The 44196-nt window shown below is 60.7% G+C and carries 28 protein-coding genes and 1 pseudogene; 9 read left to right on the top strand and 20 right to left on the bottom strand.

Going from position 1 to position 44196, the window contains the following annotated elements; all coding sequences use genetic code 11:
- The coding region (locus tag ILT44_RS21415; protein ID WP_305070719.1) for a peroxidase family protein at window positions 1-9197 on the bottom strand (9197 nt) is incomplete at its 3' end.
- An 899-nt stretch (window positions 9198-10096) separates the two neighbouring features.
- Here ILT44_RS21415 and ILT44_RS21410 point away from each other — a divergent pair.
- Complete coding sequence (locus ILT44_RS21410; protein ID WP_204241651.1) at window positions 10097-11326, top strand: glycosyltransferase; 1230 nt, start codon at window positions 10097-10099, stop codon at window positions 11324-11326.
- A gap of 35 nt (window positions 11327-11361) precedes the next feature.
- Here the strand turns inward: ILT44_RS21410 and ILT44_RS21405 are convergent, their stop codons facing one another.
- The 14 genes from ILT44_RS21405 to ILT44_RS21340 all read right to left on the bottom strand — a co-directional run bounded on the left by ILT44_RS21405 (window position 11362) and on the right by ILT44_RS21340 (window position 28117).
- The gene (locus tag ILT44_RS21405) at window positions 11362-11649 is read right to left on the bottom strand and encodes a hypothetical protein (protein WP_204241650.1); all 288 of its coding nucleotides are present in this window, start codon (window positions 11647-11649) and stop codon (window positions 11362-11364) included.
- Window positions 11650-11658: 9 nt separating this feature from the next.
- Complete coding sequence (locus tag ILT44_RS21400) at window positions 11659-12984, bottom strand: HlyD family type I secretion periplasmic adaptor subunit (protein WP_204241649.1); 1326 nt, start codon at window positions 12982-12984, stop codon at window positions 11659-11661.
- Complete coding sequence (locus ILT44_RS21395; RefSeq protein WP_204241648.1) at window positions 12977-14680, bottom strand: type I secretion system permease/ATPase; 1704 nt, start codon at window positions 14678-14680, stop codon at window positions 12977-12979. The genes ILT44_RS21400 and ILT44_RS21395 overlap by 8 nt, the downstream gene beginning before the upstream one ends.
- Window positions 14681-14735: 55 nt before the next feature.
- On the bottom strand, window positions 14736-16577 hold the full coding sequence (locus ILT44_RS21390) for a hypothetical protein (RefSeq protein WP_204241647.1): 1842 nt from the start codon (window positions 16575-16577) through the stop codon (window positions 14736-14738).
- Between the two features lie 158 nt (window positions 16578-16735).
- Complete coding sequence (locus ILT44_RS21385) at window positions 16736-17911, bottom strand: calcium-binding protein (RefSeq protein ID WP_204241646.1); 1176 nt, start codon at window positions 17909-17911, stop codon at window positions 16736-16738.
- 310 nt (window positions 17912-18221) lie between these two features.
- A complete protein-coding gene (gene rfbA, locus ILT44_RS21380) occupies window positions 18222-19103 on the bottom strand; it encodes a glucose-1-phosphate thymidylyltransferase RfbA (RefSeq protein ID WP_204241645.1) in 882 nt (293 codons plus the stop codon).
- 50 nt (window positions 19104-19153) lie between these two features.
- Window positions 19154-20230 (bottom strand): dTDP-glucose 4,6-dehydratase, encoded by a 1077-nt coding sequence (gene rfbB, locus ILT44_RS21375; protein WP_204241644.1) that lies wholly within the window; start codon window positions 20228-20230, stop codon window positions 19154-19156.
- Window positions 20231-20253: 23 nt separating this feature from the next.
- Entirely contained in the window at window positions 20254-20841 is a 588-nt protein-coding gene (gene rfbC, locus ILT44_RS21370; protein ID WP_204241643.1) for a dTDP-4-dehydrorhamnose 3,5-epimerase, read from the bottom strand.
- 144 nt (window positions 20842-20985) lie between these two features.
- Window positions 20986-21267, bottom strand: coding sequence for a hypothetical protein (locus ILT44_RS21365; protein WP_204241642.1), 282 nt, complete (start codon window positions 21265-21267; stop codon window positions 20986-20988).
- Between the two features lie 33 nt (window positions 21268-21300).
- Window positions 21301-22623, bottom strand: coding sequence for a glycosyltransferase family 4 protein (locus ILT44_RS21360; RefSeq protein WP_204241641.1), 1323 nt, complete (start codon window positions 22621-22623; stop codon window positions 21301-21303).
- Window positions 22624-22694: 71 nt separating this feature from the next.
- Window positions 22695-24536 carry a glycosyltransferase family 2 protein gene (locus ILT44_RS21355; RefSeq protein ID WP_204241640.1) on the bottom strand — a complete coding sequence of 614 codons (1842 nt, stop codon included), beginning with the start codon at window positions 24534-24536 and terminating at the stop codon, window positions 22695-22697.
- A 526-nt stretch (window positions 24537-25062) separates the two neighbouring features.
- Entirely contained in the window at window positions 25063-26058 is a 996-nt protein-coding gene (locus ILT44_RS21350) for a KpsF/GutQ family sugar-phosphate isomerase (protein WP_204241639.1), read from the bottom strand.
- A gap of 198 nt (window positions 26059-26256) precedes the next feature.
- Window positions 26257-27114, bottom strand: coding sequence for a 3-deoxy-8-phosphooctulonate synthase (kdsA, locus tag ILT44_RS21345; RefSeq protein WP_204241638.1), 858 nt, complete (start codon window positions 27112-27114; stop codon window positions 26257-26259).
- A gap of 259 nt (window positions 27115-27373) precedes the next feature.
- Window positions 27374-28117 (bottom strand): 3-deoxy-manno-octulosonate cytidylyltransferase, encoded by a 744-nt coding sequence (locus ILT44_RS21340; protein WP_204241637.1) that lies wholly within the window; start codon window positions 28115-28117, stop codon window positions 27374-27376.
- An 828-nt stretch (window positions 28118-28945) separates the two neighbouring features.
- Here ILT44_RS21340 and ILT44_RS21335 point away from each other — a divergent pair.
- From ILT44_RS21335 to ILT44_RS21310, 6 genes are all read left to right on the top strand, one after another.
- Complete coding sequence (locus tag ILT44_RS21335) at window positions 28946-30058, top strand: hypothetical protein (RefSeq protein WP_204241636.1); 1113 nt, start codon at window positions 28946-28948, stop codon at window positions 30056-30058.
- Complete coding sequence (locus ILT44_RS21330; RefSeq protein ID WP_204241635.1) at window positions 30051-30995, top strand: alginate O-acetyltransferase AlgX-related protein; 945 nt, start codon at window positions 30051-30053, stop codon at window positions 30993-30995. Before ILT44_RS21335 ends, ILT44_RS21330 begins: the two co-directional genes overlap by 8 nt.
- 1 nt (window position 30996) lies before the next feature.
- Complete coding sequence (locus ILT44_RS21325) at window positions 30997-31671, top strand: DUF1796 family putative cysteine peptidase (protein ID WP_204241634.1); 675 nt, start codon at window positions 30997-30999, stop codon at window positions 31669-31671.
- Between the two features lie 671 nt (window positions 31672-32342).
- Complete coding sequence (locus ILT44_RS21320) at window positions 32343-33779, top strand: glycosyltransferase family 2 protein (RefSeq protein ID WP_204241633.1); 1437 nt, start codon at window positions 32343-32345, stop codon at window positions 33777-33779.
- Between the two features lie 12 nt (window positions 33780-33791).
- Window positions 33792-34880 carry a glycosyltransferase family 4 protein gene (locus tag ILT44_RS21315; RefSeq protein WP_204241632.1) on the top strand — a complete coding sequence of 363 codons (1089 nt, stop codon included), beginning with the start codon at window positions 33792-33794 and terminating at the stop codon, window positions 34878-34880.
- Between the two features lie 301 nt (window positions 34881-35181).
- Complete coding sequence (locus ILT44_RS21310; RefSeq protein WP_204241631.1) at window positions 35182-36489, top strand: BNR-4 repeat-containing protein; 1308 nt, start codon at window positions 35182-35184, stop codon at window positions 36487-36489.
- A gap of 216 nt (window positions 36490-36705) precedes the next feature.
- Here ILT44_RS21310 and ILT44_RS21305 read toward each other — a convergent pair whose 3' ends face one another.
- The 5 genes and pseudogenes from ILT44_RS21305 to glmS form a co-directional block, all read right to left on the bottom strand.
- The gene (locus tag ILT44_RS21305; RefSeq protein ID WP_204241630.1) at window positions 36706-37425 is read right to left on the bottom strand and encodes a class I SAM-dependent methyltransferase; all 720 of its coding nucleotides are present in this window, start codon (window positions 37423-37425) and stop codon (window positions 36706-36708) included.
- Window positions 37426-37589: 164 nt separating this feature from the next.
- On the bottom strand, window positions 37590-38309 hold the full coding sequence (locus tag ILT44_RS21300; RefSeq protein ID WP_204241629.1) for a hypothetical protein: 720 nt from the start codon (window positions 38307-38309) through the stop codon (window positions 37590-37592).
- A complete protein-coding gene (locus ILT44_RS21295; RefSeq protein WP_204241628.1) occupies window positions 38306-39355 on the bottom strand; it encodes a GSCFA domain-containing protein in 1050 nt (349 codons plus the stop codon). Before ILT44_RS21295 ends, ILT44_RS21300 begins: the two co-directional genes overlap by 4 nt.
- Window positions 39356-40040: 685 nt before the next feature.
- Window positions 40041-40295: pseudogene (gene glmU, locus ILT44_RS21290) on the bottom strand (bifunctional UDP-N-acetylglucosamine diphosphorylase/glucosamine-1-phosphate N-acetyltransferase GlmU); the annotation flags it as partial.
- 87 nt (window positions 40296-40382) lie between these two features.
- The gene (gene glmS / locus ILT44_RS21285) at window positions 40383-42209 is read right to left on the bottom strand and encodes a glutamine--fructose-6-phosphate transaminase (isomerizing) (protein WP_204241626.1); all 1827 of its coding nucleotides are present in this window, start codon (window positions 42207-42209) and stop codon (window positions 40383-40385) included.
- A gap of 256 nt (window positions 42210-42465) precedes the next feature.
- Between glmS and wecB the strand changes: the two genes are divergently transcribed.
- Together wecB and ILT44_RS31930 are read left to right on the top strand one after the other, a co-directional pair.
- A complete protein-coding gene (wecB, locus tag ILT44_RS21280; RefSeq protein WP_204241625.1) occupies window positions 42466-43512 on the top strand; it encodes a non-hydrolyzing UDP-N-acetylglucosamine 2-epimerase in 1047 nt (348 codons plus the stop codon).
- A 276-nt stretch (window positions 43513-43788) separates the two neighbouring features.
- Window positions 43789-44196, top strand: a 408-nt coding sequence (locus ILT44_RS31930) for a tetratricopeptide repeat protein (protein ID WP_204241624.1), incomplete at its 3' end; no start/stop codon positions are given.

Below are 44196 nucleotides of genomic sequence, written 5' to 3'. Positions count from 1 at the left end.
GCCGCACCGGGGCGGCTGTCGGCAACGCTGGTGAACACGAAGGTGTCCGCCCCCGCCCCGCCTGACAGCGTGTCCTTGCCCAGACCGCCCGTGAGCGTGTCGTTGCCGCCCTTGCCGACGAGGACGTTTGCGGCAGCATTGCCTGTTCCTACGAAGCCCCCAGATCCGATGAAAGTGAGGTTCTCCACATTAGAGCCGAGAGTATAGGACCCGATGGCAGCTTGGACCGTATCGGTCCCCTCCCCGGCGAACTCCTCGACCACATCGCCGGCTGAGTCGACAACGAAGGTGTCATCCCCCACGCCACCGCCCATTGTGTCAGCACCCGCCGCCCCATCGAGCGTGTCGGCTCCCGCGCCACCCAACAGGTGATCGTTCCCCGCGCCTCCATTGAGAGTGTCATTGCCGATACCGCCGTCGAGAGTGTCATCTCCTGAGAGCCCCGTGAGGGTGTCGTTCCCGCCAAGGCCGATGATCTCGTCACTGAATGCTGTGCCAGCCTGACTATTCGCGGCGTTGGTCCCCACGATCCTGGCTCCAACCGGGCCTGATGGATCGGACGTCACGGCTTCAGCCTGTCCTTGATCATCCGTGTAGGTTGCTACCACCCGGAGGATCTGCAGGACCTGTGCTTGGCCGGGGGTGAACTCGGGCCCGGTTGCAACTTCATTCCAGTTCAGCCCGCCATCAGCCGAACTCTGCCAGGTGTACGCTATCACTGCCGCCGTTAGTCCATCCGCATCCTGGATGAAGTTGGATGCCAGAAGGGTATGTCCCTGGGTCGGAGTTACATCACTCAAGGATGCCTTGCCAATTGGAGCGTCGTTGATGTTGATGATCGGGTTCGTCGGTGTCGAGAACACAGTTTCGAGAACACCACTGGCATCCTGATAAACAGCCTTGACGCGGAGCCGCTGCCCAACCTCCGTGTCGCCGGGAGTGAAAGTCGAACCGGTCACTCGGGCCGACTCGCCGCCAGCATCGACAATGATGTCCTCAAAGACGCCGGAGTTGAGGACCTGCTCCACCTGCCAGAATAAGGTGACCGGCCCATTGACTGCGCCGTTGGGATTGACCGTCGTGACGTTGTTCCCGTCGAACAACGAGTAGGTCACCCTCAGGAGCCCGTCCTCGGTCGCCGTATTGTTGTTGTCAATAGCGACGATGCCTTCAGGCCCAGCGTTGCCGCGAGAGGTCACAACGAACGTGCTATCAGCGAACTGCAGACGCTCGATGTTAGCAAGACGGTCGGTTCCTTCCGAGCCAACAGTGTCGGTCACAGTGACAGTCCCGTCCTCGTTCAAGACGATGTCGTAGTTCGCCTGGATGCCGGAATAAAGTGCCGTATCAGTGTCACCCGCCTTCTGGGTCTGGCTAATGTCCAGGATCTCACGCACCGCCTTGAGCTGGCCTGCCTTGTAGGTGCCGCTGAGCATGAGCGGCACGAGGTCGACCATACTATCGAAGCTGGCGATCTCCTCATCCGGATTAGTCAGCGAACGTACGCTGATGCGCACGTTGAGCCACTTGTCGCCATCGATGAGGTCGTCGCCCCCGCGTCCTTCGATGATGTCGCTGCCAGCACCGCCCAGGATGATGTTGCCCGCCGAGAAAGAGGTCTGGCCTTCCCCGAGGAGCCCATCCAGGAACTCCTGGAGCCCATCGATTAGTGCGATGTTCGTCAGCACACTGCCCTGCGTCCCAGCGTTTGGAATAGTCGCTGCTGTCTCGTCGTCGCCGCGCAGGAGGTCGCTGTGCGCCGATCCAGACAGACCCTCAACCGCTTCGAAACGTGCGAGGATGGAAGCTGGAGAGGCCGGAATCGGCGTCTCATCAAGGGCGCGTAGCATCATATCGATGTTCACGCCGAACAGGTCGTCCTTGAACGCTGCCCAGTCGAAGCCAGACGCCCCAAGGAAGCGGTCGCCTGCACCACCGCTACCGACCATGATGTCGTCACCACCCTCAGCGTTCATGATGTCGGTGATGCTCGACCCGATAAAGATGTCGTTACCGGCTACCGTGTCGTTCCCGCGCGGGTCGAAGTTGTCGCCGGGAGCGCCGTCCGACTGGCCGCCTTCGATCCAGTCATCTCCCTCGTTGCCCATATCCTGTTCGTTGGTGAAGGCCCCGAGGATGAAGTCGTCGCCTCCTCCGCCGAACACCTCGGAGGAATCGCGCCCCGAGACGATGAAGTCGTTGCCGAAGCCGGCGATGATGAGATTGACACCGTTTCCGCCATGGATGACGTCATTGCCGTCGCCACCCTGAATGTTGTCGTCGCCGCCGCTGTCCGTGAGGATATCGTCGCCGTCCCCGCCGAAGAGGAAGTCATTGCCGGCGCTACCTTCCAGGCGGTCGTCACCTTCGTCGCCCCACAACGTGTCATCGCCCTCGCTCGACACGATGACATCGTTTCCGGAAGTGCCTCCAAGCACGACATGTTGGTCGCCCGTGTACTGCAGATAATTGCTATCCGGGCCGTCTGTCTCCGGATTATCGCGGATGACCAGCGGGACGATGGTGTCCGGATCGGTCGGATCGTCGCGCCCGTCCGCGCCGAGGCCGGTGTGCTGCTTGGCCTTGTCGACCTCCAGCGTATAGCCAGGGGACGCAAAGACCAGGCCCGGAAGATGCACGGCGTCGCTGTTTGCGATGATGAGCTTGGCGAACGAGTTGCCCTCAAGCTCAGTCACGAAGTTCAGACCCGCAGTGCGATCAAGATAGTAGAACCGGTCGCCGTCTTGCAGCTTTTCCAACTGGGTCTCGAAGACAAAGTTGAAGGTCGATCCGAGCATGCCGCCAAACGGCATCTTCTCCTCGGCGAGGCCGCCGAGCCAGAAGTCAATCTTGTCGAGGCCGGTTGTTGTGACTCCGTTAACGCCGCTTGCCCAGATTCCGGCGCTGTTGAGGAAGTCGAGCCGATCGGCCGGGGCGTCCTCCCCGCCGAACACGATGGCGAAGGCTGCGTCGCGCTTGCCGGCCAGCGTGGTCGCACTCGTGATCGTCGTGTGGGTGCCGTAGGCGGCAATGAAGTTGATCAGCGACTCCGGATGCTTGATGTGCTGCACGAAGTCGGACCAGCTCGTGTAGGGCTTCAGGTTCTCGTCACCCGTAGCGGCATAAAACTCGCGCCGAGCCGCATTGAGCGACGGAATGCCCACATCCCGACCGCGCGCTAGGTTGATCGCCGGTAGATCGAGAGGAAGACCGAGCAGGTTGCTGCGCAGGGCCTCGGTGACAAACTCGTCAATCTCATTGCCGACGTCCCGCGTCGTGCCGCGCACGATGGCGCCGACCGCCTGATCGGGTGTCAGTCCATCGGCAACAGCGAACTGGAGCGGGTTGAGGAAGGCTTCGATGAGGCCAATCTCGTTTTGACTCACGAAGCTCTCATCGGGCCTGGCGATGGTCTCAGTCAGCATTGAGTGGCCGAAGCGGTACACTGTGTGAGCAAATTCAGCGAGAATGGCTGGATTGATGTCGATATCGTAGACCTGCGTCGGGGCGAAGAATGCGTCGATGTTCGGCTGGATCGTCCGGGCAAACTCCTCAAAGACCAGGTGCTGATACTGCATCTCGGTGCCAAACTTCGCAGCCTGGAACAAGCGCTCGCCGTTCCAGTGCAGCTGCGAGACCTGCCCGGTTGTGAGCGGAAAGGTCGTTCCCGCCGGGAGGGGGGCGAGGAGCCACTCGTTGATGAAGGCGAGATCCCCGGATTTGAGGATCACATCCTTGTTCTGCTCGACAAGGCGGTTGTGCTCGGAATGGAACACCGCATGGACCGCCGTCAATCCGATATTCTCGTTCACGCGCCCGTCGCCGGCGACATAATGCGCCTCCAGGAGTTCATTATCGTAGGTCCCGGCGGCCATTGGCGTGTTAATCGGATCAACCGTCCCATTCGCGTCCGGTGCGAAATTGCCTGGAGCTGCGTTGTGCGCAATGTCGTCGAGGAAAGCATGTCCGGTCTTGAGTGACCCGGCCACGCTGATACCAAGTCCACCATTGGCCGTCGGATCGCCTTCTCTGAGGATCGGCTGGCCGCCCGGCGTCGCAGGGGGGAATACAACCTGTGGGAAGCCATGCTCGCCCCTGAGGAAATTGCCGTACTCGTCGGTAGCGAGCAGCGGGATACTGGTCACATCCCTGTCGGTGAGCTGGATGCCAAGGAGATCGCGTGCCTGCGCCTTGAGAATGCCCCACGTTGCCATGCCGCCGATCTCGACATCATCGCCCGTGCCGAATGTGCCGTCCGGGCCGACGTTGCGGTTCTCCAGGAGCTTCCCGGTGGCATAGGGCTTGCCGTCAGGACCGATCTCGTAGGCTCGTAGGAAAACCTGATGCGAGGGATGAGATGAGTAGGTTTGATTCTGGTCGACAAACGGTGAGGTCTGATTGGCCTGCTCCTTGATGTCGTCCGGCGTGCCGAGCTGTCCGTCAGGGCCGGGCTGGTTGGTCGCCCGGGTGAGCACCATGAAGCGCAGCTGTGGCGCGAGGTCATCCGACGTATTGGCGATGCCGTCATTGCCAAGCACCAGCGGGTCGTCCGCTTTGAGCGGGATGAAGATCGTGCCGTTGCCGCCCTTGCTGACCAGGTCGAGGCCGTGATCGAAAAACTGCCCGAAGAACGTCATCCACGAGTTGAATGGCGCGGAGAGTCCCTCGTCAGGAGCCCTGTTTTCGAACAGGAACACCTCCTTGTCGTCGGCAGTGCCGAACGCGCCGTCGAGCCCGGGGCTGGTGACGACGTGCACACCTTCTTTAAGAACGTCGTCGCCGCGGTTCTGGGCGTTGCCGAGGACGCCGTCCTGGCCCGGGTCATAGGCCGCCGCATAGGCCGCCGGGTTGTTGGCGGTCTGGTCGACGTTGAGATTGCTGATTGTCCGAACTGTCGAGTCGACCACATTGCCGTTCTGGGCATACGAAGTCTGACCAGGTGCTCCGACCGGCCCCATGCCCGGAATGAACGAGCTTTCCGCGTCCATGTAGGAGGGCTCGGTCAGCCGCGGGAACGTATTGTCTGCGGCGCCGTGCGAAGGGCTGAGCAGGTTGTTAAAGTCACCGCTGACCGTGCGCAGGCCCCAAGGCACGCGTACATTCGGCAGGATATCCGCCAAGCTCTCGCCGGCCGCATGGCGTTCGGCGATCTTGATCTGATCCAGAATAAAGTTGAGATCCGATCGGATCAGCTGCACGCCGGGTCCGCTCTCCGTGGTCTCGGGACCTGTCCCAACCGGTGCGACAACAGGCGGGCTGCCCGCGGCGACAGCGCTTGTGGGCAGGGAGGACACCTGGCTGAGCACACCGTCGGCGTCCGCGTAAATCGCCACGGCCCGAATGGCAAGACCGGCGAGGTCAACCGGGACCCGAAACCTGTCGCCGCTGAGAGGCTCGCCCGTATCGGGGGCGAGAATGTCTTCGAAGACGCCGGAGCCCGGCACTGTCTCGACCTGCCAGGTATAGGCGATGGGACCCGTGATGGCGCCTGCCACACCAGGGCCGTTGTCGGCATCACGGACGTTCTCGTGCGTGACGCGCAGCAGTTGCCCCGCCTGTGGCGTGCTGTCGACGGCGTTGTCCGCTGCGTTGCGGATGGTAAGGCGTCCGACCGCAATGGCATTGACGTTGTCAACAAGGTTCACCGTCTGATCGGCAAATTGCAGACGCTCAATTCCCGTCAGCCTGTCCGTGCCGTCGGCACCAGCAGTCCCATTGACGATGTGGCTGACCGTTGTCACGCCGTCAGTATTCGTGCTGATGACATAATTGGAGCGGATATCTGAATAGACCGCCGTGTCGAAGTTGAATGCCCCAGGGGTGCCCGGCAGGATTTCGCGCACGATCTGCAATTGGCTGGGATTGTACTTCCCGGAGATCATGTCGGGGATGAGGTCGACCATGCTGTTGGCACTGGCGATTTCGATGTCCGGATCGTTGATGTCGCGCACGCTGATGCGCACATTGAGCCACTTGTCACCATCGATGAGGTCGTCGCCGCCACGGCCCTCGATAATGTCGCTGCCGTCACCGCCCAGGATGATGTTGCCCCCGGCAAACTGTGTGACACCCGCGCCAAGGAAGGCCTGAAGCCCATTGATGAGGTCCGGATTGGTCAGAACGCTGCCGAGCGTGCCGCCGTGGTTGACGATCGTCACGGGGTCAACGTCGTTGCCGCGCAGGACATCGCCGAACCTTGAACCGGACAAGCCTTCGGTTTCCTCGAAGCGGTCCATAAAGGAGTTCGGGGAGGCCGCAATCGGGGCCTCATTGAAGGCCGACAGGCGCATGTCGACCGTCACGCCCATTTTGTCGTTCTTGTAGGTCACCCAGTCGTAGCCGGACGCGCCTTCCATGCGGTCTTCGGCATCGCTGCCGACGAAGATGTCGTCGCCGCCCTCGCCAACCATCTCATCGAAGCCGCCACCGCCGACGAACACGTCGTGTCCGGAGACCGCATCTCCCGCGAATGGATCGAAGTTGTCGCCGGGGGCGCCGTCCTGGGTGCCGATCTCGATCCAGTCGTTACCCTCATTGCCGGCCATCTGGACATTGGTCTTGGCGCCGAAGATGAAATCGTCACCTTCTCCGGCGGCGACCTCGGAGATGTCTTCGCCCGTGATGATGAAGTCCTTGCCGGAGCCTCCCATGATGAGATTGATGCCGTTGCCGCCCTGGATGACGTCGTTGCCGTCGCCACCGTGAATGACGTCGTCGCCGCCGAGATCGGTGATGATGTCATCGCCAGCGCCGCCATACAGCCGATCATTGCCATAGCCGCCATCAATGCGATCATTGCCGCCGTCACCCCACACGGTATCATCGCCGACGCTTGACATCATCACGTCGGCGCCGCTGGTGCCGCCCATGACGATATGCTCATCACCCGTGTATTTCAGATAGTTGGTCTCGACGACGGCGGTGTTGGGGTTGTCGCGAAGCACGAGCGGCACAAGCGGATCCTGGCTCTCGGGATCATCCGAGCCGAGCCCGTCATTGAATTGCTGCGAGGGATCGACCTCAAGGATCAAGCCCGGGGTGGAAAAGGCGTCGGCCGGCAGATGGGTGACATCCGTGTTCTGCATCAGCAGTTGCGCGAAGGATGAATTGGCAACCTCATCGGCGAAGTGCAGGCCCGAGAGGCGGGCGACGTAATGGAGCCTGTCGCCATTCGACAGGTTCTCCATCTGCGTCTCAAAGATGGCGTTGAACGTTGAGCCTAGGATGCCGCCGAATGGCATCTGCTTCTCTGCGAGGCCGCCAATCCATAGATCGACTTCGTCGAGGCCTGTCACAATGTGTCCGTCTGCGCCCGTGGCGTATGCGCCTGTGCCGCTCAGAAAGGCGAGGCGATCCTCCGGCGCGCCATCACCGCCGAAGACGATGAGCAGGGCTGCCGCGCGCTTGGCCTCCAGGCCCACACTGTCGAGGATGCTCTGGTGTGTTCCGTAGGCGGCTATGAAGTTAACCAGTGACTCCGGATTGCGCAGGTGTGCGGCGAAGTCGACCCAGCCGAGGTAAGGCTTCATTTGGCTGTCGCCGCTCGCCGCATAGAGCTCGCGCCGGGCATCATTAAGGGATGGCGCGTCCATGGCGCGGCCGTGGGCGATGGCGAGCGCGGCGAGGTCCACGCCGCCGCTCTGACGGAGCGCCTCGACGACGAATTCGTCAACCTCACTCCCGACGCTGTGGGTCAATCCTCGGACAATGGCGCCGCTCGCCTGCTCTGGGCTTACGCCGCTGCCGGCGAAGGCCAGCGGATTGAGGAATGAATCGACGATCGCGAGATCGCTTGACGTATAGTCTGCGCTGAGCCGGTTCAGCGTGCCGTTCAGGATGGAATCCCCGAAATGCAACACCGTCGATGCAAACTCGTCGACGATCGCCGGGTTCACATTGGCATCGTAGCCGGTCGGCCCCAGGAAGGGGTCTAACATCGGCTGCATTTTCAGCCCAAATTCCGCGAAGACGATGCTCTGGTACTGTGTCTCTGCGCCGAACTTGGCCGCTTGGAAGAGCCGCGCCCCGTTCCACTGCAATGCGCCAACTTGCTCGCCCGTGAGCGGAAACGCCGTCCCTTCCGGAAGAGGCGTTGCGAGCCACTGGTTCAGGAACGCGACATCGCCGGCCTCCAGGATCGTCGCCTTTGTCTGCTCCACAAGCCGGTTATGCTCGCTCTGGAACACATTATACACGGCGGTGACGCCCACGTTCTCGTTGACCCGGCCATCGCCGGCGACGTAATGCGCATCGAGCAGCTCATCGTCATAGGTTCCGGCTTCCGGTGTGCCGCCGATTGCGGTGTTGGTGTCGGCAGCGAGGCCGGCGAGCGGTTTTGCGCTGTCCGCCACCGCCGTGAGGAAAGCATCCCCCGCGGACAGGGCATTCGAGGCGCTCACCGGGGCGCTCAGATCGCCCTCGATGGGCCCGCTCGCTGTCATGAGTTGCGGGAAGCCGTTAATCCCGGGCACGAAATTGCCGTACGCGTCGACCTTCACCAGCGGGACATTGACCGCATCGGCATTCGTCAGCTCAATCCCGAGCACCTTCGCAGCTTGGGCCTTGACCACTTCCCATGTTGGCAATCCGCCGAGCACGATGTCATCATCGGTGAAGAACTCGCCATCGCGGCCGGCCGTGCGGTTGACAAGCATCGCGCCTGTGGCCTCCGGCGTGCCGTCGGTGCCGAGTTCGTAAGCGCGCAGGAAGACCTGCTTCGAGGCGTTGGAGCTGTAGATCTGGCTGAGGTCTGCAAACGCAGTTGCGCCATTCTGGGAGCCGCTCACCGCCGCAATGTCGTGCCCCAGGAACTGTGCGAAATACGCCATCCAGGCGTTGAACGGAGCCGACAGCCCAGCATCGGGGGCGACGTTCGGGATGGATGCCGGATCGCCCCCGGCGGCGGCCTCCGCGGCCTGGTTGGCCGAGGTCTGCTGTGAGATCGCTTGGCTGATCAGCACTGGATCGACGAGGGTTCCATTCACGCCCGCGACAAAGGATCGGATCTCGGTGTCGGCCGCGCCATAGAGGCTGCGGTCTGCAAGAAGGTTGTTGAAGGAGCCGTCAACGGTGCGCAGCCCATAGGGAACGAGCGCATTCGGAAGAATGTCGCTGAGCGATTCGCCCGCCGCATGTCGTTCTGCGTAGACGATCTGCTTGAGCAGGAATTCGAGATCGGCGCGGTTGAACTCAGCCATGGAAATTCTCCGGAGTTTTAGAGGTGAGAGCTGAGTGCTATTTGTTCAGATGTGAGGGTGGCTCGCCATACGGGCTTTGGCGCGGACCGATACGGGACGAGGTACAGTCTGCGTTCAGACCTTGGACTCTGGGGCGTTCAGACCTTGGTCTGTTGTATCAAGCGTGCACGCGATCATGGCCGACGCGGAGCAATGGTTCGGACCTCTTATGAGGGCACCACGGATGTCGGGGCGTTCGCAGCGGTGATCATGGCGTGCGCATGCAGCGTCATGCGCAGGATCCGTGGGCAGCCATGAGATGCTGTTCCGGTCCAATCAACCGCGACATGGGCTGTTTGAGCGATGCTGTGGGTCTTATGGCGGCCCGAGGCCTGAAACAAACTCCTCGGCAGGGGGACCGAAGAGGCCAAGGTCAGCGTCGCGTGGTCGCCGGAATCCGACCGGCCCGAGACCGATGCCGACCAGTTTCGCTGCCACGGGCGCATTACAGGCACCACCGTCTTGGTGGCCTCGTGCCGGGAGCAACGGAGGGAGCCCTCTGGGGCCGGGCGATGCCTCCTGTGGCTGATCGGCGCGGGACCTCAGGCGACGGGCCGTCGTGCCCTGGTTAACCCAGATGGGCCCAGCGGCGTGGGCCCCGCCGCTGCCACCTTGCCCTATGGGTCACACACTCTGCCCGGGTCGAAGGTTGAGCGCCTGTTCGGCCACGGGGCCTCACGGCCCGACCGGAACCGGCTGAACAGATTTCCGGTGGCCCTGGCGCGGTCGGTTGGGCTACAACACCGATGCATGGCGGCACGGGTTTGCCGCACTTGTGCTCCAGATCTGATGACGTGAAAGAGTTTGCCGAGAACAATGGGCCACAAACTGCTTGAATCCATTTTCACACTGGACTGTCAATGACCTGCAATGTCTTATTCGCTCACCAGAACTTCCCCGGGCAGTACAAACTGCTCGCGCGCGAAGTCGGGAGCCGTGAAGGGTACAAGGCTGTTGCCATCGGGCAGAAGTCGCCGTTCGCCTCGGATTTCGGGCCGGTTGAGTATCACGCCTACACCGGTGGGCCGGACCTGGGAGCCGACCTGTTCCCTCCCCTCACCTTCTTTTCGGAGCAGGTCCGCCGGGGCGATGCGGTCCGCTGGCGGTTGCAGGATCTGAAACAGCGCGGCTTCACCCCACAGGTGTGCTTCGTCCATCCGGGATGGGGCGAGGCCTTGTTCATCAAGGAGGTGTTTCCGGAAACGAAGCTGATTTCCTATCTCGAATACTACTACCGCAGCCAAGCCAGTGACCTGGATTTTGATCGCGAGTTCCAGTCGCCATCTGTCGATATGCAGTATGTCTCCCTGCGCAACCTGCCCACCCTGCAGGCCGCGGCCTTGTCCGACGCGCTCGTGTCGCCGACCCAGTGGCAGGCCGGGTCGTTTCCGCCTCCCCTGTCCGAGCGGATCAACGTCATTCACGAGGGAATCGACACCGATGCGGCCAAACCGGGCCCGGCTCGTCCGTTGACCGTCTCGCGCGGCACGATCCAGCCCGGGCAGACCCTGATCACCTATTCGGTCCGCTCCCTGGAGCCCTATCGCGGCTTCCATTCGTTCATGCGTGCGCTCCCTCAGCTTCAGGCGCTGCTGCCCGACGCGCATGTGGCGATCGTCGGCAAGGAGCCGACAAGCTACGGGCGCAATCCCGGCCAGGGTCGGACCTGGAAGCAGGTGATGGTGGAGGAAGTCGGGTCACAGGTTGACTGGGAGCGTGTCCACTTTCTGGGAACCCTGCCGTATGATGGACTGATCAATCTGTTCCGTCTGTCGACCGTTCACGTCTATCTGACCTACCCGTTTATCCTGTCCTGGTCCCTGCTCGACGCGATGGCCAGCGGCTGCGCCATCGTCGGCTCAGCGACCGGCCCGGTCATGGAAGTGATTCAGGATGGACACAACGGCGTTCTGGCCGACTTTTTTGACGCGCCAGCGCTCGCTGAACGGATTGCTTCTGTGGCGATGGACCGCGATCTGCGCCAGCGGCTGTCGGACAATGCGCGCCGGACGGTGCTTGAAGGCTATGATTTCAAGACAGTCTGCTGGCCCGCCTACGAGCGCCTGATGGAGGAGGCGCTCGCGCTGTAATGCAAAAGGCGCCACCCCAGTGGCGCCTTCCAGTCTTAGCGGGCCTTGCCGCGGCCTTTGGCACCAGCAGCGGAAGCCTCACCGCCTTCGGACGGAACGCGGTTGCCTTTGACCGCATCGAGGCAATCAGCATAGGCGTCGAGCATCCAGTCACGATCAAAGATGACGCCTGTCTCGCGCGACCGCGCCTGTTCAAGCTGCGCAAGATAACGCAGGAGCGCGAAGGCCACGAGCTCCGGGCTGTCCCCCTGCAAATTCACCGGACGGCTGCTTGCTTCACCGCGCGACTGATCGGCCGCTTGTCCCGTACGCCCCGTTGCCATTGCTGTCTCCTACTGTTCCTTCAAAGCAAAATCATAAATCTGGAAAACTGGATCTAGGAAGTAGGCCAGGATCGTGCGCTTGCCGGTCTCAATTGAGACCTGCGCCGGCATGCCCGGCGTCAACTCGACCTGAGCCTCCTCGATATCCTTCGGATCAACCCTGACGACACCCTTGTAGTAGGTGCGGTTGGTGGCCTTGTCGTCGAAGCGATCGGCGGATACTTTCTCCAGCGTGCCCGGAATCGCCTTATGATACCGCTGGCGATAAGGCAAGAGATGAATGCTGGCGCTCTGCCCCGGGTGGACGCGATTGACATCCGTGGGGCTGATTTCGACGGAGAGGACCAGAGGATCGTCCTTGGGCACGATTTCGAGGGCCGTCTGTCCGGGCACCAGCGTCGCGCCCGGTCCGAACACGGCCAGGCCATACACATAGCCGCTTTCTGGTGCCACCAGCACAGCTTGGCTCAGCCGCCACTGCGCTGATTGCAGGCGCGGCTCGATCTCGGCCAAGCGGGCGTCGTTCTCGGCGCTGTCCCTTGCGATGGTCTCCAGCCGATCCTTGTTCAGTTGCTGCATCTGGATTTCAGCCGCGCGGATCTTGTCCTCTTCCGCCGTGATCGAGCCGGAGATCGAGGACAGATCGCCTTTCAGGCCTGCGGCCGACCGCTCCAGGGTCAGCACTCGCGGGCGAGCGATGAGGCCTTTCTCAACAAGCGGCTGCAGCGAGGCCAGTTCGTCCTCGATGCTCTTGAGCTGGACTTGCGAGGCGTTGGCCCGTCCGCGCAAGGCCGTGATCTGGCGGCGGCTGCCCTCGACCTGCTGCGTCAGAAGGCTGATCTGCCCCAGATAAGCGGCCCGGCGCGCCAGCAGGAGCGCGGCCTCCTGCTGAAACAGCATCTGAACCTGAGGATCGTTTCTCTGGTCGCGCAAGGATTCAGGAAACGCCAGCTCGGCCGCATCCGCCCGTTCGGCCCGAAGGCGCGCGGTCCGCAGCAGAGCGGCGGCGCGGCTGCTGCTCAGGACGGTCGCCTCGGCCTTCGCGTCGGCGAGTTCGAGTTGCAGGAGCTTCTGCCCCTTCTCGACCAGCTGTCCCTCGCGCACGTAGACGACGCCGATTTCGCCGCCCGTGGGGTGTTGGAGCGCCTTGCGGTTGCCCTCGACCGCCACTTTTCCTGTGGAGATGGCTGCGCTGGCCACCGACATGGTCGACGACCACAGGGCGATCCCCGCCACCAGGGCGAGCGCCGCAACGCCGCCGAACAGCACGGGTCCGGAAGCCGAATCTTTAAGGGGGGAAGCGGGAAGCGCTTCGCTCAAAACCTGATTACTCACGGGCCTGTCCCACCTTCTTGACGATTGTTGGCCGGCCGAGTTGCTTGAACACGTCCGTCGTGGATCCGAAACTGACCAGCGTTCCGTCCTTCAGCACGGCCGCATGGTCGAGATGCATCACCAGATTGGGCCGGTGCGTGATCAGGATCACGGTGGTTCCGCGCTCCTTCAGCTCATGCATACAGGCAATCAACGCCTCCTCGCCGGGGCCGTCGAGATTGGAGTTGGGCTCGTCGAGCACCACAAGAGCCGGATTGCCAATGATCGCGCGGGCCAGCGCAATCAGCTGGCGCTGGCCTCCGGACAGGACGGAACCCTCCAGGGAGGTCTCGTAGCCCTTCGGGAGACGCAGGATCACGTCGTGCACCCGCGCCCGCTTCGCCGCATCGATGATGTCGTCATCGGCGTACATGCCGAAGCGACCGATGTTTTCGGCGACCGTCCCGGGCAGAAGGCTGATGCTCTGCGGCAGGTAGCCCACAAAGCGTCCGAACTCGTGGTTGCTCCATTGGTCCAGTTCGGCGCCGTCGATGCGGACAGCGCCGCGGGTCGGGCGGAGGCTGCCCGTCAGAATCCGGGCCAGCGTCGTCTTGCCCGATCCGTTCAAACCGACAAGGCCCAGACTTTCACCGGCCCGCACACCAAAGCTGATCTGCTTCAGCACCGCGCGATCCGAACCCGGCGGCAGGAACGTGACGTCCTGGCAGGTGATGGTCCCCGTGGGGCGCGGCAGGTGCATGGTGGCCGTCGGCTCCGGCGACTGCTTGAGGGCCGTGTTGATCCGACCCATCGCCTCCTTGACCGGATGGTAATCCTCCCAGGCCGAAACCAACAGATCCACCGGCTTCATGGCAAAGCCGAAGATGATGATTGCCGCGAACACGACCCCGAACGGGATCTCCCCGTTGATGATCTGGACCACGCCCACGGCCATGAGGACGCCTTGCATCAAAACGCGTGCGGATCCCATAAACGAGGAGAACACGACACCGCGGCCGCTGGCGATCAGCTGCTCCTGGATGGCCTTGTTACGCTCGTTGCGCCAGCGGCTGATCACAGCGTTCAGCATGCCAAGGCCCATCACGGCCTCGGCGGAACGGGTGGCAGCGTCGCTGAACTGCTGCGAGGCATTGCCGACCACGTTGGCCTTGATCAAGGCGCGTTTCGTGAGAATGGCGTTGGCAACGGTCGCGGCGGCTGAAACAGCAATGCAGATCGTCGCCGTGATGCCGATGGCCGGATCGAGCAGGAAGAGGATGCCGAGGAACAGGAAACCCCAGGGCATGTCGAGCGCGGCCATCGCACCCTTGCCCGTGATGAACTGGCGGTACATGTCCAGATCACGCAGCAGCTGCGCGTGCGCCGGGCCGGTGCCGCTCGCCGATTTCCGGACCACAACTTTGAACAGACGGTCGGCCAGCCTGTGCTCGATCCGGGCGGACGCCCGGATCAGAAGCGTGCCGCGCACCCACTGGAAAATGCCCTTGGCTGCGACGGCGATGATGAGCCCGATCAGGAGTGCGACAAGCGTCTCCCAACTCTTGGCGTTGATCACCCGATCGTAGACCTGCATCATGAAGATCGGATAGGCCAACAGAAGAACGTTGACGCAGGATTCAAAGCAAAGCGCGAACAGGAAATGCTGCCGGCACGCTTTGAGCGCAGCGGCGACGTCATGATCCTGAGGGGTGTTCATGCGGTGAGTGCTCATAATCTGGGGTTTAAGCAAAACTGATTAACTGTGCCTTGCCTCAGCCGGTCACGCGGCTGTTGGGCCGCCGCGGACGGCGCTTCGGAGAAGAAGATGATTTTCTTAATATTTGCAAGCTGAGCCGATCGAGCTTTGTTTCAAACTCATCAGGACGATCTGCCGTCCCGCTCGAGACGAAATCGCTGTCGCCGTGGACGGGCAACTCTCCCTCCCCGCTTGGGCCGGCAATGGCCTGGGCCAGGAGAAACCCTTCTAAAGTATAGAATTGCGGCATGCCATCCGCCTTCGGCCGATGGTCTGATGACAGCGCCCCAACGGCAATGCTCGCCGACAGATCGGGCTGCGCCGCGTCATCCAGCAGGGTCGCCGATGAGACGTCGTGCCGCGGCATTTCAGGATCGGCTGTGCCCTCCACCAACAGGGTCGAGGTCTTGCCTTGCAACGTGGCGAGAACCCGCGCAAGTGAGTCGCCGCGGCGAGGCACAACGCCGACACGGCAGAACACCTTGGGCCGGGGGCTTGCAGCTGCCTGCTGTGCCACTTGAGCCTCTGTGGCTCGGGTGCTGTAGCACGAGAGCCGGAGAGGCAAGCCGTAGGTGCGGCTCCAGACCTGCGCCTTGGCCTCAAGGGCCGGCCACAGGCGCGGATCAAAGAGGCACACATGCACCGCGAGCGGCCGATCACTTGTCGTGAGCGACAGCGCGAGGACAGTGCGATGCAGAGCCTCTAAATCCTGCTGGACGAACACAACGACGTCAGCACTGACCTGCTCCGGTTCCGAACCCAGATCTCGGCGCTGCAGGAGGCCTGGTGCCGCATGAGTGCCGGTCGTTGCGAGCGGATGGAGGACTGTCGGGAGTGTCGCTGGATCGACCCATGCCAAAGGGGCAAAGTCGCGGGCCAAAGCGGGGTTGCGGGGATCAGCGACATCGACCGCGCGGATCCAGGTAAAGTAGGACTGTCCCGCACAGTTCCATGACAGTTTCACGCAGCCGAGGTCCGCCTGGGGCGCGGACGCTTTGACGATAACCTGCTGCTGCCACTTCAGGTCGTTGCCATCAACCTCGCGCGCGACGATGTCGATGGCCAGCGGGTCCTTGGCGCCGAAGGCTTCGAGGCGCACATCATGGATACCGACAGCAGCATCGGCAATGCGCAGAAAGACGGCCACTTCACGCGATGGCAAGCCGACGGCTCGAACGATTTCGACCCCGAGCGTGTCCGGGGAGACAACCGCGTGTTGCCGGCACTGGCTGGCGACCCACGCCCGGAGCTCCGACGAGGGCTGTTCCACACCGACGTGCAAGGCCTCGACCAGGTTCGTCGCGTCGGTTCCGGCATCCGCAAGGGGGAGTGCAGACCGGGGTGGCCGTTCGTTGAGTTGAAGCCGAATCAGAGTGTCGGAGAGCTCCAGATACAACGGCGATCCGACGGCCCCGTCGAGCCACAGGGCCAACCTGCCGTCTGCCTGATGAAGCACTTGGCCCGCCACACGCTGCAGCCCGTCGGCCGTCACCGTGTAAGCAATGATCTGGCTTCCGTCGTGCTCCGCGTGAACATCGAGGATGCAGCCCTCGGGGAAGGCTTTGACGAGGTGACCCGGCGCCTGCCAGGCACTGATGAAGGCGAGATAGCGCTCAAGGACAGGTGCGGGTCCGTTGGCTTGCGTGAACCGACTGGCCACAAGGCCGAGCGCCCGCCGGGTTTCAACGTTGTCCCAGCGCGCAAGCCGTGCCACCGCCCGCACGGCGGTATTCTGCCCCTCGTTCGAGGCCACGAGCAACTCACACTCGGCCCCGTCACGAAGGTTCATCCCGTCGAGCAGCAGGACTTCTAAATTCTGACCGGGCCGGACCAGTTTTTTCCGCTCGACGACGGACATGGCAACGCCGCCTACCTGCACGCCAGCAAGCGTGGCGTTCTCCAGCTGAGAACACCACGCGAAGGCGGCACTGCCCGACCATGGGATCACAAAAAGCGGAAGAGCTTCCGGCTCTTGCGAGACCGGAAGCTCCCCCTTGTTGTTAGGAGTGACAGACATCAGAAGTGGAAGAAGGAACTGTCAACTTCGTTGGGATCGTAACCCACCAGCTTGAACTTGGTGCCATCGCTCTTCACCGTCACGATCGTGTTGCCATGGCCATCGCTCTTCAGCGACAGGGCGCTGAGCTTGTTGGCAGCGGTGGCCGACAGGTCAATCACGTCCTCGCCCGCCTTGAAGTCGGCGATCGTGTCCATGTCGCTCTTGGAACGGTCGATGTCGAAGGTGTCATGGCCCGCGCCGCCCAGGAGGCGATCGGAACCCGAGCCACCAAACAGACTGTCGTCGCCATCACCACCCAGCAGTGTGTCATTGCCAGAGCCACCGAAGAGCTGGTCGTCGCCGACCATGCCGCTCAGCGAGTCATTGCCGCTGTCGCCGTAGAGACGATCGTCGCCAGCGTCGCCAAACAGACGATCATTGCCACTGCCACCGAACAGGCTGTCGGCATCATCACCGCCGTAGAGGCTGTCGTTGCCGGAGCTGCCGCTCAGGTAGTCACGGCCAGCGCCGCCCTTCAGCAGGTCATTGCCGCTCTCGCCGTAGAGACGATCATTGCCGGCATCACCGTAGAGGCGATCACTGTCCTTGCCGCCATACAGCCGGTCATTGTCATCGCCGCCGTAGATGGTGTCGCGACCGGAATCGCCCTTCAGCAGGTCGTTGCCCGTGCCACCTTTCAGCAGATCGCTGTCATCGCCACCGTAGAGCGAGTCATTGCCGGCATCGCCGAACAGGCTGTCGCGACCGTCCTCACCGAAGATCGAGTCACGCCCGTCGCCGCCTGCCGCAACGTCATTGCCGCGACCAGCCTTGATGGAGTTGTTGCCATCGTTGCCGGCAATCACGTCGCCCAAGGTGCTGCCCGTGACTTTGGCATTGGCGTCGCCGGTCAGCACCACGCCACGGAAACCCGTGCCGCTGATGTTGATCGAGCTGCTGGTCACGACCGTGTCAAAGCCCTTGGGAGAACCCGAGAACTTCGCGAGCTTGTCGCCGCTGCCAAGAACTACGAGATCCGACGCACTGGTGCCCTTGACGGTGTCCTTGGATCCGTTGTCGAAGTTCCTGAACTTGTATGCATCGTCGCGGAGATTGCTCGGAATCCCCTTAAGAAAATAACTATACGCTTCCGGTGAGACATGACCGTCCCACACACTTCCCACGCTTGCCATGAAATACCCCTAATAAGAGCGATTTTCGCCCGTTCTCGTGGTTTCTTCCGAAGATTTTCATATACCTCGCCGGAGGTACTAAAGCTGTAACAGATTCATCACAGGTGAGCTATATTTTCCTCCAGTAGGTTAATTATTTTTTATCTAAAGCATCTGCCCCGGTCCCAGGCCCGCCATTGCGCTGGGTTCGGCCGCGTTGCGCACGCTAGTTGGCATCGATAAACCATCCCCGGAGACTTTGGGCCCGGGTTCCCCGATTGTGCAGGCGCCGCGACGATGATTGGCCGACGCCAAGACTGCGTTGGGCGAATCAGAGTTCGTGCGATTGAAGCTGCGCCAGCAACATCCGCCCGTATTTCGTCTTGGAGAGCTTGGTCGCCACCTCTTCGAAGCTCCAGCGGTCGATCCAGCCCTGCCGGTAGGCGATCTCCTCGGGCGACGCGATCAGTTGGCCCTGGCGGGACTGGAGGACGCGCACGAACTCTCCGGCCTCCAGGAGTGATTCGTGAGTGCCGGCATCGAGCCAGGTGTAGCCACGTCCCAGTCGCTCGACGTAGAGGTTGCCCTGGTTGAGGTAGACGTTGTTGAGATCAGTGATTTCCAACTCGCCACGGGGTGAGGGCTTGATGCTCTTGGCGATCTCGACGGCCTGCTCATCATAGAAATACAAGCCGATCACCGCCCAGTGGGATTGCGGGACGGCCGGCTTCTCCTCGATGGAAGTAGCCCGGCCGTCCTGGTCAAAGGCCACGATGCCGTAGCGCTCAGGATCCTCGACCCGGTAGCCGAAGACGGTGGCGCCTTCCCGCCGTTGATGCGCCTGCTGCAGCACCTCGGTCAGGCCATGGCCGTAGATGAGGTTGTCGCCCAGCACCAGGCAGGACGGGTGGCCGCGCACGAAGTCTTCGCCGATGATGAAAGCCTGGGCGAGACCGTCGGGGCTCGGCTGCACCGCGTATTCGAGGCGAACGCCCCACTGCTTGCCGGTGCCCAGAAGCCTCTTAAAAGCCGCCTGATCCTCGGGCGTCGTGATGATCAAGATGTCCTTGATCCCCGCCAGCATCAGTGAGGTGAGTGGGTAGTAGATCATCGGCTTATCGTAGATCGCCAGCAGCTGCTTCGAGGTCGACAGCGTCAGCGGATGCAGGCGCGTGCCTGATCCTCCGGCCAGGATAATTCCCTTTCGATCCATGCCCCTCCCCTATGTCTCGTTTGTTTTCAAGATGGCTGTCGCTTGATTGCTCATGCGGCCGAGCCAAGCCGTTCACCGCGGTAGACACCGGAGCGGATGCGCTCCCACCAGGGACGGTTCTCCAGGTACCAACGCACTGTCTTCGCCAGCCCGGTCTCGAACGTCTCCTGCGGCACCCAGCCGAGGTCGCGGCCGATCTTCGCTGGATCAATCGCGTAGCGCTGATCATGACCGGGCCGGTCGCGCACGAAGGTAATCAGGTTCTGGCGCGCTCCGATTTGCTCGTCCGGCGCGATCTCGTCCAGGATCGTGCAGATCGCCTGCACCACCTCCAGGTTGGTCTTCTCGTTGTGGCCGCCCACATTGTAGCTTTCGCCCACCTTACCCTCGAGGGCGATCAGGGCGAGCGCCCGGGCATGGTCCTCCACGTAGAGCCAGTCGCGCACGTTCGAGCCGTTGCCGTAGACCGGCAGGGGCTTGCCTTCGAGCGCGTTGAGGATGACGAGCGGGATCAGCTTCTCGGGGAAGTGGTACGGCCCGTAGTTGTTCGAGCAGTTGCTCACCACCACCGGCAGACCGAAGGTGTGATGCCAGGCGCGGACCAGGTGATCCGAGGCGGCCTTGGAGGCGGAGTATGGCGAGCGCGGATCGTAGGCGGTGGTTTCCGTGAAGTAACCGTCAGCGCCCAGGGAGCCGAATACCTCGTCGGTGGAGATGTGGTGGAAGTGGAAGGCCTCCTTGTCCGCACCCGACAGGCTCTGCCAGTGGGCAAGTGCTGCCTGCAGCAGGATGTAGGTCCCGACCACATTGGTCTCGATAAACTCGCCCGGTCCATCGATGGAGCGGTCGACATGGCTCTCGGCCGCCAGGTGCATGACGATGTTGGGGCGGAAGGCGGCAAACACCTCCCGCAGCTTGGGCGCATCCAGGATGTCGGCCTGGACGAAGCGGTAGCGCGGGTTGCTGGCGACTGGCTGGAGCGAGTCCAGGTTGCCCGCGTAAGTCAGCTTGTCGAGCACGAGCACCTGGTGCTCGGTATCATGGATCAGATGACGGGCGACCGCCGAGCCGATGAAACCGGCGCCACCGGTGACCAGGATCCGCTTCGAGGTTGAGGGGTAAGACATTGGAAATCCTGAGAGGTGGTGGGCTACACCGGTGCCTGAGCCGTCTGGTGACGGAAGGGCGAAACGAAGTCGGCAAAGCTTGGCAGCCTCTTATCCTTGTCGGAGAGGATCGCCTCCTCTGGCTCTACCGGCCAGGTGATGCCAATCATCGGGTCGTTCCAGGCCAGCCCTGCATCACATTCGGGCGCATAGAAGCCGTCGACCTTGTAGGCGACCTCCGTGTTCGGCTCCAGGGTGCAGTAGCCATGGGCGAAGCCGTGCGGCACAAAGAGCTGCTCGCCGCCCTCTGCCGTCAGCGTCTCGCCGACCCAGTGCCCGTAGGTGGGTGAGCCGATGCGAAGATCGACGGCCACGTCAAAGATGCTGCCGCGTAGCACCCGGATCAGCTTCGCCTGGGCCTCCGGTGGGCGCTGGAAGTGCAGGCCGCGCAGGGTGCCTTTCTGGGCGGAAAAGGCCTGATTGTCCTGAATGAAGGTGACATCACCCAGGACGTCCGAGAAGGCGCGGGTGCTGTAGGTCTCGGAGAACCAGCCTCGTGCATCGCCGAAGCGGCGCGGGGTCAGGCAGATGACCTCAGGAATGTCAGTTTGGCGAACAATCAAATTGGGCATTGGCGAACCGTTGCAAATAATTAACGTCTCATTGAGACTAAAGCGCTCTTGTGCACGCATCGTGGTGCGAGGGCAGAGCCGCGCGGGCGCCACCCTGTCCAGATTTTGGCGGGCTGAGCCTGGTCCGCCGTTCCCCTGCAGACCTTACTGCTCTGCGGCCGCGATCATTGCATCCAACGTATCCCGCAGCTGTCGCGCAAAACGAATATCAAACCGCAGCCGGGCCGCGATCACATGCTGGGTTTCCACGCCACCGCCCGGCAAGGGCTCCTGGTGCCAGGTGCCGAGCACGAGATTCGACACCGGGCCAGGCGACACGGCCAGAACCGTATCGACGAAGACGATCGGAGCGTTTTGCGGATCAAAGATTTCAGGCGCGTCAGTGTCGTTCTTGGGGGCGCCTCTGAAACGAACTTCTTGGACCATAAGTCAAATTCCTAACGTGGAGGAGTAAGCGAATTAACGGCAGCCGGAGCCAGTGGCCCGCCGCCAGCCCGAGGGCTGATGCAGGTTGGCGTAGAGGGCCTGATGGCGGGCGAAGTGGATATCGTCGGCGCTGGACCGCGACCGCGCGAGATCGTTGAGGCGCTGCGGGCTGGGCTTGATGCGCTGGCGGACGATTTTGCGCATCAGCTCCGCGAGAGCGCCGGGGCTGCGGGCCGGAAACAGCAGATCGGTGCTGCGGTCGATCTTCTCGGCCATGCCGCCGATGTTGGCACAGATCAAAGGCCGTCCGGCAATCCGGGCCTCTTGGATGACAACGGGAGAGTTCTCCCACCAAATTGAGGGCATAATGATCCAGTCGCACACCGCCATGAGATCGCTGACATCCTCGTTGCGGTAGCTGCCCATCTGGCGCACGACATCCTTGGTGTCGGCCAAAAGCTCATCCACCCGCTTACCGAATTCAGACTCGCGGTAGTGCTTGTTCTCGCCGTGGATCCGGATCTCGATGGACTCGCGGATCTCTTCCGGCAGCGATGCAGCGGCCTGCAGGAGGAGGTCGATGCCTTTGAACGGGTTGATTTGTCCAAAATAGCCGAACACGACGCGCTGATTGGGGTCCTCGTCATCGTCCCCTGCCCTCTCGTCAGGCGTTGCGGCGAGGCGGGCCTGCCCACGGGTCAGAACACCGGCATCGAGCAGGTTTTCGATGACATGGATCTTCTCGGCCGGCACGCCCCAGGCGACGTAACGGTCTTTGAGAAACTCGCTCGGGGCGATGAACTCGTCGATGTGGTCGAACATCGTCTTCAAGATCGTGTTGCGCACGAAGAACTTGCCCGCGCTGGTGGCCGGGAAGCACAGCCCGCACTCGGCAGGCGATGCCGCATAGCACAGGCGGCCGTCGACTTTCACCATCTGGCCGTAGTTGGAGCAGATGGCTGCGTATTCGTGGGCTGTGAAGACCACCTTGACGCCGGCCTGCTGGAAGAGCTCGAAGATCTCGACACCCCAGAACAGGAAGTGATGAATGTGCACGACGTCAGGCTTGATCGAGTCCACCAGCTCGTCCACGAGCTGCTTGAGCACGTCATAGCCAAAGCTCTGGAATGTGAAGCCGTCGACCGGTGGCGGCGCCACCAGGATCTCGTCCGGACGGCCCCGGAAGCTACCGAGATTGGCGCTGTGCCCGATCGCCTGGTGCTCGGCCCGGGCGACGAACACCACTTCGTCGATGGTGGCGTCCTGTTTGAGGCGCTGAAACAGCGAATAAGCCGCCCGCTCCGCGCCGCCGGCGCTCAGCTCGGGATGCCCGTGCGAGAGAATGATCATCCGCATAGTGGTCTTCTCAATTCCTGATGGTGCCGGGTGCGCGGGGCCGGAAGCCGGCCCCGCGGGGGGCTATCGCTCTAGGCGCCGACAGCAGCGCGCTTTTTAACTTGAATACGACGCACGGGCTTGGCCTCGGGCTCCGGCGGGGCGAGACGGGTCTGCCAGCGCTGGTTGAACGAGACACAGTTCATGTAGGTCACCATCTGCCGGAGGTCGCCGTCACCCATGCTCGGAATCGACTGCCGCTCGAGATGGTACAGCCCCGGCCGGACGAAGACCTGCATCTCGGCGCCGAGCTGCTCGGCGCGCAGGCAGAGGTCGGCGTCCTCGAAGTCGCCGCGCTCATAGACCGTGTCGAATCCGCCCAAGCGGCTAAAGAGGTCTGACGAGAGGGCCATCAGGGCCGCCGTCACCGCCGGCGCGCTGCGGATGGTCTCGCCGCGGTACAGCCCGAAGGGTAAGCCCTTCATCGGATGATCCGCCAGATGCATGCCGCCAACCAGCGTCGACTGCGGGAACTCCATGCCGATGTGCTGGATGGTGTTGTCCTCGTACAGGAGCGAGAACCCAACCACGAGGTCCGGCTCACCCTCCTCCTGTCGCGCTCGGATGGCCTCAGCCGCCTCGTGCAGCGGCGCCGGATCCGTCACCATGATGTCCGAGTTCATCAGGAACACAACATCGCCCGAGGCCGCCATGAACCCGAGGTTGTTGGCGCGGCCGTAGCCGTAGTTCTCGGCGTTCTGGAGGAGGAGCGTTGGGACAGTGATGGACTTGCTGCGGCTGGCGAGCCGGCTGTAGATCTCCGGCCAGATGCGGGGATCGTCGACAACCAGAACCAGCTCGAAGCCGGGGCCGAGAACCCGCAGGAGGTGGTACACGCAGTTCAGGAAGAACGCATCGCCATAGAACGGGATGATGATCGATGCGAGTGGCTCGCCCTTCCGCACCGCGGGGCCGAAGCGAAACGGCTTGGCGAAGGCCTCGCTTTTTGGAATGGCGAGGAACGGGCGGTAGACTTGGCTGACAAGATCCTTGGGCAACGACTGGATGTCGCCGAAGGAATGCCGGACGATGTCCAGCGCTTCCTGGTTGTTCCTGCGCGGGTTCGTCTTGACCGGACCATAGAACGTGGTCCGGTCACGGGCAGGGTCGCACTCCACGAAGAAGAGCTCACGCACGCTGTCTTCGGCTTCGGCCGGAAATACAGCGGCAAAGCCATGCGTATCGGTGGCGCTCCTGAAGGCGCCGGAGTTTGCGAGGTGCTCATGCACGTCGAGACGGCGGCGAAGGGCCCAATGGGCCTTGGGCACGAAGGCCCTCAGATCCCCGGTGACCACATGCACGTCGCGGTCCCCCAGCCCGGCAATCCATCCATCCAGCACGAGACCAGATGCGCCAGCCACCGCACGGTCGATAAAAGATGGGCCCAAGGCTTCGATCGACTCAACTTGAACCAAAGACAGCAGCGCCGATGCGATCTCCGCAGGCCCGGCCTCGCGAACGATCTCGAGGACGGCTTCACCGAGGTCCGTTTTGGCCAACCGCTGGGGTGTGAAGTGACCCGGGTTAATTACCGAGCGGGTTGCGTGCCCCTGCTCGTCGTACAGGGTGACCTGGACCGGGAGGCGATCATTGATCTGGCTTGCGCCGTCGGGTTCCACGAAGTGTGCCAGATAGGTGTAGGTGCGCCGGCCTGATCCGGTCCTCCTCGCCTCCTTCGTGAGATTGAGGGAGAGGGGCAGATCCGAGCCGCCATCCGGCAGAAGCCGCCAATCTTGGCTGTCGGAAGAGAGGGACACGTCACCCTGAGCAACCTCAAGCGGGCCGACCGCATCGGGCTCCTGATCCGCTGTGATACGCAAAACGGCGAAAACGATGCCCCACAGGGCAAATACTTCTTTTACTTCGGAAATCATCTTTGCCGAGCCCCTACGGCGTGGAGAGCATATTCATACAGCGCGTTGCGCAACCGCTCTTCTGCACGTCCGATGGGGATGTTTGCTTTAACCATAGCCCAGTGGTCAAGTGCACCGGTCTATTTTCTCTGTTCTCTGTCCAGCGACAAAGTAACCCGCATGACGCCGGAGGGATAATACTGGGGGTATGAGCCGGTTTGCGACACCTAGAATGCGCCGACGGCGGAAATGCCAAGATTTGGAGAATAGAGATGAGCTTGGCAAAGGTCCGGTGGCTGCCTTTCTCCTTTGCTGTGGTTAGTAACCTACTCACCGCGCTTCGTCTTGGCACAGCGAATCAGCCGCGCCCGGCAAGAGCAAGCTCTCTCGCGATTCGCACCTCACCGATGGGACTGTTGGTGGGATATAACCCAAGAACCGCGTGTCGGCATGTCTGAGATGGGATGCCTCTTGCCGTCCATGGTGCTGCGCGAATCTGCCCGTCGTTCGCAGGGGATGGCGCAGCACCGCCTTTGTGGGCCTTGGGTTATGCTGCGCCTGCGCGCAGCAGGTCCAGGTAGTGCACAAGGCCGACGGGCCTGCTGTTCTCGACCACGACGAGGGCCGTGATCCGGGAGGCTTCCTCCATCTCCAGGGCACTGGCCACGAGAGCATCCGGCGCGATCGTGCGCGGGGTCTTGGTCATGATTGCCGTGACCGGCAGGGTCGCGAGGTCGGGCCTCAAGTTGCGGCGCAGGTCGCCATCGGTGACGATACCGGCAAGCATGCCGTCGCCATTCACCACGATCACGGCGCCGAAGCCCTTGCGGCCGATCTCATTGATGGCTTCATCCATGCGGGCTTCGACCCCGACGACCGGCAGGCGCTCGCCCTGGTGCATGATATCGCGGACGAGCTTGAGGCGAGCGCCGAGCTTGCCGCCGGGGTGGAACACTTTGAAGTGTTCTGCCGTGAAGCCGCGCCTTTCCAGGAGAGCGACCGCGAGGGCGTCACCCAGGGCCAGCTGGATCGTGGTCGAGGTGGTGGGCGCCAGGCCGTTGGGGCAGGCCTCCTTGGCCTTGGGCAGGGTCAGGCAGATGTCGGAGGCGCGCCCAAGGGTCGATTCCGCATTCGAGGTGAGCGCGATCAGGGGCACCCGGAAGCGGCGGGAATAGCCGATGATGTCGGCAAGCTCCGCCGTTTCGCCCGACCAGGACAGGGCGATGATCACATCGTCCGTCTGGATCATGCCCAGATCGCCGTGGCTTGCCTCCGCCGGATGGACGTAATGGGCAGGGGTGCCGGTCGAGGCGAGGGTCGCCACGATCTTGCGACCGATATGGCCGGACTTGCCCATGCCGGTGACGATGGCCCGGCCCTTGGCTGCGGCGATGGTCTCGACAGCAGCCGTAAACAGAGGTCCAAGGCCGTTGCCGATGGCCTCCATCAGGATTGTCAGGCCGTCCCGTTCGGTCTCGAGCGTGCGCAGGGCCGAGGCGACAGCCTGATCGGGGGCGTGAAGGATTAATTTCGCAAGTGTCATAGCCGGCCTCTAGCATAGGAGGGTGCTCCGGCGAAACCCTCAGTGGAGCCCTTCAGCTTGCCTTCTTTTGCCGCAGCCACGCCTTGAGCTGCCGGCGACAGTCCGGCAATCCGGCGTCATCGAGATCTTTGGGACTTTGGCAAAAGGTTAATACCTCCTCGGGAACACATGCGCCTTCGCTGTTGCCCGGAAGGGCTCCTACTCTGGCCTGCCCTTGGCAAGCGCGTCGAAAGCCTTCAGCTGCGCGAGCAAGGCTTCAAGCTCCTTCAGCGGCACCATGTTGGGGCCGTCGGACGGCGCCTTGTCCGGATCCTGGTGCGTCTCGATGAAGACGCCGGCGACGCCAACCGCCACGGCCGCACGGGAGAGGACGGGCACGTATTCGCGCTGGCCGCCCGATGTGGCGCCTTGGCCGCCGGGCTGCTGCACGGAGTGGGTCGCATCGAAGATCACCGGGGCGCCGGTCTGGGCCATGATCGGCAGAGACCGCATGTCGGATACGAGGGTGTTGTACCCGAAGGAGGCGCCGCGCTCGGTCAGCATGACGTTCGGGTTGCCGGCAGCCTTCACCTTGGCGGCGACGTTCGCCATGTCCCAGGGCGCGAGGAACTGGCCCTTCTTCACGTTGACCACGCGGCCAGTCTTGGCGGCGGCCACGAGCAGGTCGGTCTGGCGGCAGAGGAACGCCGGAATCTGGAGAATGTCGACCACCTGCCCCACGGCGGCGCATTGGTCGTTCTCATGCACGTCGGTGATCACCGGCAGTCCATAGCGCTCCTTCACCTCAGCGAAGACGGCGAGAGCCTTGTCGAGGCCGATGCCGCGGGCGCTGGAGATCGAGGTCCGGTTCGCCTTGTCGAAGGACGATTTGTAGACGAGGCCGAGGCCAAGCCGGCCGGTGATCTCCTTCAGGGCTGCAGCCATTTCAAGCGCGTGATCGCGGCTTTCCATGGCGCAAGGTCCGGCGATGATGCTGAGCGGCAGGTGATTGCCGAAGCGGACGGAGCCAGCATTAACCACGTTGCCGGATGGTAAGACATTAGTCGAATTAGTCATTGTATCCAGGAGCCTCAAAGAGTTTTCCTCTGAAAGCCTGATACTCGAGCCCTCGTCAAGCGAAAGATCAGTAACGGACTTCGACAAAGGCAGTACATGATTTAACGATCGACTGAATGGCCTCGGATTGTGATCCACCTCGGACCGGACGGATAGAAGCACAACTGTACTTCACGGAGCATCCGCCAGATCTAACTTTCAATTCTATCGTTTAGGTCACTTGGCTGGCCGCCGTTCAAGGAAGACTCAAACGAGACGATCAAATTCTTTTCCGTCCCACGATGATGTCGCGTGCTCTTTGCAGATCATGTGGGGTATCAACGCCCAGCGGCACGTCGTTGACGACGACGGCATCGATGCGCATGCCGGCCTCCAGCGCCCGAAGCTGCTCCAGCTTCTCGCGGACCTCAAGGGGAGAGGGTTTTAATCGGACGAAATTCTGCAGCGCCTTGCGGCGATAGGCGTAAAGGCCAATGTGATGATAGAGCGGGCCATCGCCATAGGGTGCCGTCGCACGGGTGAAATAGAGGGCGCGGAAGCGGCCGGGGGAAACCGGGCTTCCCACCATCTTCACCACGTTGGGGTTGGACTTCTCCTCCTCCCGCTCGATGCCGGCGACCAGCGTCGCAAGATCGACGGCGGCATCCGAAAGCGGAACGATGGAAGCGGCAATGGCCATCGGATCAATCGTCGGCAGGTCGCCCTGGACGTTCACGACCACGTCGTGCCGTCCGTCCGGGTCGAGCTTTTCCACAGCCTCGAAGATTCGGTCGGAACCGGAGGCATGATCCGACCGGGTCATGACCGCCTGCCCGCCTGCCCTGATGACCGCCTCGGCGATCTCGGCAGCGTCCGTCGCCACCGCCACAGGCCCGATTCCCGCCTCCATGGCGCGGCGCCACACATGGACAATCATGGGTTCGCCGGCGATCTCGGCCAGGGGCTTGTTCGGCAGCCGGGTTGCGGCCAGGCGGGAAGGAATGAGGACGATCGGGTCGGACATGACACTGTTTTTCAAGAAAGTTGCGGGTCCTTAGCAAAGCGGAGGCGCTTTGAACAGGTTACCTGCTTCGGCAAAGCACTCGGCACCACTGATGGCATTTGAACTTGGAGCATCCTCTCTCAGACACTGGCGGGAAACGGTACGCAACCCCGCTTTCGCATGAGCCTTCCGTTCTCCATGGGGCTCACATAAATCGCATTAACCTAAGCCGTACCAGCTTTGTCGGTCAGATTTTGAGTGCGCTGTCTTGAAGCAGCACCGGCAAGCGAACCATCGCCGTCCAGTACAATCACGGCCCCGTACCTCTCGCGTCGCGCATGATGTCCCGGACAAGCCTGAGGCGGGCACCGAGCGTCCCGCCGGCGCGCGAGCCCCGAAGGTTCTCGGTCGTGAAGCCGCACCTCTCCTGTAGGGTGATGGCCGGGGCATACCGCAGGGTGGCTAGATAATGCCTGGAACGTGGCCGATCAGGATGATGGTCTACGCAATGTAGAGTTGAGTTGTCAGGGCAAATTAAACCTACCGTTTAATAAAATCTAATGTTGATCCGCATCGCGAATTAAGTAAGACAGTGCTGAATCAGCCCAACGAGCCCAAGGGGGCATTTCCTAGATTGCGCTCATTCTGAAGTGGCGCGTCAAAGGAGGTCAGGCATGGCTCGCGCGGCAACGCTTCGGAGAACAAGAAGTTAGGCAGACAACAGAGACAGCAAAGAAAATAGCAGTCATATCGCTCACTGCTTAGCGGCAATCCATCTTGAATTGATCTATTCGGTGGCTCAGACGTCAGCCTAGCTTCGTCATCTTCACAAAAACAAGGATAATTATCTTGAGCGATACGTCGCCTCCGGATCGGATAGCCAAAGCGGCTGTATTAGGGTCAATTGATACGCTCAGCATCGAGGATTCCCAGATTATCCTTAGTGGCTGGGTGCTTGAGAACGGGCGCCCCGTTGGCGATCTACTCCTTTCCATAAACGGAAAAGAACATGAGTTTTCCCGATCAACAAGCGCGCGGCCTGATCTGATAAAGGGTTTTGGTGAGCAAGCCGCGAGCGCTGGCTTTGTACTGAGGGCTCCTCTCAAACTCACAACTTTTGAATTCCCACGTGAAATTCGCGTCACTCCAGCACACGTGCAGGATTTCGCACTGCCAATCAATCCAGAATCGCACCTCCAGCAATTGATTGCAGTGTTCACAAAACCAGGAGCATTCTGGACGCATGTCCAAAACCCTGCCGAGCGCATCAAGCACGATGGAACATTGATGTATGCGGCGCACAAAGCTCTTGCTGTGCATCACCGAGATCCTCTCATCCAAGCCTCGTCGATCTGTGTCATCGCGTGGCGCTATCTCTTACGTGGAGGTGACGGGCTGAATATCCGCAGGATCGTGGAATTCGGACATACTGCGCTCGGTCGGCTTAATAACAACGACACGGTTCTAGGCACACGCTGGTATACCTCGCTAGCCAACGTCCTTGCATTCTGCGCCCTGGAGATGGGTGACTTAGATCAAGCAATGCGCCATTTCTCCCATGTCGAGAAGCGCACAGAGCGATTTAGTGGCACCTGGATCGGGACGGTGAATGGCACCACTGCGCGCTTCATGGGGGGCTATATCGCCTTGATGCGCAATGACAAGGCAACTGCTCAGCAGCAGTTCGAAGCCTCCCATAGGTTTGTGAACAATCGCCTGCCATTCTTCAATGTCGACAACTTCTGGTCGTTTGACGAGCTACTAGAAGTCGCACGTTTGGGTCAGCAGTCGTTCCAGATCTATGAAATGCTGAGGACGAATAATACATCGAGTAGACTCAACGCTGGATCAGATTTCGAAGCCAGCGCGATAAGTACTCACCTTATCAAAGTGATGTTTCAACGTGAGGTCCTGCCAAAACTCAGCATCAAGTCCATTATTGAGGCAAATACAAATGGCTAGCGTACTACAGGGGAAGGACGGGCACCTCTTCCTAGACAACGATACAAACCGGGTGTGCGATCAAGTCAGGGGAGTTTTGAGGCTGACGGATCGGCAGCTGTTCGAGATCGCTCATGCACATATGCAACGGGGATTCTCAGCCAGGGCAACGAACGCTTCATATGCGCACATAATCGTGCCAAATAAAGAAACGGCGTTGCGCTACCTCCTACCCCCTGAAGTTTCATTCCAAGAATCTGGACCAACGCCTGTCAATAGCTACTTCTCATCTGGGCTGCCGACAGCAAATTCTTTTTTCGACGATCAGTATCTCGGGGCACTCCACCTCGAGACACCTTGCTTTTCAAGGGAAGATAGCCACTGGAATCATTTCGGTGCGCACCGCTACCTCACCACCATGCTGAAGCGCGCCGGTTGGCAGGACATCGCTCATAGGATCGAATCTCTGGATTTGGAACTGATTTCCGGGAAACAAGCCGGAGATTTGGGAAGCAAACTCGGACGAGATGCAGAGGAAATTCAAATCCTACGTCCATCGAAACCCGCGGCCCGCCAAGTCTTCACAAACGAAGTCACGAATGAAGGCTGCGTGCGCATTTTCCACAATCCGAAATCAGCTTCCAACAAAACGCTATTCTTGATGCACGATAGCACTGGGTTGTGGGTACATCACTTTCTGGCTGAAGCTTTCGCTTGCGTCGTAGCACTCCATTATCCGGATTTCGACCCGTATTTTGTTCACCGGTTCAAACCAGACTGTGTGTTGTTCCTTCAGATCGAACGCTTTTTCATCCGCCCCCCAAGGAATGAGGTATCGTACGTTGAAATGATTGCCGCGGAAGAAGCGCGAAAAGGTTGTAAAAAGAGCGCGGTCTCACTACTGAAAGACCCCAGTGTCATAACTCGGTCGAATGACATCACCTGGCTAGGACTGTAACATGGCTTTCGAAGTAGATACCTTGGCGCGAGAACAACTTGTTGATGATTACATCGGCAGACTTGAGAGCTTGGGTGACAATTGTGAACTCGGGTTCGTCTTGCGACGACTCGGATATGAGAAGGGTGGATTTTTCAGGTGGGTCTCCTCGACACCCCAAAAAGTCGCTCAGCTCATCAAATCAGACTTTCACAATACCTACAGATTTGAGAACCTTCGTCCAAGAAATCAGAAGATGGTCGAAGATACTTCGAGCGGCATCAGCTATCACTCCGATATGCACTCCCGTCTTGAGAATGGCTCCTGGCAGTTCATTGCTGATGAACAATCGCGTCGGGCCATTCATGGGAAGGAAATCGAGAAGCTCTCCTTCCTTCTAGAGAGATTCCGTGAGCGCCTGAAGGCTAAAAACACGCTGTTTATTGTGAAACGTAACAATGGCATACCTAGGGATGCTATCGAGGATCTAGTGTCTGCCTTGAGAACGCATAATCGCTCCTGTCAGCTGCTAGAGATAAAACTATCTACTGAAGTTACGCCTCCAGGTCGCGTCACCCGAGTGAGTGATAATCTGCAGGTCGGATACATCAGCCGGTTCGCCCCATATGACAAGTCAGACCAAATGGAATTTGATCAGTGGATCTCTGTCATACGCGGGGGATTGGCCGGAGCATAATGCCAACGTGCAATCAGTTGCACTCCGGAGGTGATGAGTGAGCGGACAATGACCGGCTTTTCCGATACGCTGCTATTGGGCATTCTCTAAAAACAAGGCCAAAAGGCTAAGCGAAGCTCTCGGTAATATACGGTAATATTATGTCAGAAAACATTCAGGGGCACCTTGACGGAGTTTCCGCAGAAGGATGGCTCGGCGGCTGGGCCCTATCCGGAGAGAGCGGGGTTAAAGTTCAACTCCATATAGCAGTCGATGGTCAGCAGCTCGCGAGCATCACGGCTGATCAGTTTCGGGCTGATTTGTCTGAAGCCAAGTTCTCCGACCCATCCTGCGCCTTTGTTTATAGGTTGCCAGACGAGTTTCGCGACAATCGACCCCATACGGTTGAAGTCACGGCAGCCGCGACCGGCTTGCCATTGCAAAACTCCCCGCTGCCATTTGTGCTGAGAAGCCTTGTTTCACGTCCGGGTACGACCGAAGACAAAAACCTTGTTCCCAACGCAAAGCTCTCGCACTGGCCAGGGGGTAGCTTTCTTAAGCCAGCGGAGCGCTTCACGCAGCTTGCGGCCGGCTGGTACTGTGACTTCAAACATGGCACCCAGCCAAACGTGACGGCCTGTATTGATCGCCCAGCCGGATTAGGTCTGCGGGAAGACGAGTACGCTCTCAAGATGACGTTGGGAGCAAGCGAAGGGTACCGCCGCATTGTCATCCCTATCGACGTCAGTGCTGCGTCCGAAGGGGGACGGTTTCTGTTCTCGTGTGGCTTTCGCCGCCCGCATACGTCCATCACAAGCCAGGTGACCATCCCGGAGATCTTTCTTGGGACCCTCGAAGGCTCCGATCTCAACCGCATCGCCTCGATCAGGAAGCGTCTGACTCCTGACGGCACGTTACGGGTGCATGATGTTCCCGTGGTGATCAGTGCCGGGACTCTGGCCGACCTCGAGGGACAGAAGCAGTTGGCACTTGGGATCGATCTTCAGGGCGAAGGTGAACTGCTGATCTTTTCCCCGCGTTTGGCGCGGATGCCGATCCTCCTTCCGGGCAATGAGACGGTCGGACAATTCGAGGATCCTCGCATTCAGGAACAGAGCAATCTTCTGACCCTGCCTTCGAATTGGGGGCGACGCCGGCTCGTCAGCTCCAGCAGGCTGTCCGATGCCATGGAGCCTGCCTCTTCGACAGCACCGGACGACGAGAGTACAACTGCAGCCTCTCCGCTGGTGCAGATCATCGTTCCCGTGTTCAACGCGGCGCACGATACCGGAGAACTGCTGACGTCGATCGAGAAGCACACCAGCCTCCCGTATGAGGTGCTGCTGTTCGACGATGGCTCCGATGCCCACACCAAGGATTTCCTGCGCCGCGTGACCGAGCACAATCCACGCGTGACGATCATCTCGCATGAGGAGAACGTCGGGTATACCCGCAACATCAATCTCGCCATCCAATCGAGCACGGCCGACTTCGTGGTTATCTTGAACAGCGACACGATTGTCACACCTCGTTGGCTTGAGAAGCTGCATGAGGTCATCTCCCGCGACCATCAGATTGCGGGGGTCGGCCCCCTATCCAATGCGGCCTCCTGGCAATCGGTCCCCCAGGTTAAGGCGCCCGACGGTACCTGGGCTGTCAATCAGTTGCCGCCTGGCATGGACACCGACCAGTACTCCAGGCTGGTTGAGGACCTCAGCGAGGCGCAGTTTCCGGATTTCCCTCTTCTGAACGGATTTTGCACGCTGTTCCGGCGGGCGGCTCTGGAGCAGGTGGGCCTCTTCGACGACCTCACCTTCCCTCGAGGATACGGCGAGGAGAACGACCTCTGCATCCGCCTCGGACAGGCCGGTTTCCGGCTCTGTGTCGCTGACCACACCTTCGTCTACCACAAGAAGTCCAGAAGCTTTGGCAGCGAGCTCCGGAAGGAGATCTCCCGCGAGGCGAGCGGGAAGCTGCGGGCGAAGTATCCTGACCTCAGAATTGACCAGCTGGAGAGTCAGATGGCGGCCAACGCAGCACTTAACATGCTGCGCATGAAGCTTTTGACCTTCAACCCTGAAGAACATCGCGTCCTGCGGGACGACGCCGTACCGTTCGAGCAGCAATAGGAAAAGCGCAAAATGTCGGGGCTTTTGTTTGTCCTTCCTGTCGGCGGCGGAAGCGGTGGCGCACACTCGGTGATGCAAGAAGCCGATGCCATGTGGCGCCTCGGCGTCTCGGCCTTCATTGCATCGAATACGGACAATGCCGACAGGCTTCGGCGGGGATACCGGGATTTGGATACGATCCACCGGCACGTCCACGCGTATGCCAACGCGGATGAACTGGGCAAGATCGTTGATACCCTGGCCCCCGATGCGGTCATTGCGACGACGAATCAGTCGGTGCATGTGCTGGCCGAGGCGATCCGGGCCGATAAAAGCCGTTCTAAGGTCCGGACGGCTTATTACATCCAGGATTATGAGCCGCTGTTTTACGAGAAGGACAGCAAGGATTGGCTGACGGCCCACGCATCCTTTGGCCTCATCCCGGGCATGGTGCATTTCGCCAAGACGCAGTGGCTTCAGGAGATTGTTCAGAAGACTCACGGCGTGGCCGTCGACAAGGTCGAGCCGAGCATCGATCACGCCGTCTACTATCCGTACCTGCCCTTCCGCCTGCGCTCGAACGAGCCGATTGCGATCACCGCCATGCTGCGCCCGGGCACGCCCCGGCGGGCGCCCCGGCGGACGATGCGGATTCTGAACCGGCTCGCCCACGAGTTCGGCGACCGGATCAAATGCACCTCCTTCGGCTGCCCGGCGGCCGAGCTCGAGGCCTACTCGCTCCAGCCGCGGGGCGTCACGCATCTTGGCACCCTGCGGCGCGACGAAGTCGGCGATCTGCTGCGCGCCACCGATCTGTTCCTCGACCTGTCGGATTATCAGGCCTTCGGCCGAACCGCCATTGAGGCGATGTCATGCGGCGCGGTCAGCGTTGTCCCGGCCCATGGCGGATCATTTGAATTCGCCAAGGATTGCCAGAACAGCTTCGTGGTCGATACGCGCGACGACGAGGACATCATGGAGGCGATCCGGATCTTCATCACCATGCCGGAAGCCGATCGCCGGAGGATGAGTCTGGCGGCCATCGATGCCGGGTTCCGGTACACCCCCGAACGGGCTGCCCTGTCGGAACTGCGGCTCCTTGCCAACGGCTTCCAGTTTTAGCGAGGGTCCTGGGTCGGTCCCGAGCGGACCAGCAGTTTTGCGCTCTTGATTGTTCTCGGCCGAAGGATCTGCTCGGGGCAATCGCTCGGAGGGCGTCCCAGTTCTGTGGTCGCATGGGCCAGTCGAGCACCTTCACGCCTGGGGTGAAGGCTTTGCTCGCACCGAGCGAACCACGCGAGCGGGGGTGCGCGTCCTCGCTGGACGCGAGGGCTTGTATCAGAGGGCGATCATCGCAACACTCCTGCCAAGCAATGGGAGCATCCTAGGGCACCTGTCCTGGGCCTGGAGTCAGGAGAAGCGCATGACAAAAGGGAGAACTGGCTCGAAGGTGCGCCCTCCCCGCTTCTTGCAGCCGGTCAGTGCCCTCGACCTGGGACTGGCGTGGGCTGGCAACAGCGTCAACTGCGTCCCGTATCGCACCAGCGCCGTGGTGACCCGTCACAACCAGCGCTATGTCTCCTACTTTGATGAAACGGGTGATGTGATCGTGGGCCATCATGATCTTGGTGACGATCAGGTGCATCGGGAGCGCATCCGCAATGAGCGTCCCCCGCATGATGCCCATCAGGCGATCAGCATGGGTTTTGACCCTACGGATCACCTTCACTTGGCCTTTGGGGCTCACAACTCGTCGCTCCTGACGACCCGCTCGCGGGCCTCCGATCTCAGGGCCGGGTTTGCTGAGTTGGTTGAGCGGCATCAGCGGGCAACCTACCCGATGTTTCTGGAGCTTGCGGGCGGCGAGCTCGCTCTGCTTTACCGCCATGGCCGGCATTTCGAGGGCGAGATCCGGGTGGAGCGCTATGACCCCGACCAGGAAACCTGGACCGGTAATGACACGCCCCTGATCACCGGGTTTGCAGCGCCCTGGTCCTGCGGGCCCTACCTGAACACCCCTGTGGTGGATCACCAGGGCAATGTGCATCTCTTTGTCGTCTGGCGCGTCGCCCCCCCGGCCACGTCAGCCGGCGCCGTTGTCAACGCCGGCATCGATGCCTTCGTGTCCCGCGACGGGTTGCAGAGTCTGTCCACCCATCAGGGTGTGCAGCTGTCCGGTCCCGTGACCCCCATGAACAGCGAGCGCGTCATTGCGGTCCCGCTCGGATCCAGCCTCATCAATCAGGCCGCCGCTGCTGTGCTGCCAGGAAACCGGCCCGCTGTGCTGACCTACTGGGATGCGGGGGACGGCGTGGTGCAGTACCGGCTCGGATGGCGGGACGAGGCACCCTGGCGTCTTGCACCCATGAGCCGGTTCACGACCCGGTTTCGGCTTGATGGGGGCGGCACCTTGCCCCTGCCCCACAGCCGCCCCGCGCTTGTGGTGCACGAGGATGGCCGGATCATCATTCTTCACCGCAGCCTGGAATCCGGGAACCGGCTGGTGGCCACGGAAGTCGATCCGCCGGATTACGAGATTTCCCGCGGCCGTGTGCAGACCCTGGTCGATGAGGATCTGGGTTTTTACGAGCCGATTGTGGATCACTCCGCCTGGACGACCCGGCGCGAACTTGTGCTCTATGTCCAGCACTGCGAGCAGGGCTTGGGCCGCGATGGGAAACCGGATCATGCGACTGCCCCCGCGCGGCTCATGGCGTGGAAGCCTGTCTGATTACCCGTTGACATGGCAGCAGGTCCGTCGATGACCGAGCCATTGTGGGTCGCGAGGATACGGTCTGTCTCCGCGGCGCCTCACCAGCACTCTCCACCCCCAGTGGAGGTTTGATCTCGGTGCCCATCTGCGTCCGAGGCGCAGTACAGGGCACTGACTGGGCCTATGATAGAGTAGCCCGGCTTTTGAACGTCAGCCTTCAAAGTTGGGCCTGCTTTAAGAGCGGTCACCGGCTCCGCTCGTGAACAGGTGTTCGGAGCGAGGAAGCCGATCGACGATCAGCTGGGTCGGATAATCTGGGTTGATCTGAACCAGACAGGTGATCTGCCGGTAAGCCTTGAAGTTGAACACGACCTTGGGCCTAGCCTGTGCCACTTCAGCCGCGATCGCAGGGAGGTCCATCGGCGCATCCAGGGGGAGGAGATCAGGGGAGTGGCTGTCCTTGACGCGATCCTGGCCAAACAACATCCACTGATGCACATCCTTGCTGCGGGCAAGGGCGCGATAAAATGACAATTGACCGAAGTTGTTGGGATGCCCATGCCAGTCGGACCAATAAAACTTCAGTCCGTGCTCCATCAAGGCTCCATCTGCATCGAACCAAGGATGCCGGATGAAGACAAAGTCTTTGGCGACTCGACAGGCTGATGCGATGGCGCGCCGCGCCAGGTCGAAGCCTGGGAGATGCTCAAGAAAGTCAAGCATCAGAACGAAGGACACAGAGTTATCGGGAAGATTGAGCTGTGTGACGTCTCCCTCGACCGCATCAAGCCCAAGCGCGCGGGTCGTCTCGACCTTTTGTGGATCGATGTCGACGCCAAGCCCCCGATGTCCACCAAAGAAGCTTTTCCCGAACTGGAGGGAGCCACCTTTGCTGCATCCGAAGTCAAGAAAATCGAAATCGCCGGTCGCGATTAAAGCTTTGAGGCCAGTCACAGTGTTAACTCCTCCGCGCAGGAGACCCAGTAATGGATCTCTGTCACATTCGGCAATGCCCAAGACGTCCTGGCTGATAGATCAGTGTGTTGGGGGGTATCACACTAGGCAACGGGCGGACTGCCTTATAAGCGTGCTCTGCCTTGCTGCAACATTCGACCGGCTCAAGCGCCAACCGGGCTGGGTTGCCGCTCACCGACAAACTTTAGGACGGTTTCGATCACCAAAGTACCGTACTTTTCATTCGCGTGCGCCCAGTCTGGCCCCCAATACTCCTCTCGTAGAAAGCCATCACCATCGACGACATCCGCAGGCGCGATAATGGGGCAGCCGCGCTCGGCCAAGTACTGCCGCACCGGCGCTTCAAACCTGGCCTCCAGGTCAAACACCGCGTCACAGCCCAGCCACTCGACAGCTCTATGTCTTCGCTGTGGCGGCGGGCCTGCGATCGAGGCGACAATCAACCCATGATCTAGACCTGCCTTGTAGAAATCGAGGACAGGCTTCTGTGCGTCGGAAATCATTTGTTCAATCACAGCCGAGCTGACAAATTGACGTCCACCACACGGCAATGCGCCGTAGTACCGGCTCTGCCATTGCCGGTCACCGTAAAACGGTGCTGCGGCAAGTCCCATCGAGACGATCAAACGTCCGCGGCACTGTATGAGATCATCAATTTTTGTCCGCTGTCTGAACAGAACGAAGTTCTGTGATGTTTCGGCGCTGGTGAAGCGCATCTGCCCATCTGCAATCTCAAAGAACGGCTCGTTGTAGAGCCTTGCGCCCCCTAAGGGCGATCCATTGATTGTTGACACCCCGTTCGCCCGCGCCGCCCGCATGTAGGTAGCAACATGAGAGTCGCCAAAAAGGACTGGCTCAATCATTGGGCAAAAAACTCAAGTACGGCTTCATCACAGATCACGCCCTCGTCGTCCCGCTCAACTGTCACGGAACGTGGTTGGTGCTCTTCTGCCGGAGGGGAGCTTTCGCAGAAATCCCGAAAGAAGGATTTCATCACAAACGCAACGCCAGCGGGTCTAACATTACGCATGTTGCTGTCGAAGAACTGCCCTTGGAAGACCGGGGCGGTGATGAGCTCATAGGAGGGGAAGTAGTCGACGCATTCGTACTGCTCTGCAAGTTGCCCCGCAACCGCCCGCAGGACGGATTTGGAGTATGTCGTTGCGGTGAGGACGTGTGACGAGGATGCCGTAGCCGTGAGCGGCACGGGAGAAACCGTAAAGATAAAGCGCATGTGAGGTCTGATCTTCAAAAGCTTGTCGATGACATACCTCATGTCACTGATCACCTGTTCGAAGGTCAGGTTCACGAACTCGTACTTGCCCGCATCGAAAGATCCGGCCTGTACACCGGGGCACGAGGGGTAAACGGCACCATCTTCCTTCGACCGCCAGATTTCAGTTAGCCCTAGGGTAAAGATAAAGACATCGGTGCGTTTGAACATCGAGGCCACCGATCGCAGGTGCGTTTCTTGGCTACGCTGCACCTCGGCGGCGCTTTCAAACCCATTCGGCTCGATGGAGGGCCGGAAGGGATCGAAAAAGCGCTCTCCGGTTCTCCATACGGCTTCAGTTGGTGTGAATGACCCAGACGCTCTCTGGATGAGCTGTTTGAGCTGCGCACTCGAATAGATGTTGCCGAAGCGGGCGGAGAAGATCCCGTAGCCAAACTGGGCCCGTCGTTCCCTGATAAGCCACTCCGGGGCGGGTTCGGCATCAATGAAGTTGAATCCGTTGGCCCGCAACTGCCTGGAGATGTGTTGTGCAAAGCAACTCCCCGCCGTCGAAACTGCTGCTGAGCGCTCAAGCTTCTTTGTTGGCTGCCCAAGCCCGGAAATCTGATCGATATCACCGTGAGCGACAGCAGTTTTCCAGAATGCTCTTGGTGGGAGACTTTGGTAGGGGTTCATCCGGGCAGGCTCACTGGGGACCAAATGTTATATTGGAAACGACGGACACCGGTCCAATCTTAAGACTACGCTGACCCGTTTGAAATCAGGAAAACCGCGGGGTCTCTCGCGAGGCATAGCGCGTCACCTTGTTTCTTTCAATACGCTGTAAGCGGGGCATTTTGTCTGGATTCAAAGTCGGTTAGTGTCGGATGATTATGCCGCGTGAACAACGTGGTTCTGGAAGAACTTCTCTGCCAATCGCGAACATCATTCCAACGAAACGCTGGAATGCGGGCAGCCCTGGCCAGAGGCTTATGACATGGACTGATGAGAAGAGCCTATGCAGACCGGCATACCCTCGACCGAAATCAGTGAAGTCGCGTTTCCCAGAATCCCCGCTGAGATTTTTCGCATCTGATTGAAGAGAGAATATAGCCAATTCAGGCAATAAGCAGTCATCCTCCCACAACTGATTGGGCGAACCGGGGGAGCCTCCCTTCACGACTGCTGTATTGTCTGCATCGGCACGCTGTCACCAATCGTCGCCTTCTGGCCCATGCGGAACCTCGATTCGGGGATCTGGATCATAGCCGCATCGCACAGACGGCAATCCAGCAAGGCCGCCATGGTGTCGCTGAGTGCCTTCCCGATTTCGCAAAGTCGCGGTTAAAGGTCAGTATCATGGCGCCCAGCCCGTAGCGCCCGGGACATTCTCTGTGATCACTGAGCCGGAACCGGCAAAAGTACCCTTACGGATGGTCGCCACGGCGACCAGAAAGGAGTTTGAGCCGGTGAAGGCTCCCTCGCCAATCTCGGTCCGGTATTTGCCGAAGCCATCACAATTGCAGGTGATGGTGCCCGCGCCGCTATTGGCCTCAGCGCCCACACTGGCGTTTCCCAGATAGGTCAGGTGGCTGACCTTCGCGCGAGCCCTCAGCTCCGTGTTCTTGATCTCCAATCCACTTGGTGGAGGTGCTTGCTACGATCAGTCAACCACAGCAGAGCCTTATCGCTCAATGGGAGCGATAAAGCTCCAGCGAAGAGTTCACTCCACCGTCACGGATTTGGCGAGGTTGCGCGGCTGGTCCACGTCCTTCCCCATGAAGACGGCCGTGTGATAGGCAAGCAGCTGGATCGGAACCGCATTGATGATCGGCGCCACGATCGGGTGCACCGACGGCATCACGATGGTGGCCATCGTCTCGAGGCCCGTTTCCAGAGCGCCCCGCTCGTCCGTGATCAGGACGATGCGTCCGCCGCGGGCCGCGACTTCCTGCATGTTGGAGACGGTCTTCTCGAAGATGGCGTCGTGGGGCGCGATCACGATGACCGGCATCGTCTCGTCGATGAGGGCGATGGGTCCGTGCTTCAGCTCGCCGGCGGCATATCCTTCCGCGTGGATGTAGGAGATTTCCTTGAGCTTCAGGGCTCCCTCCATCGCAAGCGGATAGGAGGTGCCGCGCCCGAGATAGAGCACGTCCTTGGCCTTGGAGAGCTCGCGGGAGAGAACCTCGATCTGGTGCTCGCGTTTGATGGCGTCGTTGATCAGGCCTGGGATGTTCACCAAAGCATCGACCAAGTCCTTCTCGGCTTCTTCAGTGAGCGTGCCGCGGGCGCGTCCGGCGGCAATCGCGAGGCAGAGGAGTACGCCCAGCTGGCAGGTGAACGCCTTGGTCGAGGCAACCCCCACCTCGACGCCGGCGAGCGTCGGGGCCACAACGGTGCTTTCCCGTGCCATGGTAGAGGTGGGCACGTTCACCACGGAGAGCGTATGCAGCTTCTCCGCGGTCGCATACCGCAACGACGCCAGCGTATCGGCGGTCTCACCGGACTGCGAGACGAAGAGGGCGAGTCCGCCGGGCTGGAGCGGAGCCTCCCGGTAGCGGAACTCGGACGCCACATCGATCTCGACGGGAATGCGCGCCAGGCGCTCGAACCAGTATTTCGCGATGAGACCCGCAAGGTAGGCCGTTCCGCAGGCAGAGATCGAAATCTGGCAAAGATCCTTGAAGTCAAAGGGCAACTCGAACGGAAGCTCAACCCGGCCAGCGGCGAAGTTGATATAGTGCGCGAGGGTTCGTCCGAGGACCTCGGGCTGCTCGTGGATTTCCTTCGCCATGAAGTGGCGATGATTGCCTTTGTCCGCAATAAAGGAACTCGTCTGGATCTTGCTGCGGGGCCGCTGCACCACCCGGCCTGCGGCATCGTGAATGGAAGCACCGCTGCGGCGCAGCAGCGCCCAGTCGCCGTCCTCCAGATAGGTGATTTCGTCAGTGAAGGGCGCGAGCACGAGCGCATCGGAGCCCAAGAACATCTCCCGGTCGCCATAGCCGATGGCTAAGGGGGCACCATGACGGGCACCGATCAGCAGATCCTCCTCGCCGGCAAACAGGAACCCGAGGGCAAACGCGCCGCGCAGACGCGGCAGCGTCGCGGCGACGGCCTCAACCGGCCCCCGCCCCTGCCGCATCTCGTAGGTGACCAGTTGCGCCACCACCTCTGTATCGGTTTCTGATTCGAACTGGACGCCGTTTGCCTCCAGATCAGCCTTCAGTTCACGGAAGTTCTCGATGATGCCGTTATGGACGACGGCCAGTTTGTCCGTGGCATGGGGATGCGCGTTGGTCTCGTTGGGTTTTCCGTGCGTGGCCCAGCGGGTATGACCAATGCCGACGGTGCCGGACAAGGGAGCGTGGGACAGCTTCTGCCGCAGATTGCGCAGCTTACCTTCGGCGCGGCGGCGCTCAACCTTTCCGTTTTCCAAGGTTGCGACGCCCGCGGAGTCGTAGCCCCGATATTCAAGATGCTTCAATGCATCGACGACATGGGGCGCCGCCGAAGTATTGCCAATAATCCCAACGATTCCACACATGCTTTAATTTGCCCCAGCAGTATTTAAATCTTTGTTATGGCCTTTATACTGAAGAGGGCGACGCATCAAGCCATGTGCGGTGTCGGACTCTACCCGGGTTGGAGCACCGGAAACGACAAGGGGACTCGAAGCCCTACGGCGAAGACCCACGCTGGGGTGGCTGCTCTGGCAAGGCGCACGGCAGGCCGGCCTTTTCGGTGGACTGGATATCTGCGGTCCTTCGCCTAGAACCTTGCTTTCAAAGGGATTTCAACGGATGGCATTGAAGGTCTTAACGGTGGTTGGCGTCCGGCCACAATTTATCAAGGCTGCGGCGGTGAGCCGCGCGTTGCGGGAGCATGGCGGCATCCAGGAGATCCTCGTTCACACGGGTCAGCATTTTGATCAGGCGATGTCAGGCGTCTTCTTTGAGGAGCTCGAGCTCCCCTCCCCGGCTTACAATCTGGAGGTGAACAGCGTCAGCCATGGTGCCATGACGGGGCGCATGCTCGAGAAGCTCGAGGGGGTGATGATGCGGGAGCGGCCAGACTGGGTTCTGGTTTACGGCGATACCAACTCGACGGTGGCCGGTGCCCTGGCCGCGGCTAAACTGCACATTCCGGTGGCCCATGTGGAGGCCGGCACGCGATCCTACAACCGCCGCATGGCGGAGGAGATCAACCGGGTTGTGGCCGATCACGTGAGTTCGTTGCTGTTGTGCCCGACGCAAACCGCCGTCACCAATCTGGCCCGAGAGGGCATCACGGCCGGCGTGCATCACGTGGGGGACGTCATGTACGACGTGGCCAAGGCGGCCGTGGCCAAGGCGGAAGCCCGCTCCCGGATCCTGGAGGAATTGCAGCTCTCCCGGGGCACGTATGCCGTTGCAACGGTTCATCGGGCGGAAAACACCGATGACCCCGAGCGCTTTGCGCGCGTGATGGCATGGCTCTCCCAGCAGGGTGAGCGGTCTCCGATTGTGATGCCGGTGCATCCCCGCACCCGCAAGCTCATGGACAGCCTGGGGCTTGTGCCAAAGGGCACCCGCCTGATCGAACCGCTGGGTTATCTGGATATGGCCTGGTTGACCCACAATGCCGCCGCCGTGTTCACTGACTCAGGCGGGCTTCAGAAAGAGGCATACTTTCACCGGGTTCCGTGTGTGACGCTTCGGAATGACACCGAGTGCGTGGAAACGATTGAGGCTGGCTGGAACCGGCTGTGGACTGTAGCAGACTATCAACCCCGCCAAGAGATTACAGACATTGGTGATGGTAGCAGCAGCCGCAAGGTTGCGGAGCTTCTTGTTGCACCCGACTTCTAGGGATCACGCAAGGCCACTTTTATTGCCTGTTATATCTTAAACTCTCGACTACCGGTCGTAAACTTAGGACTTTAGCGAATACCTGATCGCGCCGCTTCAGAGATCAATATTTTGAGGCAATGTGCTGCGGACAGCTCGCCAGCACAATGGTATAGCCGGACTGCTGCTGAAACTTTGAGAGATGGGGCAGTTCCACTCCGCGCCTTTGCTCCTGGGCAGCTATACTTACCGACACAATCATGATACTTGCCTACTGCCATTAAGAACTGATAGTACATGCACGCTGAAGCTCAAAGATTATTGGACCTCGCGCGGCAGGTTCGTCGCTCGGGGGATCGCGTAACATCTCTTCAATACTTCCAAGACGCTCTCGCCCTCGCACCTGATCAGAACCTCCTGAAAGTGGAGGCTGCGACTGATCTGCGCGAACTCGGCCGGCTTGATGAAGCGGAGGCCGCTTATCAGGAAGTTCTGCAGGGCAAGCCACATCACTTTGGTGCGCTCTTCGGGCTTGGCTACGTAGCGCGCAGGCGTGGCGATCGTGCCGCCGCTGTGGCTTGGTTTCAAGCTGCCGCGACGGCCGATTCCAGCCAGCTGACCGCGAAGATGGAGGCTGCGACTGATCTGCGCGAACTCGGCCGGCTTGATGAAGCGGAGGCCGCTTATCAGGAAGTTCTGCAGGGC

Source organism: Microvirga arvi (genome assembly GCF_016892765.1).
In the GTDB taxonomy this organism is placed as follows: Bacteria; Pseudomonadota; Alphaproteobacteria; order Rhizobiales; family Beijerinckiaceae; genus Microvirga; species Microvirga arvi.
Note: the sequence above shows the minus strand (reverse complement) of the source record. Positions and strands in the feature narration are given on the sequence as shown.

Excerpts from the sequence above, each read along its gene's own strand:
- ILT44_RS21330 (WP_204241635.1), top strand. The coding sequence starts at position 30,051 with ATGGCTAGCGTACTACAGGGGAAGGACGGGCACCTCTTCCTAGACAAC.
- ILT44_RS21410 (WP_204241651.1), top strand. The coding sequence starts at position 10,097 with ATGACCTGCAATGTCTTATTCGCTCACCAGAACTTCCCCGGGCAGTAC.
- ILT44_RS21295 (WP_204241628.1), bottom strand. The coding sequence starts at position 39,355 with ATGAACCCCTACCAAAGTCTCCCACCAAGAGCATTCTGGAAAACTGCT.
- rfbA (WP_204241645.1), bottom strand. The coding sequence starts at position 19,103 with ATGGATCGAAAGGGAATTATCCTGGCCGGAGGATCAGGCACGCGCCTG.
- ILT44_RS21355 (WP_204241640.1), bottom strand. The coding sequence starts at position 24,536 with ATGATTTCCGAAGTAAAAGAAGTATTTGCCCTGTGGGGCATCGTTTTC.
- ILT44_RS21395 (WP_204241648.1), bottom strand. The coding sequence starts at position 14,680 with ATGAACACCCCTCAGGATCATGACGTCGCCGCTGCGCTCAAAGCGTGC.
- ILT44_RS21320 (WP_204241633.1), top strand. The coding sequence starts at position 32,343 with ATGACGTTGGGAGCAAGCGAAGGGTACCGCCGCATTGTCATCCCTATC.
- ILT44_RS21350 (WP_204241639.1), bottom strand. The coding sequence starts at position 26,058 with ATGACACTTGCGAAATTAATCCTTCACGCCCCCGATCAGGCTGTCGCC.
- ILT44_RS21340 (WP_204241637.1), bottom strand. The coding sequence starts at position 28,117 with ATGTCCGACCCGATCGTCCTCATTCCTTCCCGCCTGGCCGCAACCCGG.
- ILT44_RS21405 (WP_204241650.1), bottom strand. The coding sequence starts at position 11,649 with ATGGCAACGGGGCGTACGGGACAAGCGGCCGATCAGTCGCGCGGTGAA.
- rfbC (WP_204241643.1), bottom strand. The coding sequence starts at position 20,841 with ATGCCCAATTTGATTGTTCGCCAAACTGACATTCCTGAGGTCATCTGC.
- ILT44_RS21390 (WP_204241647.1), bottom strand. The coding sequence starts at position 16,577 with ATGTCCGTCGTCGAGCGGAAAAAACTGGTCCGGCCCGGTCAGAATTTA.
- ILT44_RS21300 (WP_204241629.1), bottom strand. The coding sequence starts at position 38,309 with ATGATTGAGCCAGTCCTTTTTGGCGACTCTCATGTTGCTACCTACATG.
- ILT44_RS21385 (WP_204241646.1), bottom strand. The coding sequence starts at position 17,911 with ATGGCAAGCGTGGGAAGTGTGTGGGACGGTCATGTCTCACCGGAAGCG.
- ILT44_RS21365 (WP_204241642.1), bottom strand. The coding sequence starts at position 21,267 with ATGGTCCAAGAAGTTCGTTTCAGAGGCGCCCCCAAGAACGACACTGAC.
- glmS (WP_204241626.1), bottom strand. The coding sequence starts at position 42,209 with ATGTGTGGAATCGTTGGGATTATTGGCAATACTTCGGCGGCGCCCCAT.
- wecB (WP_204241625.1), top strand. The coding sequence starts at position 42,466 with ATGGCATTGAAGGTCTTAACGGTGGTTGGCGTCCGGCCACAATTTATC.
- kdsA (WP_204241638.1), bottom strand. The coding sequence starts at position 27,114 with ATGACTAATTCGACTAATGTCTTACCATCCGGCAACGTGGTTAATGCT.
- ILT44_RS21315 (WP_204241632.1), top strand. The coding sequence starts at position 33,792 with ATGTCGGGGCTTTTGTTTGTCCTTCCTGTCGGCGGCGGAAGCGGTGGC.
- ILT44_RS21325 (WP_204241634.1), top strand. The coding sequence starts at position 30,997 with ATGGCTTTCGAAGTAGATACCTTGGCGCGAGAACAACTTGTTGATGAT.
- ILT44_RS21310 (WP_204241631.1), top strand. The coding sequence starts at position 35,182 with ATGACAAAAGGGAGAACTGGCTCGAAGGTGCGCCCTCCCCGCTTCTTG.
- rfbB (WP_204241644.1), bottom strand. The coding sequence starts at position 20,230 with ATGTCTTACCCCTCAACCTCGAAGCGGATCCTGGTCACCGGTGGCGCC.
- ILT44_RS21360 (WP_204241641.1), bottom strand. The coding sequence starts at position 22,623 with ATGCGGATGATCATTCTCTCGCACGGGCATCCCGAGCTGAGCGCCGGC.